38 protein-coding genes (1 of these 38 cut by a window edge) are annotated in these 57,671 nt (G+C 53.2%); 3 read left to right on the top strand and 35 right to left on the bottom strand.

What is annotated here, in order from left to right:
- From CRO74_RS30100 to CRO74_RS30090, 3 genes are all read right to left on the bottom strand, one after another.
- Nucleotides 1-679, bottom strand: partial view of a GH39 family glycosyl hydrolase gene (locus CRO74_RS30100; RefSeq protein WP_097131844.1) — the 5' end (the start) only. 767 nt of this gene lie to the left of the window's left edge; the window shows 679 of its 1,446 coding nt (coding positions 1-679); the start codon lies at nt 677-679; its stop codon lies off the left edge, out of view.
- Between the two features lie 407 nt (nt 680-1,086).
- Nucleotides 1,087-2,793 (bottom strand): RagB/SusD family nutrient uptake outer membrane protein, encoded by a 1,707-nt coding sequence (locus CRO74_RS30095; protein WP_097131842.1) that lies wholly within the window; start codon nt 2,791-2,793, stop codon nt 1,087-1,089.
- Nucleotides 2,794-2,807: 14 nt separating this feature from the next.
- Nucleotides 2,808-5,879, bottom strand: coding sequence for a SusC/RagA family TonB-linked outer membrane protein (locus tag CRO74_RS30090; protein ID WP_097131840.1), 3,072 nt, complete (start codon nt 5,877-5,879; stop codon nt 2,808-2,810).
- Between the two features lie 359 nt (nt 5,880-6,238).
- Between CRO74_RS30090 and CRO74_RS30085 the strand changes: the two genes are divergently transcribed.
- The gene (locus tag CRO74_RS30085) at nt 6,239-6,976 is read left to right on the top strand and encodes an IclR family transcriptional regulator (protein ID WP_097131838.1); all 738 of its coding nucleotides are present in this window, start codon (nt 6,239-6,241) and stop codon (nt 6,974-6,976) included.
- Between the two features lie 39 nt (nt 6,977-7,015).
- Here CRO74_RS30085 and CRO74_RS30080 read toward each other — a convergent pair whose 3' ends face one another.
- The 11 genes from CRO74_RS30080 to rbsK form a co-directional block, all read right to left on the bottom strand.
- Complete coding sequence (locus tag CRO74_RS30080; protein ID WP_097131837.1) at nt 7,016-7,969, bottom strand: nucleoside hydrolase; 954 nt, start codon at nt 7,967-7,969, stop codon at nt 7,016-7,018.
- 54 nt (nt 7,970-8,023) lie between these two features.
- On the bottom strand, nt 8,024-9,304 hold the full coding sequence (locus CRO74_RS30075) for a polysaccharide pyruvyl transferase family protein (RefSeq protein WP_097131881.1): 1,281 nt from the start codon (nt 9,302-9,304) through the stop codon (nt 8,024-8,026).
- A 190-nt stretch (nt 9,305-9,494) separates the two neighbouring features.
- The gene (locus tag CRO74_RS30070; protein ID WP_097131835.1) at nt 9,495-11,225 is read right to left on the bottom strand and encodes a RagB/SusD family nutrient uptake outer membrane protein; all 1,731 of its coding nucleotides are present in this window, start codon (nt 11,223-11,225) and stop codon (nt 9,495-9,497) included.
- A 23-nt stretch (nt 11,226-11,248) separates the two neighbouring features.
- A complete protein-coding gene (locus tag CRO74_RS30065; RefSeq protein ID WP_097131833.1) occupies nt 11,249-14,152 on the bottom strand; it encodes a SusC/RagA family TonB-linked outer membrane protein in 2,904 nt (967 codons plus the stop codon).
- Nucleotides 14,153-14,204: 52 nt separating this feature from the next.
- On the bottom strand, nt 14,205-16,034 hold the full coding sequence (locus CRO74_RS30060) for a RagB/SusD family nutrient uptake outer membrane protein (RefSeq protein WP_097131831.1): 1,830 nt from the start codon (nt 16,032-16,034) through the stop codon (nt 14,205-14,207).
- Between the two features lie 10 nt (nt 16,035-16,044).
- Nucleotides 16,045-19,554, bottom strand: a complete 3,510-nt coding sequence (locus tag CRO74_RS30055; protein WP_097131829.1) for a SusC/RagA family TonB-linked outer membrane protein — start codon at nt 19,552-19,554, stop codon at nt 16,045-16,047.
- Between the two features lie 220 nt (nt 19,555-19,774).
- Nucleotides 19,775-20,800, bottom strand: coding sequence for a FecR family protein (locus CRO74_RS30050; RefSeq protein WP_097131827.1), 1,026 nt, complete (start codon nt 20,798-20,800; stop codon nt 19,775-19,777).
- Nucleotides 20,801-20,866: 66 nt separating this feature from the next.
- A complete protein-coding gene (locus CRO74_RS30045) occupies nt 20,867-21,493 on the bottom strand; it encodes an RNA polymerase sigma factor (protein WP_097131825.1) in 627 nt (208 codons plus the stop codon).
- Between the two features lie 34 nt (nt 21,494-21,527).
- Complete coding sequence (locus tag CRO74_RS30040) at nt 21,528-22,523, bottom strand: GRP family sugar transporter (protein ID WP_097131824.1); 996 nt, start codon at nt 22,521-22,523, stop codon at nt 21,528-21,530.
- An 11-nt stretch (nt 22,524-22,534) separates the two neighbouring features.
- Nucleotides 22,535-24,130 (bottom strand): ADP-ribosylglycohydrolase family protein, encoded by a 1,596-nt coding sequence (locus CRO74_RS30035; protein ID WP_097131821.1) that lies wholly within the window; start codon nt 24,128-24,130, stop codon nt 22,535-22,537.
- A 25-nt stretch (nt 24,131-24,155) separates the two neighbouring features.
- Complete coding sequence (gene rbsK / locus CRO74_RS30030; RefSeq protein WP_097131819.1) at nt 24,156-25,124, bottom strand: ribokinase; 969 nt, start codon at nt 25,122-25,124, stop codon at nt 24,156-24,158.
- A 272-nt stretch (nt 25,125-25,396) separates the two neighbouring features.
- Here rbsK and CRO74_RS30025 point away from each other — a divergent pair, with 272 nt between their 5' ends.
- Entirely contained in the window at nt 25,397-26,911 is a 1,515-nt protein-coding gene (locus CRO74_RS30025; RefSeq protein WP_097131817.1) for a hypothetical protein, read from the top strand.
- Here the strand turns inward: CRO74_RS30025 and CRO74_RS30020 are convergent.
- The 5 genes from CRO74_RS30020 to CRO74_RS30000 all read right to left on the bottom strand — a co-directional run bounded on the left by CRO74_RS30020 (nt 26,873) and on the right by CRO74_RS30000 (nt 32,991).
- A complete protein-coding gene (locus tag CRO74_RS30020; RefSeq protein WP_097131815.1) occupies nt 26,873-27,439 on the bottom strand; it encodes an RNA polymerase sigma factor in 567 nt (188 codons plus the stop codon). The two genes, CRO74_RS30025 and CRO74_RS30020, sit on opposite strands and share 39 nt — an antisense overlap.
- A 23-nt stretch (nt 27,440-27,462) precedes the next feature.
- Nucleotides 27,463-28,311 carry a ThuA domain-containing protein gene (locus tag CRO74_RS30015; protein ID WP_097131813.1) on the bottom strand — a complete coding sequence of 283 codons (849 nt, stop codon included), beginning with the start codon at nt 28,309-28,311 and terminating at the stop codon, nt 27,463-27,465.
- Between the two features lie 45 nt (nt 28,312-28,356).
- Entirely contained in the window at nt 28,357-29,742 is a 1,386-nt protein-coding gene (locus CRO74_RS30010; RefSeq protein WP_097131811.1) for a sugar porter family MFS transporter, read from the bottom strand.
- Nucleotides 29,743-29,880: 138 nt separating this feature from the next.
- Nucleotides 29,881-30,735 carry a phytanoyl-CoA dioxygenase family protein gene (locus CRO74_RS30005; RefSeq protein WP_097131809.1) on the bottom strand — a complete coding sequence of 285 codons (855 nt, stop codon included), beginning with the start codon at nt 30,733-30,735 and terminating at the stop codon, nt 29,881-29,883.
- Between the two features lie 42 nt (nt 30,736-30,777).
- A complete protein-coding gene (locus CRO74_RS30000) occupies nt 30,778-32,991 on the bottom strand; it encodes an alpha-galactosidase (protein ID WP_097131807.1) in 2,214 nt (737 codons plus the stop codon).
- A gap of 149 nt (nt 32,992-33,140) precedes the next feature.
- Here CRO74_RS30000 and CRO74_RS29995 point away from each other — a divergent pair, with 149 nt between their 5' ends.
- Entirely contained in the window at nt 33,141-34,055 is a 915-nt protein-coding gene (locus CRO74_RS29995; RefSeq protein ID WP_097131805.1) for an AraC family transcriptional regulator, read from the top strand.
- Nucleotides 34,056-34,169: 114 nt separating this feature from the next.
- Here the strand turns inward: CRO74_RS29995 and CRO74_RS29990 are convergent, their stop codons facing one another.
- The 16 genes from CRO74_RS29990 to CRO74_RS29915 all read right to left on the bottom strand — a co-directional run bounded on the left by CRO74_RS29990 (nt 34,170) and on the right by CRO74_RS29915 (nt 57,578).
- The gene (locus tag CRO74_RS29990; RefSeq protein WP_097131803.1) at nt 34,170-35,603 is read right to left on the bottom strand and encodes a RagB/SusD family nutrient uptake outer membrane protein; all 1,434 of its coding nucleotides are present in this window, start codon (nt 35,601-35,603) and stop codon (nt 34,170-34,172) included.
- 18 nt (nt 35,604-35,621) lie between these two features.
- Nucleotides 35,622-39,191: a SusC/RagA family TonB-linked outer membrane protein gene (locus tag CRO74_RS29985; protein WP_097131801.1), complete on the bottom strand. Its 3,570-nt coding sequence runs from the start codon at nt 39,189-39,191 to the stop codon at nt 35,622-35,624.
- 27 nt (nt 39,192-39,218) lie between these two features.
- Entirely contained in the window at nt 39,219-40,268 is a 1,050-nt protein-coding gene (locus tag CRO74_RS29980) for a FecR family protein (RefSeq protein ID WP_097131800.1), read from the bottom strand.
- Between the two features lie 43 nt (nt 40,269-40,311).
- Nucleotides 40,312-40,965 carry an RNA polymerase sigma-70 factor gene (locus CRO74_RS29975; RefSeq protein WP_097131798.1) on the bottom strand — a complete coding sequence of 218 codons (654 nt, stop codon included), beginning with the start codon at nt 40,963-40,965 and terminating at the stop codon, nt 40,312-40,314.
- Nucleotides 40,966-41,149: 184 nt separating this feature from the next.
- Nucleotides 41,150-43,240: an alpha-galactosidase gene (locus CRO74_RS29970; RefSeq protein ID WP_097131796.1), complete on the bottom strand. Its 2,091-nt coding sequence runs from the start codon at nt 43,238-43,240 to the stop codon at nt 41,150-41,152.
- A gap of 64 nt (nt 43,241-43,304) precedes the next feature.
- On the bottom strand, nt 43,305-44,123 hold the full coding sequence (locus CRO74_RS29965) for a sugar phosphate isomerase/epimerase family protein (protein WP_097131794.1): 819 nt from the start codon (nt 44,121-44,123) through the stop codon (nt 43,305-43,307).
- A 7-nt stretch (nt 44,124-44,130) separates the two neighbouring features.
- Nucleotides 44,131-44,976, bottom strand: a complete 846-nt coding sequence (locus CRO74_RS29960; protein WP_097131792.1) for a sugar phosphate isomerase/epimerase family protein — start codon at nt 44,974-44,976, stop codon at nt 44,131-44,133.
- Between the two features lie 252 nt (nt 44,977-45,228).
- Nucleotides 45,229-46,992 (bottom strand): endo-1,4-beta-xylanase, encoded by a 1,764-nt coding sequence (locus CRO74_RS29955; RefSeq protein ID WP_097131790.1) that lies wholly within the window; start codon nt 46,990-46,992, stop codon nt 45,229-45,231.
- 64 nt (nt 46,993-47,056) lie between these two features.
- Entirely contained in the window at nt 47,057-48,412 is a 1,356-nt protein-coding gene (locus CRO74_RS29950; RefSeq protein ID WP_097131788.1) for a right-handed parallel beta-helix repeat-containing protein, read from the bottom strand.
- Nucleotides 48,413-48,503: 91 nt separating this feature from the next.
- Nucleotides 48,504-49,805, bottom strand: a complete 1,302-nt coding sequence (locus CRO74_RS29945) for a polysaccharide pyruvyl transferase family protein (protein ID WP_097131787.1) — start codon at nt 49,803-49,805, stop codon at nt 48,504-48,506.
- 121 nt (nt 49,806-49,926) lie between these two features.
- Nucleotides 49,927-51,420 (bottom strand): glycoside hydrolase family protein, encoded by a 1,494-nt coding sequence (locus CRO74_RS29940; RefSeq protein WP_097131785.1) that lies wholly within the window; start codon nt 51,418-51,420, stop codon nt 49,927-49,929.
- Between the two features lie 46 nt (nt 51,421-51,466).
- Nucleotides 51,467-52,546, bottom strand: a complete 1,080-nt coding sequence (locus tag CRO74_RS29935) for a phosphotriesterase family protein (protein ID WP_097131783.1) — start codon at nt 52,544-52,546, stop codon at nt 51,467-51,469.
- A gap of 38 nt (nt 52,547-52,584) precedes the next feature.
- Complete coding sequence (locus CRO74_RS29930; protein WP_179830347.1) at nt 52,585-54,087, bottom strand: glycoside hydrolase family 28 protein; 1,503 nt, start codon at nt 54,085-54,087, stop codon at nt 52,585-52,587.
- A gap of 34 nt (nt 54,088-54,121) precedes the next feature.
- Nucleotides 54,122-55,579: an endo-1,4-beta-xylanase gene (locus tag CRO74_RS29925; RefSeq protein WP_097131779.1), complete on the bottom strand. Its 1,458-nt coding sequence runs from the start codon at nt 55,577-55,579 to the stop codon at nt 54,122-54,124.
- A 126-nt stretch (nt 55,580-55,705) separates the two neighbouring features.
- A complete protein-coding gene (locus CRO74_RS29920) occupies nt 55,706-56,626 on the bottom strand; it encodes an SIS domain-containing protein (RefSeq protein ID WP_097131777.1) in 921 nt (306 codons plus the stop codon).
- A 46-nt stretch (nt 56,627-56,672) separates the two neighbouring features.
- Nucleotides 56,673-57,578, bottom strand: coding sequence for a DMT family transporter (locus CRO74_RS29915; protein ID WP_097131879.1), 906 nt, complete (start codon nt 57,576-57,578; stop codon nt 56,673-56,675).
- Nucleotides 57,579-57,671: the final 93 nt, after the last annotated feature.

Here is a 57,671-nt window from a genome sequence, read left to right as displayed (position 1 = left end):
TCAGAAAACGGTCCAGATACACGGTATTACTATTCGAGGCAAAGGCCAGTCCGGCAATTTTGGCATCGGGCTGAATGCGTTTGATAATGTCGGCGGTGCGGATGTTGAGTTCGGCGGTCGTCTCCGGCTCGATCTTCTGCATGGGGTGATCCGGTTCATTCCAGATTTCCCATTCATGCACCCGATCTTTATAGCGAGTCACGAGAGCCTCCACCCAGCGGTCGTAGGCAGCATAGCCTTCGGGCGAGGTCATCAGGCTATTCAGCAGATTGGTGCCGCCCCCGCCTTCATAGATCGGGTTACCGTAGGACGTTTCGAGCCAGGGTTCAATTTTGTTGGCCACGGCAAAGTCGATGATTTCATCGAGCCATTTCCAGTTGTAGACCCCCTTTACTTTTTCGCACTTGGCCCAACCCGCCTGTAGCCGGATTTTCTTGGCTCCAAGTGGCCCCAGGTAGGCTTTATAGGCGTTAAAATCAGTGTGGTTCCGATCTACTGTTTCGCAGCCAACCGTAATGCGCGACGAGGCAATATCTTTGGTCGACCGTGGCTTCAGCGTGCCAATTCGTTTAAATTCGACCGACAACGGCGTTTTGACCCGCTCGGTAGAGGTATCAATGAACTGGGCGCAGACGCTGCCCGACAGGAAAAGAAAGTATGTGAGTAATGTATTTTTCATAATTTTTTATGTAGAGACGCAATACTTTGCGTCTCATCCGGCGTCAGCAATTAGTTAATCGGTGTACTATCTGAAGAAACGATTCATCGGTGTACCATCCGGCAATTAATTAATTGGTGTACCATCCGGCGGTGAGCCGCAAGGGATTGCGGCTCTACAAAATCGATTCCTCAACAATCAATATCGAAATCTCGTCTGCCTTCGTCTGGGCCGAGCGCGTTTGGCAAAGCAAGAGACTGACGGCAAAAAACAGGCGGCTAATCATAACAGTATCAGGAAGGAGCTATATGAGCTATAGATAAAGGTGAGGTTTACAAAAAAGGCCGGCGGGATTCTCTCCGCGTCGGCGACCCGGCGGCCTTTCATTACCAACAGCACGGGCTGCCCCGCTATTACTACTAATCTGCTTAGTACCCTGGATTTTGCTCCAGCTTCGCGTCTTTATTGGCTTCGATTTCGGAGAACGGAATCGGGAACAGCGCGTGGAAATCCTGAATATTGGGCGCGTTGAGTGGGTTGTATTTTTTCACCCGCTCCACCAGCTTACCCATTCGAGACAGGGTTACGCGACGGTCTTCTTCAAAAATCAGCTCACGGGCGCGTTCGTCCAGAATGTAATCCAGAGTGACCTCGGCGGGCGTGACGGGCTTCGCCTTGGCCCGGTTACGGATCAGGTTAATGTCGGCAGCGGCCTGGGTGGCATTGCCCTTCAGCAGGTGTGCTTCTGCCCGGAGTAGGATGGTTTCGGGCAACCGAATCTGGTACATATCCCGGAAAGTAGGCCCTGCTGTTGTTTTTAGCGTCAGCTTGGTGGCATCCTGTACAATGCCCGCCGGGTGCTGACCGGGCGTAGTTACTTTCGAGGGGTACGGGTACCACCGCCAGCTTGCCGCCACCCAGTTGGGAGCCGGGAAGTCGATCAGGCTCTTCCCGACGAAATTGGGCGAAGCCGGGTTGGTATACACGAAATCACGCACGATGTTGAACGGCGAGGTGCGAATGTCGGTGAGCGACGCGTCCAGTTTGCGGTTGTCTTTTTTCGGGTCCAGGCCCCATATGTCGTAGGTCCAGTAATCGGATGGACGTACAAACGAAACCCCGCGTCCGCCACTGTTCAGGGTCGATGCTGAGGCATTGTCGAGCAGGGCCGCCCGCCCGCTGGGGTCCGAGATGGAGAAAACGGCCGGTGCCACTACCCGTTCGAGGTTATTGAGGGGGCTTCCCGACGACGTCAGTGCCCCGCCAATCACGTCTAACTCGTACTGAATCACCCAGATCGCTTCCATATTTCCCGACTTCCGGTTCTGGTTACCCACCCGGAACAAGTCGTAGAACACGTCGCCGGGCTGGGTACGCAGACTTCCAAATCGGTCGGTCATCAGGCGCAGGTTCGATTTTTCGATTACCTCGGTCGCAGCCGCAATTGCTTTATCGTAGTCTTTTAGGGCAATGTACGTTTCGGCCAGCAGGTGGTTGGCCACAGGCTTGCTCAGTTTACCGTCGCGCACGACGTCTATGGCGGGCAAATTGGTGGCGGCATCGGTTGCATCGACAATGATTTGCTGAAGAACCTGGTCTCTGGTAGCTCGCGTAAAATTGGCGGTAGGCGTGTTTACCTCATCCAGAATAAGCGGCACGCCCCCGTATAAATGCACCAGTTTATGGTACGCATAGGCCCGGAACAGTTTAGCCTCGCCCCCAATCACTTTCTTCTGTGTTTCGGTGAGAGCCGACGTAACTACGCGTGCAATGATGGTGTTGGTGTTGGCGATGACCTTGTACCACCGAATCCAGTGTTGCCGGGGAATATCGCCCTGTGGCGTGAGCGAGACTGTATAATTGCCCAATCGGGACTGATCCAGGCGGGCGTTGAAGGCAATATCGGTACCCAACACCTCCGAGTACAGGTTTGCCCCGCCATCGACACTCTGAATGGCCCGGACGCGGGCGTATAGATCCGTCAGGGCGGCATTGAAGTTCCCTTCGGTGATAAACGAGTTTTCGGGACTGTAAAAATCCAGCGGCACTTCGTTCAGAAATTCGTCTTCTTTACAACCTGCCTGAAACAGCATCACACCAGCCAGGAGCGCGATTTTAAATAAGTTCTTTTTCATAGTGATAGCAGGAATTAAAACGTGATGTCGAGACCTAACGAGTAAGATCTCAATACGGGAAATGCGTTGATCGACGTTACGCCGAGGGCGGTGTTGACCCCATTGGCCGGGCCGCCAACCGGGAATAGCGTGGTGTTGGTTTCGGGGTCCCAGCCTTTCCAGTTGGTGAACGTCAGCAGGTTTTTGCCGCTCACGAACACTTTGCAGTTGGCCGCTCCGATTTTCTTTGCAATGGCATCGGTCAGGCTATACGAGAGAGAAATATCCTGCAAGCGTACAAAATTACGCTGCACATACTCACGGCCTCCGGCGGGAGTAGGCACCCACGGGTTGGGGTGAATGCCACCGGTGTTACGGGGCGACCAGAAATCCGTAAAATCGAACCAGTTTGAGTTGGTCGCCTGCCCCGGCGTACCGTTGTAGCCATACGGGAAGTTGGGGCTCAGGTAGCTGTTACTGCCGCCCTGAATGGAGTTGACAAACGCCCGGAGCGTCAATTGCTTATAAGATACCGTATTCTGAATACCAAATTGATAGGCCGGTTCGGTGTTGCCCAGAATCTGCCGGTCATCGGCGGGGGTAATTTTACCGTCTTTGTTTACGTCTTCAATCCGGTACGTACCCGCCTGAAAGCCAGACAGTTTTTCGTCGGCCAGTTGGTAGATGCCCTGCGTTCGGTAGTCGTAGATGGTTCCGATGGGCCGACCAATAAACAGGCTGCTCGCCACAAGGTCGTCTTCAATGCCATCGTTGTTTTTGTCTTCGCCCAGAATGGTAACCACTTTGTTCCGGTTTTGGGTGAAGTTGACCGTCACGTCCCAAGTGAAGTTTTTGGTCTGTACCGGTTTTGCGTGCAGCATGAACTCAAAACCGGTGTTGTTGATCTGTCCCAGGTTAGTAAATACGTTGGAGAAGCCCGACGTTTGGGGAAGGGTTTGCTGCCAGAGCAAATCGTTGGTGTTCGAGTTGTAATACTCGATATTACCGTCGATTCGGTTTTTCAGGATGGCAAAATCAAGGCCAATGTTGATACCACGGGTACGTTCCCAGCGCAGGTCAGCGTTGGCCAGTGATGACACCGACCGCCCAATGGCTGTCAGTCCGCCGTCGCCAAACACATACTTGGAATCGTCGGTAGAGGCTACCCGCGCCAGCGAGCTATAACGCCCCACTTTGTTGCCGTTTTCGCCATAGCTACCTCTGATTTTCAGGTAGTCGATACCGGGCACTTTAAAGAACTTTTCTTCCGAGAGCACCCAGCCCAAGCCAATCGAGGGGAAAATGCCGGTCTTGTTATTCTTCGAGAAACCGCTAAAACCATCCCGCCGAACGGTTGCTTTGATCAGGTATTTGCCACCGTAGTTGTAGGCCACGCTGCCCATCTGATAAAGCAGCGCTTCTTCCCAGGCTTCCGATGAAATCTTTTGTACCTCTGCCTGTTGCAGACTGTTATACGATAGATTCAAGTCAGAAAAGCCGGTACCGGAAGCGACCGTACGGTCAAATTTCGAGGTGTTGTAGCCGTATACAGCCGTAGCGTTGATGCTGTGCTTGCCAAAACTGCGGGTGTAGTTAAAAATATTGTCGATCGTTTGTTCATACTGGGTGGCATCATTCTTAGCCGCCGAACCCGTTTGACCAGCCCCGTAAATACTCGACGTGTAGTTTTTGAAGAATTTCAGGTTGTTACCAAAGTTCAGCCGGTAGCTGAAACCGGGCACCGCCGGAATCCGGACGATGCCGTAGAAATTACCCACTAACCGACTCTGCACTTCGTAGCGGTCATTTTCGGCCGACAAAAACGGATTGACGTTGAAATCGCCGATGGGGTTGATGACGTAGTTTCCGTTGGCATCGCGGGGCGTTACCAGCGGGTTTGTACCCACAATGGAGTTCATATCGGGCGCGTCTTTGAAGAAGTTCGTGAACGACCCCGACGTGTTGGCCCCCAGCGTGAGCCACTTCGTTACCTCGGTATCCAGGTTGATCCGCACGGTATAGCGGCCATAATCGTCATTTTTAATGAAGCCCTTCTCCCGCGTGTAGCCACCCGACATAAAATAATTGGTCTTTTCGGACCCGCCCGATACGCTCAGGTTATGGCTTTGAATGGCTGAGTTCTGCGTCAGTTCGCCATACCAGTCATAATCATTGCCCGCGTTTACACCCGCCAGCGAAACGGGAAACAACTCCGAGTTGGCAAATGTCCAGGATGAGTTAGGTGCCGTATAGCCCGATTCTTTGGTGAAAGCGGTCAGGTAATTTATATCCCGTATTTTTTCCAGAAACGCATCCCGGCGCAGCAATGTAGCATTCACCGTGGGTGACGATACGGCGAAATTCCCTGAATAGGTGATGGATGGCTTGGTAGCCGCCCGGCCTGTTTTGGTGGTGACCAGCACCACCCCGTTTGCCGCCTGTGAGCCATAAACCGCCTTACTACTCGGGTCTTTCAGCACATCGACACTGGCTACATCGGCGGGGTTGATGTCGGACAGCCGACCGTTGAAAATGAGCCCATCGACAATGATCAGGGGAGCCGTATTGCCGTTGAGCGTCGATGTTCCCCGGATATTGATGGCAGGTTCATCACCAGCCCGGTTGGTTTGGCTGATGGTTAGGCCCGGTAGCGAACCCTTCAGCGACTGGAGAATACTCACGTTGGGCGACTCTTTGAACGCCACCAGATCGGCAGAAGCAATGGAACCGGTCAGGTCTTTGCGCTGCTGTGTGCCATACCCCACAACCACCACCTCGTTCAGGGTCTTATCGTCGGGGGCCAGCTTGATATCAATGACCGACTTATTACTGACCGGAATTTCCTGATTTACGTAGCCAACATATGAAGCAACCAGAACGGCACTGGCCGATGGAGCCGACAGCCGGTAGGTGCCTTCAGCCGTTGTCGTTGTTCCGTTGGTTGTACCCTTAATCAATACAGTTACGCCTGGTAATGCCTGACCGGTTTCGTCGGTTACACGGCCCGTTACAGTCAGGGGAGTTTGCGCCAGTAGCTTGCCTACCATCAGTAACCAGACCAACCCTATTAGCGTGGCCCGGCTTCGATAAAGTGAGAGGTTATCCATAGGGGTCTTCTTTTAATTTATCATTATGAAATTACAATTCAATAATGCAATACTATAATGATTTAAGAAATCACCCAAATCTTTTCACTTATTTATTTTTTTTGGTATTTTTCACAGAATGTCATTGGTTCGAAAATTTATACCTTATGGCCTTTTTAGCCAATGAATAGGCCATTTTATATTAGAATAATACAATATAACCTATCTTACCCATAAAACTGATTTTGTCTTTTAACATCAACAAACTATTATTACATTTACTATCACGATGATAAATTAAGGCTCTATTCGTGGAGTAGAGCCTGGAGCCGAAAGAAATAATCTATACAGGCCGAAACTGGCGGCCATTGCAAAGAGATATGGTATTAGTTGTTGTTAAAGCACTCGATATTCTGGAGTTTATCGCCCGTGACCCAAGCAGGGCCTATTCATTGACGGAGATTGCGGAAGGGCTGGGTATGCATCAGGCTACCTGCGTCAATATTCTGCAAACGCTGGTGGAGAAAGGTTATCTGGAACATCTGGGTCGGAAAAAAGGCTACCGACTGGGGCCGATGGCCTACAACCTGACGAATAATTTATCCTACAGCCAGAATCTGATCCTGGCAGCCAAAGACGTCATGGAGGCCTTAACGGCTCAGCTGAATGAGACGTCCATTCTGGGTATCATCCGGAATCAGAAACGATTTGTCATTCATCTGGTCAACAGTGACCAGGACTTACAGGTCCGGAGTCGTTCGGAGCGTAATATTTATGAAACAGCCAGCGGCCGGTTACTCCTGGCATATATGCCGCAAAAGGAGCGCGATAACCTTCTCCAAAGTGTTGGCCTGCCATCGGCAGATGTCTGGCCGGAAGCGACGAATACCACAGCTCTCGATAAAGCCCTGACCGACATCCGGGCCAAGGCATTGGCCGTTACCTATTCAAAAACACATATAATCGGGTTAGCGGTACCCGTTCGAAAAGGCGATCTGGTTATTGCCAGTTTAAGCATTTTTCTACCCGAAATCCGTTGCTCACCAGCCCGTCAAACTGAGATTGTCCAGGCCTTGCAACAGTCGGCACAACTAATAAATGAACGGCTGGATGCGTGATTAGCATAAGAACCGTTTTCTGCGGCAGGGCCTGCCTGACTAATTCTTCAGTTGATGGATAACCCGCCAGAAATCGTCCGTTAGCGCTTTTGGATCCAACTGAGTATACACTTTTATGAACCGCTGTCTGTTTTCGGGGGGCGTCAACACATCCTTAAGTACTGCCTTTTCAGGGAGCAGATAGACCTCCACCAGCGCCAGATCCCACAGTGTGCGGACTTTGTCCTGAGGGTTTGTCTCCTCCCAACGCTGCTTCAGCATCCGCTGACTGACCACAGCCGGGTTAACTTTGCTGTAGATCGTATCCCGCGCAAATCGGTAGGGCAAAGCCGTACTGGTCGGCATTATCCGAAGATCGACCGAAGGGTGATTCAGCAAATAGTCGAAGGCGTTCAAATCGTTTCGAATGTTGAATTCGCTCTTGTTCCAGACTTTCGTTTGAGCATTGTATTGAGCCCCCAGCGCATACAACCGGATTCGGGACGCAATACTGGTATCAATGCGGATGGCGGAGGCAATATTGGTCAACGCGCCCAGACAGATTACATCTAAAAACTCACCCGGTTTCAAGCCTTTGACAGTTCGAATGAGTTGCTCCGAAGCCGCTGATGGCCGTGCTTCCGTACCACCCCAGGCCCGGCCCATCTGGCGGTCGGCTCCCAGTGGGTGGGCAATGGCTTCTTTATGCATGGCCTGCAAGATTTCCTCATTCAGTTGCTGGCTGATGGCTACCGTATTGATCGCTTTCGTTGGGTATTGATTCCATTTGTCGAAAGCAACCAAATCGGCATTGTTGAAGTGGGCAGAGCTGAGCCCCAGCACCTCTACGGATGGTTCGGCAAGTAGCCGGATAATGGCGTAGACATCGTCGGTTTCGTTACCCGTGTCAGCATCGAGCCACACTTTTTGCTTTTGCGCCTGAGCAGTGAGGCCGCCAAGCAGAAACAGCAGGCTGAAAAAAGGAAGCAGGTACCGTTGGGACTTGGGGGTCATAAAGATAAAATCGTTAGTGGCAATAAATAAGAACAGGTAGAGTCGATTTCTACCTTACAGCCAGGTTTCCCGCAACAGTCGAAACGTTTTGTCATAGCGGTCATTCACATTGGCCAGTGCTTTCCGGACATTCTGCTGAGCGGCTTTGTAGTTTTTCGTCACCTGCATCAGCCGGTCAGTAATTTGCTGACCCGTCGTTTGCTCGATCTCGAAAGTCCAGTCACCCAGCCCCAGATCGTAATACATCTGCCCTTTGATGGTGTCCTGCGGCTGGCGCAGGTAGAAACAGGGCGTCCCGTTAACAGCCGCCATAATGGGCGAATGGCATTCGAAACTCAGCACCGTATGCGCCTGGCTATACACCGATGCGGCTTCGTCGGGTAACCAGTACCCATGCTTAACAACCTTTGTTTTCACATCGGCGGGGAGCGGATCAATGAGCAGCTCGTCCAGTAGATCGGCCTGATAGGTCATCTCGGGGCATACCAGCACTTTATTTCCCGTTTGCCTGACCCAGGCAATCATGGCCTCGCGCAGTTTGGCATGATCGTCCTCTTTCCATTTGTCGTTTAGGGAGTCGACTTCCTTTATTTTAGCATCGCTCCAGCCCGAGTTTGCACTGATCCTGTAATAGGGCGTAACCCGAAGCCGGGGAATGGCGCAGATAAACTGGCGGTGTTTGAGGTCATTGGCCACCAAGAAAGCGTTTGCTTTCTCGTCGTCGCGGATGGTCAGGGCGAAGGTGGCATCGGGTGCAAACGCGATGTGGCTACCCGACAGTCCCGCTTTCCGCAGCATCTCGATGGATGCCGTTTCGCGGGTAAAAATCAGTGATGCACTTGACAGCAGCGTTTTAACGGCTGGGTAAACATCCTGAATCGTGACGCCGAACAGCCCAAATGGCTTGTGAGTCTGCGCGTGCCAGGCTTCCAGGTAATCGAGCGCAACGACCATTGGGCCGGAGCCGTGGAGAAAAAAGTCAGCCTCCACAAACGCCTGCTTGACCTCGTCGGACTGCGGCTCGTTGTCCTTCACACTGCCGTGAATAATCCGCACATCCGGATAATAGTGGTTCAGCATGGTTTCCACTTTGGCACTGCGGCTACGCTTCCACAGGATGAGTTTGGCCTGCGGAAGGCGTTTCTTCAGGAGCGCAATCAGGCCGGGCGTATGCGCAATATCGCCGATGTTGACATCCTGCCAGCCCGAGGTAAACAGAATAACCGGATCAGACTTTCCCGCTGCCCGTGTTATCCGGCTTATCAACAATGAGGCACTGAGCAGGCCGGCCTGGCGCAGAAACGTTCTTCGGTTTTGATTCTGATTGATTTTCATGTCCTCGGTTATCATTTTAAGCTACTACCACGACCTGTTTACGGCCATGTCATTAAATCAGAGTCAACTTCCTGACAGAAAAGAAAATGCTTCCCCAATGGGGAAGCGCTTTCCGGGCCAACCTATGATATTTTAACTATACCAGATCAGTATCGTCTGGCTTAACAAGACTGTCCAGCCTGGTTTGGTATTACCAGAGCGGGTTTTGAAGCAACCCACCTGCAATATTGATGTCTGTTTGCGGAATCGGGTACAAGTACATTTTAGGGGTAAACACCCGGTCTTCTACCGTAACGGGCTTGTACGTGAACGTTGCATCCGCATTTCGGGTAATGTCGACCCCGCGTAGTGGCGCATTGAAGTAGGCAGGGGCCTGCATCCATCGACGTACATCCCAGAAACGGTGATCTTCGAAGGCAAACTCCACTCGGCGTTCATTCCGTATTTTCTCCCGTACATCGACCTGCGACAAGCCCGTTGGCAGTAACGGCATGGTTACCCCTGTACGGTTTCTGACCCGGTCGTAGTAGGCCTTGATATCGGCGTTACCAGGGCTCCACTCATTGAGCGCTTCGGCATAGTTGAGGTAGATTTCAGGATACCGGAACAGAATCCAGCTGTGCACTCCCGTATTGCCGTTGATCAGGTTTAAGCTCTCGATCTGGTATTTCCGGAGGTAATAGCCCGTTTTGGAAGCAAACGCAATCGGTTTGGCATCCAGCCCGCCCGTCCACAATTGAACATTCCGGGCCGGTGTACCAAAAGGCGTATTGTTGACGGCAATGGTAAAGCCCAGTCGGGGGTCACGGTTGGCGTACGGATCAGCCGCCATAGCCGGATTAGTCCAGTCGAATTTAACGGCCGTTGTTGCGTTTACCCTGACCTCGTAGGCATCCACCAGATCCTGAGAGGGGGTATTGCCGCTTTGCCCCAGACTAAAGCCAATGGGCGAATTATTTCGCTCAAACGCATTGCTGGCCGCATTACTGCGGGTGAAGATAATTTCGGGGTTGTTGAATGTGTTGAACAGCGCTTTATAGGCCCCCAGGTTGGGCAATGCAGCCGCATCGATTACCGCTTTGGCGGCATCGGAGGCCGCTTTCCAGCGAGCCACCCGATCCCCCGCCGGTAACGAAATGAACTCGGGCTTACTGTACCCACCCGCCCAGGCGGGCGTGTTGAACAAGTCGCTGGCGGCATATAAGAGAACCCGGCTTTTCAGAGCGAGCGCAGACAGTTTGGTGGCCCGTCCCAGATCGGTAGCGGCAACGTACGGCAGCGTGGATGTGTTGAGAGGCAATTGAGCGGCTGCCGAATCACACTCCGCCGTTATAAACTGAATGCATTCGCTTAGGGTGTTGCGTTGTACTTTCGAGAAGTCGTCCTCCAGCGAAAGGGATTTGTTAAGGAGAGGAACACCCCCATACCGTTTCACCAGTTCGAAGTAATAATGAGCCCGCAGGAATCTGGCTTCGTAGGTCCAGCGTTTGGTAGCGGCCAGGTTGGTTTGATAAACCTGCTGCGCCGAAGCCGACGGATCTAATCTCCAGGGGTCCAGATTAATTTTCCCGGTAGAGGCCAGAAACTGATTTACCTTCCGAATGCTGCGGTAATACGTCCCCCAAACAAGGTCCGGGTTATTGACGGCATTCCAGCTACCGGTATTAAAACTCTGAATCGGGTTTGTCTCGGCCGTAAATTCAGCTTCATCCGTTGCCGAAGCCATCATGGCAGCGCCCCCAATATAGAGCGTACCATCCGGAATATCCGAGTAGATCGCATTTAGTAAGGACTGTACATTACCAAACGACTGTTCAATTTCTTTCTGGCCAATCGTCGTTACAAAGTCACGGTCAAGGTCCTGGCAGGCGCTTAGAGCCAATCCAGCCAGAACGGTTAACGTATAGATGTATTTTTTCATTTGTCAGCTTCGTTTTAAATGAATTACAACTGGACTTTCAGGCCCAACGTAACGGTTCGGGTTACCGGATAGCCGGTCAGGGTTTCGGGGTCGCCGTAGGGAACCCGGTCGAGAGAGAACAGGTTGGTGCCATTGACAAAGAACCGCACGGTTTTCAGGCGTACCCGATCCGACAAAGCAGTCGGCAGTGAGTACCCGATCTCGGCACTGCGCAGTTTAACGAAACTGCCGTTGCGCTGCCAGAACGTGGAGAACTGGTAGTTATTCAAATTATCTTTCGACGACAGCCGTGGATAGTCGGCGGTGGCAGCCGTTTGGGGTGTCCACCGGTTCAGCGCAATGGGCGCGACCTGGCCATTGCCCTGGAACGCCTGGAAATAGTTGCCGCCTAAATAAACGGTGTTTCCCGTAACTGCCTGAAATACCAGGTCGGCGTCAAATCCTTTGTAGCGAAAACCGGTATGCAGCCCCAGCGATAGATTCGGCAGACCAGGGTTGCCGATGGGCATTCTGTCGTTGGCGTCGATGATACCGTCCGGCTTGCCATCGGGTCCACCAATGTCCTGGTACTTTATGTCGCCCGCTTTGATAACCTCACTCAGCACACCGGGAACGTTTTTGGGGTCCAGCTGCCGTTGAGCAATGTCCTCAAGGCTATAAAAACCAATGGCTTTCAGGCCGATGGGCTGCCCAATGGCATTGCCCGCAGCATACAGGCGGCTGTTCAACTGGATAGCCTCGGCGTTGAAAACCACTTTGTTTTTGAAGTACGAGAAATTACTTTCTACAAAGAACTGGAAATCCTTTTTTTGCGTGGCATTATAGCGAAGGGCTACGTCAAACCCTTTATTATTGGCTTTACCCTGGTTAAGATTGGGCGTCACGATACCGGAAAATAGCGGTGTCGTACTGGCCGAAGCTACCACAATATCGTAGCGATCCCGATTGAAGACATCCACCGAAAGGTCGAAGTTTTTGAAGAGGGTAGCATCGACACCAATGTTCAGGGATTTTTCCTTTTCCCAGGTGACATTGGGGTTGGCAATGGCGTTCTCGGCAAAACCACCGACGGCCGTATTACCGGTGCCAAAAAAGTAGCCACCCCCGCCAAAGGTTGCAGTGTAGGCATATCGTGAAGACAAGCCCTGGGTCACAATGTTATCATTGCCGACAAGCCCATAAGAGCCTCTAAGCTTCAGGAAATCAATCGTTTTGTTGTTACTCAGGAATTTCTCGCCGGAAAGAACCCAGCCTACCGACGCTGCCGGAAAAAATCCGTACCGTTGGCCGGGCGCAAAAATATCACTGCCCATGTACCCCGCCGACACTTCGGCCAGATACTTGTTATTATAGGTGTAGGTAAACCGGGCAGCCCCGTTATTGTGCTTGTAGGGGTCGGTGGAGTTAGCTGTCGGAGTGCTCAGATCATTGGCCGGGCCGAAAACCGTAACGTTATCGGAGTTGAACATCAGCATAGCCGAGATATCGTTTTTGCCCACCGTCCGTTTATAATTCAGGAAACTCTGAAAAATCAAGCTACGGTATTGGTCGAGGGTTTCCTCGGCACCGGCCAGTGAGGTTAACTGCCCAACGGCCGGGCTATAGATCGTATCACCGGCCACCCCTCTGGAGATGGAATACCGGGGATACTGCTTGGACTTGCGCGACCCGGATTCAAAGTAATTGTTGATTGAAACGGAAACCGAAGCGCTCAATCCTTTGGCAATCATATCCAGCTGCTCGGTCAACTTCAGCGAAGAGAGCACCGTACGGGAGTTGTTGGTAAAAAATCCCGTTGCCAGCATGTTCCCTACCGGATTGGCATACAAGGCATTACCGCCAAAACTCCCGTTCGGGTTGTAAACCGGAAAAGCGTTTGGGGGTAACTGTGCCAGCAAGCCAAAGGTCGACCCGGTCGTATAGTTGTTGGGGTTGTTGCTCTGCTCGAAGGAACCGGCAATTTTAAACTCGGCCGACAGGCGCTGGGTGAGGTTTACATCCAGATTTGTCCGGAAGTTATACTTGGCGTAGTTCGAATTTGAGCTTTCGTCATTCATATCTCCGAACTTTTTAAAGAGTCCCTGGCTGGTGATGGCATTCAGGTTGACGAAGTAGCGAACGAATTTATCGCCCCCGCCAAATGTCAGGTTGTAGCTCGATACAGGGGCCGTTGGCCGCAGCACCTGGTTATACCAGTTCACATCGGGATGAAAAACGGGATCGGTCCCATTTTGATACGCATCAAGATCGGCAGGGGTGTAGCGGGTTGGCAGCCCATCGTTGGAGAGGGCTTCGTTATACAACACGCTGTAGTTGTAGGCGTTCAGGAATTTCGGTACGTACTGCGCCTGGTTAAAGCCCTGTCGGGTGGTAAACGAAATCCGCAGTGGGCCTGCTTTGCCCGCTTTGGTCGTTACCAGTACCACGCCATTGGCTGCGCGAGCGCCATAAATGGCCGTTGCCGAGGCATCTTTCAACACCGTAATGGTTTCAATTTCTTCGGGCACCAGTTGCATAAACGCATTGGAAGGACCGGCACCATTGCTGATGTAGCCATCAATGATATAGAGGGGAGCATTGCCTGCTGCCCCAAAGGTGTTTACCCCACGTACAAAAAGATTGGGGGTAGATGCCCCCGGCTCCGAGCCACCCTGCGTAACCGACAGACCGGCCAAACGCCCGTAGAGCGTATTGCCGAGGTTAAGGGAGAAGTTCTTCTCCAAATCCGACCCGTACACGGTTGAGAGGGCACTCGTAACCCGTTGTGTGGGCAGGTTGCCAAAGCCAATGTTGGTAACGGCTAACGCTGGAAAAACAGCGACGCTATCGAGGGTAGGGAGTTGACCTGTCCGCTGTTGCGCGTGTACGTTTCCGAACACGCCCAGCAGTAAGACAAGAAAAACGGGTATGGTATATGTTCGTTTCATTGTGGCGAAGGAAGTTGGTTAATAAGGATATGGTAAGCGGCCTGTTCCATGCTTACCAACCGGGGTTCTGAGCTAGATTTCCCTTCAGCACTTCCGTCAACGGGAAAGGATGCAGGTACATGTTCTTGTTGAATGTCCGCGTCTCAAACGTGTAAGGCTTCCAGGCATATTTAAAGTTTGGTGCAGTGCCCGTCCGGGTAATCTGCAAGCCATCCATATTACCCTTCATGACACCCTCTTCTTCGGCAATCAACCAGCGTTTGACATCCCAAAACCGGTGATCATCATTGAGCATTTCGATCGCAATCTCATTGCGTACGCGCTGCCTGAACTCCTCTTTGGTGAGTCCCTGCGGCAGATTGGGCATTCCCGAACGCGTACGAATGGCGTTGACGGCGTCGTAGGCGTCCTGTACGGGGCCCGATGCTTCGTTCAACGCTTCTGCATAATTGAGATACAGCTCATTGACCCGAAACAGCACGTCGTTCATGACAAAATTGGCGCTGGTCGCATTTCGGGGAATGTATTTCCGCAGCCAGAAACCACCTTTACAGTTCACGTAATCTTTGCCACCGTTGAAGATCTGGGCAATTGGGTCTCTTGCCGTGTAATAGCCATTGGTATAAGCCACCGACTGCTTGAACCGGGGGTCTAACTCGGCATATTTGGCAATCAGGTCCGTTCCGCCGGCAGCGTCCCAATTCTGGGGGGTACCGTCGAGTTTTTCGTACTTTTTCACAAAATTCAGCGGCACACTGATCCCGCTCCAGAAAGACCCAAAACAGGATGCGTTCCAGAACGTCAGGGGGGCATTACCGATATTGGTTATACCATTCGCGTTGTTCGCTCCACCCTGGTACATGAATATCAGCTCTTTATTGTTGTTGGTTTCCCAGGATACCCGGTAGTTGCCCAACGGGCCTACTGTTCCATTATCCAGTTCTTTGGGATTTCTGTTTGCGGGTTCATCAATCAATCCATAGCCATTGGCCAGAGCATAATCCAGGGCAGCCTTGGCGGCATCGGCCGCTAGTTTCCAGCGGTTGGGGTCAAAATTACCGTAGCAGATCAGGGCATTGTCGGCCTCTTTTGCCATAGGCAGTACGGGCGTTGCGGTATTGTACTGTGGACTGGCGGCATACAGCAGCACTTCAGCTTTTATAGACAGGGCCACCAGAGCCGTGATTCGGCCGGTTTGCGAAGCGGAATGGGCAGCTGGCAAATTGGGCACCGATTCATTGATATCTTTCACCACAAAGTTCACACAGTCACTAAAGGAGCTTCGGGGTACATCGACTTTCTCCCCTGGGCTAAATACCTTATCGACAATGGGAACGCCCCCGTACCGCTTCAGCATTTCCAGATAATTTAAGGCCCGCAGGGATTTTACTTCGGCAATAACCTGCTTTTTATAAGCCTCGTCGGCATCGGGCACTTCGTTGATTCGTTTCAGCACCAGGTTGATCTGGCGCAAGGCGATCCACCGGATGTAATAGCGGAAGTCTTCTACGTTTACAATGTTGGATGGGAGTACGGTACCCTCATTCCATCGGTTATTGTTCACAAAAGAAGCTTCGGACGCATCGCCTTCGTCGCTGATACTTGAGCTGGGGTGGATACAGTCCGTGCCGTTCACTCCGGAGAATGGAATGTAATAGTTGGCCGGGTTGGCAACGGCTTCGTTTTGAATCCGATACCGGAAATTTGAATGGACAGCGTACCGGTAAATCGTCGTCATAAACGTCTCCAGATTGGCTTTATTCAAAAAAGCATTTTCTTCTGTAAGGTCTACGCCCGGCGCTTTATCCAGAAAATTTTTATTACAGGCTGTTGTTATTAAACAACAGAGGAGTACAGTCAATACGGATGGTATTTTTTTCATGACGTGATGATTAGAAGCTTAGGTTTACACCGGTGTTGATGGTTCGAACGAGCGGGTAAGGTTCCGTATTGGTATCCCCGGTTGAGGTGTTTTCCGGATCGATACCCGGATACATGCTTTTCCACGTAAACAGGTTATTGGCGTTCACGTAAATACGGCAAGCACCGATGTGCAGCCTTTTAAGCAGCCCTTCGCTCAATCGGTACCCTATTTCAGCATTTTTTATCCGCACATAACTGGCATCGGCAAGCCAATAGGAAGAGCCTTCTCCGTTGGGGTTGGCGTTCACCGAGAAACGAGGGAAGCGGATGGGTAAACCGGCGTCGTACCGCTCCTGCGTCCAGCTTTCGTTCATGTAGCTGGGCGATCCTTCGGGTGGTGCCTGGCCGTAGCCGGTTCCGCGCTGAAAGCGGGTATAATAGTGCGATACATTACCGACACCCTGAAACAGCACCGACAGGTCGAACCCTTTGTAGTTCAGTCCAATGGAAGCTCCAAAGGTCTTTTCCGGCAAATTGGAGAAGCCAATGGGAACGGCATCAAAGTTATTGACGATACCATCGCCGTTGTAGTCTACGTATTTGATATCACCGGGCTGAATCTTGTTGTTGGAGTAGGCATATACCGGTCGGCTGGTATTATTCACTTCCTCCCATGAATTGAACAATCCCTCGGCAATAAGGCCGAAATTCTGTCCAAGCCGCTGCCCGGTCCGGTTCTGGTAGGCGAACTGGTTGGGCACTTCATCCCGGAAAGTGACCTTGTTTCGGGCAAAGCTGAAATTGGCCGAAATACGGTAGCCTAATCCGCCAACCTTATCAATATACGTTATATCACCTTCGTACCCTTTGTTCTCCATTCTACCCAGGTTACTGGCGGGTTGCGACAGCCCGGTAATGGACGAAATGGTTTGCGGAGTTGCCAGAATATCGCTGCGTTTCTCGCTGAACACGTCGCCGGTAAACTTGATTTTGTCTTTCAGGAACCACAACTCCAGACCAATATTTTGCTTTACGGCCCGCTCCCAGGTTACGTTGGGGTTGCCCGTAGCGCCTTCCCGAATGCCCGTAAAACCGCTGTATGTTGAGCCAACATTTCCGAAATAATACATGTTGGGCACGGATGAATAACTTGTTTCCCGGTACAGGAAACGGGTACCGCCGATGTTATCATTACCCACTTCGCCATACGAACCCCGCACCTTCAGGAACGTAACGAAGCCGGATTTCGGGAAAAATGGCTCCTGCGATGCTACCCAGCCCAGCGAATAGGCCGGAAAAAGCCCAAAGCGCTTACCCGGTGCAAAATTCTCGGTGCCATTGTAACCCACGTTCACCTCGGCCAGGTAGCGGCCGTTGTAATCGTAAGTAGCACGGCCTACAAAACTCTGGTATCCTTTCGGCACCAGAAAAGCCAGCGCCGGATCAAAGGTTTTCTGCTGGTTGTAGAGCAGTAGTCCGGTTACGTTGTGTACGCCGAAACTCTGTTTGTAGTCAACACCCGCTTCGGCCGTAATACGCCGGTTGTAGTTACCGCTCTGGCTGAACCCAAACTGGGCTTCCGTTGTAGAGGGTACATAGTTGACGGAGCCGTCGGGCAACTTCACGGCCAGATACGTGATCAGCGTTTTGGTGTTGACGATTTGCTGGTCGTTGTACGTTTGCATGGCTACATTGCCATGTACCGATAAGCCATTGGTCAGAAAGCCAAGGTCATAATCCATTCTGAAATTTCCGTTCAGGTAGTTGCGATACGACCGTTTGAGCCCCCCGGCCAGGTTCGGGTAAAGCAAACTGGCGTAAGGGTTGTTTTGTGAACCAGTTAATATATTGACAACTTTCCCGTCTACAACACCCGGCGTACTCAGCGGGCTGGCGCGGGCAATGTCGCCCACGACGCGCTCGGTACTGCTGCCGTTGTTGCCGCTTCGAACTTCGGTCTGCGACGACAGGTCGAGTGTCATCCGTAACCGGCTGGTCACGTCGAAATTAAAGTTGGAGCGGAGGTTGTAGCGCTGAAAAAGTGACTGGGGCGAAAACGCGTCGACCACATCCTTCGTATCTTTAAACAATCCCTCCTGACTGAAATACCCCGCCGAAACGAAGTACCTTACCTTGTTTTGTCCCCCGCTGATGTTGACGTTATGCTGCGATTGTTTGGACACTTTTTTGAACATCACATCGAACCAGTTGACGTTTGGGTGGAAGATGGGGTCCTGTCCGTTGCGATAGAGTTCAATATCCTGATCCGTGTATCGGGGCGTGTAGGTGGTTCCGTTTACATACGTATCCGCTTTCAGGGCATCGTTGAAGTGAGTGGCATAATCGCCACTGTTCATCATCTGCCGCAAGTCGGTAAAGGAGTTAAACCCCTGGTTAAACGTGTAGCTCACTTTGGGCGGGCCAACCTTACCGCGCTTGGTGGTAATGATCAGCACCCCATTGGCACCCCTGATCCCGTAAACTGCTGTCGATGAGGCATCTTTCAGGATCGTTACCGACTCAATTTCATTGGGGTCAATGTTATTATAGTTGTCGACCTGTATGCCATCGACCAGGGTTAGGGGGTCGGTACTGCCCGAGAAAGTACCCACGCCCCGGATTCTGATCTTGGACCCGTCGTTACCCGGCTCCCCCCCCGATTGGGTGGCGAACAGACCCGGCAAACGGCCCACCAGCGAATTGCTGATATTGGCTACCGGCGACTGGATAAGTTCTTTGGTGCCAATGGTTGAAATGGCTCCGGTTGCATTGATCTTCTTCTGGGTACCAAATCCAACAACAACAACCTCGTTGAGTTCTTTGAGGTCATTTTTCAGGGTGATATTTACCTGGGTGCGGTTTCCAACCGTAACTTCCTGTTTCTCGAACCCAACGAAACTAAAGACGAGCACCGCATTGGCATTCGGCACGGAGATGGAATACTGTCCATTGGCATCCGTATTTGTTCCTTTGTTAGCGCCTTTCAATACGATGCTGGCGCCGGGAATTGGGTCGCCTTTATCATTGTCGGTCACCCGCCCTTTCACAACGATATCGGCGGGTTTGGCCGTTGAGAAAGCCTGCATATCAACCCGTGCGGTCAGGCTGTTGATCGCCAGCTCCTTATCGGCTTCCGGCTCCAGCGGCTGAGTGCCCGATGCTTTCAGGGGTTCCGTTTCCGCCGAGGAGTTTTTACCTATTTTCCGGGGCAGAATGGTGTACCCTCCCCCTTTCAGCTTTTGAAACCGAAGTTTGGCGGGTGTCAGCACCCTGTCGAGTACCTGCTCCAGTTTGTCATTTTCATTGACAGCGCCGGAGAAAGTTTTATTTTCGAGTAATTCTTTCTGATAGACGAAACTGGTTTTATAGGTTAATTCCAGTTTTTTCAGCAGAACGATCAGGCTGGTGTTCGTCTCCTGCGTTGGAGTGCCTTCTTTGCGCCTGTGTATGGAGGCAAATGTAAGTTGGGCTACCCCCTCCTGAATCCCCGAAAAAGAGGACAGCCACAAGGTTGTATAAAAGAGGATACGTCTTTTCATAGTAAAATGGGATCGTATTATTGGCTATGCCGTAGTTGGTAGTCAAACGGGTGGGGTACTTGGTTTTCCCGCTTTTTTTATGATTATTTTCCGGGAAAGTTTAAATCTTCTTATCAGATGGGAATTATCTGGACTGAAGCTGTACAAAAAATTATACTCGTGGGAGCCGATTGAAAAATCGCCCACGAGTATGCTGTAAATCGGTTGAAATTGGGCCTGTTTAGCGAAATGAATAGGTATCCCCTGATTTTTTCACTTCGGCGTCGAGAATGATCGCCAGGTTGTCGATACAGTCTTCGACTACTTCGGTACGTAGTTTACCCGTCAGGGTTTTATTCGTCAGTTGCTGATCGTCCAGTTTGATGGTCACGCCGAAGGTATCCTCAAGGCTGCTGATAATTTCCGGAAGGCTTTTGCCATCCAGAATCAGATAGGACTCCTTCCAGGCATCATATAGATCGGGTTGTACCCGTTTAAGCTGGATGTTCCGGTTTTTGGGCGACACAATGGCCATGTCGCCGGGCTTCATCACCACTGTCGATTGATCATTGGTACTCAACTGAACTTTTCCTTCGTTCAAAACGACGTTGGTTTGTTCACGCCGGGTGTTTACGTTGAACTCGGTGCCTAATACCTCAACTTTAGCTTCGGGCGTGTGGACAATGAATTTAGCTCCCTTCCGTTTGGCAATGTCGAAATAAGCTTCACCGGTGAGCCACACTTCCCGCACGGAACTACCCGCCAGGTTATCCCCTACTTTCAGGGTCGAGTTGGCATTGAGCGTAACCGTAGACCCATCGGCAAGTTTTATCTCCTGCACGTTCCCATAGGCTGTTTCGTACGTCAGGTGCGCATTTGCCTGATACGCCCACCAACCCAGCCCAACGGACATAACCAGTAGAACCACAGCCGCAGCTGCCCAATAAGGCCGCTGGTACCACCGAATCTCCTGCCGACTCACGTTTTGAAATGGATGCGTAAGACGTTCCGAGTTACGGGCTGACTTATCAATATCATTCCAGATACGCTGTTTCAGGCGGGCCATATCTTGTGGAGAGGGCTCTATTTCCTGAAAACGAATCGACTTGACATACTCAACAGCGTTTCGAACATCAGCCACTTTATGGGGATAAGTCGCCATAAAGTCCTGCCAGAAGCGATTCGATTCCTCCGTTGGCGTTAATACCCAGCGAATGAAATCAGGATCTTTGCAAAAGTCGTCTACAGTAAAAGCGGGGTACGGCATTAGACAAGCATCATGATAGTACTCGTTAAACAGAGCACAAGTAATTTTTTCCCGGCTTTTGGGTAATTATATCTTTGTGAGATAACCAAAAACAGCACCCAGCAGACTCAGCAAGGCTCCCCGCTGCTCGAATGCCGTGCGCACATGCACCCGCAAGGTAGTAAGAGCCACGTTAATTGTGTTATAAACGCTCTTTAACGTAATGTCCATCACCTCAGCCGCCTGTGCGTAGGTCAGCCCTTTCATATAGACCAGGTACAGGATTTCCTTTTGCCGTTTGGGTAATTTATTCAACTCACCGATCAGCAGTGCCTTTTGCTGATCGACAAGCTGCTCCTCAATCAGTGACCGCTCATAAGGCTGAACCAGAAATTCCGCTTTATCAAAAATATAGTCCTCCGAATCCAGTTTATTCAATCGGGCCACCGTGTCGAGTAGCCGACGGCGTAACGACCGGTAGAGATAAAACCGGATGTTATCCGTTGGCCCGAGTTTGGCCCGACTGTCGTGCAGGTGTAGAAACAACTCATGCAGACAGTCTTCTACCAATTGCCGGTTTCGGACAAGATTATAGCCGTACCGGTACAGATCGGCCGAAAACAATTCATAAAGTTGCGAGAAAGCATCCTGACTTCCCTGACGAAAGTCATTCCACAGGCGAATATGTTGGGCGGGGGTGAGTTGATCGGTCATGCTCAGTAACCACAGGGCGTGTAAAGGTATTTAGTCAGCGCGCAACAATCAACAGGCCTAACCCGACAATGTAACAGAGCAACATGCCATTGAGCAATCCACTAACACCCTTTGGAGCCGACCGAAATTCCCGCCAGACGTAAATCCCCCACAAAGCCGCGACGACGGTGGCACCCTGACCAAGTCCGTAACTGATGGCCGGACCGGCTTTGTCAGATGCCAGAATGCTGAACGACATACCCAGGCACCAGATCATACCACCCAGCACGCCCGTCAGGTGATTGCGCCCGCTGCCCCGAAAATAATCGGCATAACTAACGGGCGTTCCTTCGAAGGGTCGGCGCATGAGCAACGTATTGAACAGGAAATTACTGGCCAGGATACCCAGCGCAAAAAAGACAACGGCGGTGTAGGGACTGAGCTTGCCCGGCTCGGGCTGATCGAAATTCGGGAACATGGCCTGGGCCACGTAGCCATAAAACAAACCCATCAGACAACCCGCCACGACAGACAGCAGCAGTCCTTTTGTGGAGACCCCTGATTCCGACGTGGCCGTCCGTCGGTAGGCAACGGCGTTGAGCAGGATAGCCACCACGATCAGAGCCATGCCGCCGAACAGCAGTCCGGCATTCCCGACGGGCGCGTTGAGGTAGTTGACCACCACGCCAATGACCAGCGCCAGCCCGATACCCACCGGAAACGCCACCGACATACCCGCGATAGAAATGGCCGCTACCAGCAGGATATTGGCGGCATTGAACAGAACCCCGCCCCAGAGGGCCGAGCCGATATTGTCCAGATCGGCCTGCCGGACATCGGCCAGAAACGAGCGTCCCCCTTCGCCCATACTTCCCAGCGTGAGGGCCAGCAATAGTGCCAGACCGACAATCCCCAGCACATAATCCCAGTAGAACAATTCAAAACGCCAGTTACCCGCCGACAGCTTCTGGGTGTTGGCCCACGAACCCCAGCAAAGCATGGTAACGATGCAAAACAACACGGCGGTGCCGTATGACTCAATGATAAACATAGCGGTGGGATTTAGTAACGGGCCAGAATGGGTTTGTTGCCGAAAACGATCAGGTTGCGCACGCGTACGGAGTGATCGTTATTCGGGTTGAGCAGTTTCAACCGCAGCGTGTGCTTTCCGGGTGTTAGCTGGTACTTCCAGGTCATATCGTAGCGACGACGGGTGAAACTGGCGGGCAGGCTGGCTGTTTCCATCTTTTTATCGTCGATGTAAACGTCAACCTGAGCCGTGTAAGCGCTCTCATATTCGTATTGGCCCGCCTGCGCTTTTGGCCTGTTCTCCCCAACAACGATAAAGCCAACTCCGTCGAAGGTAGCGGTGTACTCGTCGTTGAGGTCTTTGTTGATAGTCCGTTTTTCGGTGGGGAAGTGCCCGCCGAAGCTTTGTTCCAACCGAACCGCTTTGGGCGTTTGTACGGCAATGGTCACGTTGTCGCCACTTACTTTACCGCCGTTGCGCTCGATGACCTGAAGGGCGTGCTTCATCCCGATGCCATACACGTCGTTGAGTGACATGGTCGTGTATTTAAAGTCGATGTCCTCCGCTTCGGCCAGACCCTGTTTCCAGTAAGCCGGCATTTTGCTGTAGCCCAGCATCGTGCCCAGGATACCGCCCGCCGACGATGGATTGCAGTCGGAATCCTGACCGGCGCGGGTGCTGATCTGCATGGTTTTGGTGTAGTCGCCCTGACCGTACAGCAGCCCCAGCACGATATAGGCCGAGTTGATCTTCGCGTCGATATTAAACGGGGCAAATATGCCGTCCGGGCAACCTACTTCGTCCGACCATTTGCGTTGCACTTCCAGCCAGGTTCGTTTCCAGTCGTTCGGATACTGGTCGTGCCACTTGATCACGTCGGCAATGCACTGGTAAAAGGTACTCTGCGCCGGAACAGCCTTCAATGCCTCCCGAACGACGTAATTGACGTCGTTACTGACGAACGCCAGCGAATACATAGCGCCGACGTACACGCCACCATACCAGCCGTCGCCGTAGTTCATGATGTGGCCGATGGGATCGCCTATTTTCACGGCCGTATTGGGCATTCCGGGAGCCATCAGCCCCGAAAAATCCGCTTCGATCTGGAAGTCGATATCGTCCGCATGGGGGTTGTTGAGCCAGTGACCCGACTCGGGGGCTTTCATGCCGTTGAGGATATTATACCGGCCTACCTGATTAGCGTGCCAGAGCATGTAGTCGGCCTTGGCAAAGGCGTTGGCGTGTTCGCTGACGGGCGCATCGAGGCCTTTTTTCTCGAACACATCCACGAAGGTCAGGTCCATGTAGAGATCATCGTACAGGCCGGGCGTTTCGAGCATCGTTTTCTTGATGTAGCCGTCGTACCACGGAATGGGCTGATACTCATTCATCATAGTCCCGTTAAACTTGAACTCGGTTGGTCCGCCGAAGGTGCAGCCGATGAGCTGACCAGCCCAGCCGCCTTTGATCTTGTCCTGCAAGGCGGCTTTTGTCATGGTGACCGTGGCGGGCGGACGAGCCGAAACAGTCGTGTTCGATCTCTTTTTGGGCGTCGTGGTGGGCGGTCCGGCGATCCGGCCGAAGCCCGTTAGCGCCAGTAACGGCAGGAGGAGGTAGATTCTTTTCATTGGGGTTAGAGAAGTTTACGAATGGTCAAATAGAGAGTAGCGGCAGGGAGTCGACCTCCTGCCGGTGGGGCAGTGATGCCTGGGCACCCATCCGGGTAACCGAGATCGACGCGGCCTTACAGGCAAAAGCCACGGCATCGGGCAGGTCGCGCCCCTCGGCGATAGCGACCACCAGCGCCCCGTTAAAGCAGTCGCCAGCCGCCGTGGTATCGACGGCCGTTACGGGCGGAGCGGCAATCATCGACGCGCCCGCCGGTGCGGAGAGGTAAGCCCCCCGCGAGCCAAGCGTAATCACGACGTTGGGTACACCCATTTCGTGTAATCGCCGGGCCGCCTGTTGCGCGGTGGTTTCGTCGGTCACCCGAACGCCCGTGAGCAGTTCCGCTTCGGTTTCGTTGGGGGTGATGACATGAAGACAGGCCAGCACCGCCGGGTCGAGGAGTTGCGCCGGGGCCGGATTCAGCACCACCCGCATACCACGTTCGTGACTCTGCCGAATGGCGTACTCGACGGTTGGAATGGGGGTTTCGAGTTGCAGTAACACAACCGTATGATCGGCATCCGTTTCGGCGGCCAGGGCCTGGGCTACCTGCTCCTGTCCGAGCCGGGCGTTGGCTCCCGACGCCACCATGATGCAGTTCTCGCCTTTGCCATCCACGCCAATGAGCGCTACGCCGGAGGGTTCATCGGCATCCGTCGTCACGAAGTCTGTCCGGATACCTTCCCGCTCGAACTGCTGCAGCGCCTGCCGACCAAAAATATCATTCCCCACATTGGCCACGAAGGTTACTGTCGTGGACGGAATGGGTGAATTCGGATCGGGATTAGGTGCGGTGGCGAGCCGGGCGGCTGCTACGGCCTGGTTGGCCCCTTTGCCGCCGGGATTCATGAGAAATGTACCGCCCAGTACGGTTTCGCCGGGGGCTGGTAGTTTATCGCCCTTGATCACCATATCGGTGTTGGAGCTACCAATGACACAAACAACAGAAGACATGAGGGAAGGAAACAAGTTGTTGAACAAACCTATGGATTAATTGCATCAATCAAAGCCCATTTTTTACCAACTTAGCTATTTCTATCGTTGTTTTTAGAGGGTAAAAATAGTTCATTACGTCTTTGAATACTGTAGCGCGGACGGTCGGCCGCAGCCGTGGGAACCCGCGTAGCCGTCAGGCTAACGAGTTATCATAATTAGCCTGACGGCTACGCGGGTTCCCACGGCTGCGGCCGACCGTCCGCGCTACGATACCATCCAGCTATTCCTACATGACTATCGACGTTCTTCATCCGTTACTTCATTCCCTGACAAAGTCCGAGAAACGGTATTGTCGTTTGCTGACGGGTTCGTCAACGGGCGACAAAGGTTTTCTGCGGTTGCTGGATTGCCTGCTCAGCCACGAAATAATGGGCGACGCCCTCACTGCTGACCTCACCCGACTTTTTCCCGGTGCCACCCTCGAACCAGCCCGCAAATACCTGTACCGGGTAGTGATGCAGAGTCTCCGCCAGTTCGAGCAGGACAAGCGGATCGACGTTCGTATTGGTCAGCTTTTGCACGACAGCCAGATCCTTTACGAACGGGGTCTGGTTCAGTTCAGTCAGGAACAGCTGGAAAAAGCACAGCGGCTGGCCGAGCAGCACGAGCGGGGCCTCTATGTGGTGATGGCAGCCCGGCAACAGGCCGAGCAATGGGTAAAAGGCCAGTTCGACGGGGTCGATGAGCCGACACTGGCCCGACAGCACGGACTGGTTCGACAGCAGGTTGAGCGAACCCAAACGGCCCTGCACCATGCGGCTCTGTACGAAACCCTACTGCTTCGCTACCGCACCCACGGCACCGTTGGCAACGCCACCGATACCCGTCGGCTGAATGATCTGCTGCTGGAAGAACACCAGTTGCTGAACCGGCAGAGCCGAAGCGGGTCGCCGATGCGGTCGTTTGCCATGCAGCAGCAACACCTGCATTTTCAATCGGCTTATTTCCGGATGATTGGCGACGAAGCCGGAAGCCTGCGGGTGTACCGCGAACTGGACAATCTGTTTCAGAACAACCCGACGCTCTGGTCCGAACAGCCATTGTACTACGTTCAGTTGCTGGAAGGCATTCTGTCGGACTTACGGATGCTGGGTCAATACGAGGAGATGCCGTATTTCATCGACCGGCTCCGGGCCATCGACAGCCCGACGCATGGTCTGCACCATACGGTCCCCTATCTGACGCTCTACTATCGGCTTTTACTGGCGATCGACCAGGCACGGTATGCCGATGCAGCTACCCTGTTGGCTACCAATTCTCTGTCGGCGGATGGGCCCACCTTTGAGCGCGGACTTACGCGTCTGGCATTGGGCACCCGCACCGAGTTCGATCTGCTGCTGGTACGTCTTCAGGTGGGTTCGGGCCACTTATCGGTGGCTTTGCACCGACTAAACCGGGTGCTGGCCCTACCCGCCCGTTCGCTCCCCGGCCGACTGTATATGGAGCGGCAACTGATGTGCCTGCTCCTCCACGCCCGACTCGGGAACGCCGATTACCTGACCTACGCCCTGCGCTCGACGGAGCGGAAACGAAAAACCACCAACCGGCAATCGGACGGGGAACGGTTCATTCTGGAGTTGCTTCGGCAATGGCTCAGCGGACGGCTTCAACCAGCGGTTTTAGCCCGGATAGATACCTTCAGCGGCAACTCAGCCGACCAGCAACTGATCCGAAACCTGGATGTACGAGCGTGGGCGGTGGCCTGTTTACACACAAAGACGAACATGCGCCCGCAAGGTCTTTAACGCTACGTTGACGGTGTTATACACGCTTTTGATGGTGATATCCATGACTTCAGCCGCTTGTAGGTAGCTCAGTCCTTTCATGTACACCAGATACAGAATCTCCTTCTGGCGTTTCGGCAACTTGTTCAACTCGTGGATGAGAATAAGTTTTTGCTGGTCCAATATCTGTTCGTCGATCAGTAAACGTTCGTACGGTTGAATCACGAATTCGGCCTTGTCGAAGTTATAGGCGTCAGAATCCAGCTTGTTTAGGCGGGTTACCGTATCCAGCAACCGACGGCGCAAGGCCCGGTAGAGGTAAAACCGAATGTTATCGGTCGGTCCCAAACGCGCCCGATTTTCGTGCAGATGCAGGAATAGTTCGTGCAGACAGTCCTCCACCAGTTGGCGGTTGCGGATCAGGTTATAGCCATACCGGTACAGATCAGCCGAGAAGAGGTCATAAAGTTGTGAGAAAGCAGCCCGGTCGCCACTGCGGAACGTATCCCAGAGTTGCGTATGTTGGCTAACGTTAAGTCGATCGGTCATAGGTGTAGGAAGATTCTCGGTACTTATTTTTCTTTCGGGTCCAGATTCCGGCTTAGCTCCTCGTCCGTAACGGTCGATTGTACGCCACCGGCCGGAACCGGCAATCGGCAGATCCAGCGGCAGGCATTGAGAATGAGTTTACGCAGGTCATCGTTGCGCCAGTTGGTATGAAAATGCAAGCCGGTATTGCCAAAACTTCGTCCGCCATCGGGCCGCTCATACACCCACGACACTACCTCTGGCCGTCCGGGAGCTGCCCGACTGGCAATGGTGTTCCGCACCGAATCGGGCGGGGTAGCTGTCAGGATGGGCGAGATACCGGCACGAAATCGCAGAAAGAAATAGCATTCGTCGTACACCTGAAACGGCTTCACGCCACTCGTAACCGGGTGAACGGGAATCGTCCTGACATCCGATGTCCACATACCGTGGGCCGAATAACTGTCTTCTTTAAAACCACCCAGTATGTCCAGCAGCGGGTCGCCATCACCGGCGGGCAGCGTAACGGCATAGTGCAACGCGGCCACGCCAACACCCCGGCTTACGGCGGCCAGTAACTGGCGTTTGTAGGCAGGTTTCAGCACCAGATGCCCCTGCTTGCCATCCATAAACAGCACAATTCCATCGGCACGGGCCAGCAGCGTGGTGTCGGTGGGCCAGCCGTTGAGGCAAACCGTTACAGACATATCGGGCGAGTTGGCCAGCCATTTCTTCATGAGCAGCGCCCCGGCATTGTATTCATGCTCCCCGGCCTTATGGCTGGGCGTTCCGGCAATGATGACGAGTCGTTTCTGACCCGACGGCTGACTGTTGGCGCGCAAGGATGAGAGACTTAGAAGAACCAGACAGGCGACTAAACGGGAAATACGCATTGGTACATTTCGGGTTTTCATGTGCATAAGCATAAAAGCAGCTCCTCACGCACTCATACGCCTTGTCAACTCACGTTCAATTTCTTCCAGCGATTTCCCTTTCGTTTCCGGCATCCGCACCCGGACGAACAGGAAGTAGACGAAACACAAGACGGCGTGGAAGCCAAACGTCAGCGGCAATCCCCAGTACTGCTTCATGATTGGGAAGGAAGCCGTGGTGAAAAAGTTGGTAATCCACAAAGCCAGTGTTGCCAGCGCCAGCGCATTGCCCCGGATGCGGTTTGGGAAGATTTCGGAGAGAGCCACCCAGGTGACCGGCCCCAGCGTTGCCGAATAAATGGCGATGAACGCCAGTACGAAGACGAGCACCCACGCACCGGGCAGCTGCCAGTAAAAAGCCGCCGATAAGGCCAGCGCGTCGAGACAGAGTAAGATGGACCCGTACTGAAGCAGTTTCTTCCGCCCGATTTTATCAATCGTACTAATGGCGATAAACGTAAAAATGAAGTTGATTACCCCGATGATGATCGACTGCAAGAAGGCCGAATCCTGCGCCATACCCGCCTGTCGGAACAACTCGGGTGCGTAGGAGAACAAGGAATTCTGCCCAACGGCCTGCGAGAAAACCGCGACGACAATACCGATGAAGACGATGGGCCACAGGTCTTTCCGAAACAGATCGTTAACGGACTCTTTGGTCTCCCGCGAAAAACTGGCCTTAATCTGGTAGGCTTCGGCATTGGCGTAGGTCTCTCCGCCAATGCGTGTCAGAATGGCTTCCGCTTCTGGTAACCGCTTTTTGCCGATGAGCCAGCGCGGACTTTCGGCAACGAAGAACAAACCAAAGAAAAACAATAGCGAAGGCACCGACTGCGACGAAAACATCCACCGCCAGTTGTTGACTCCGGCATCCAGCAGCAGGTAATTGGACAGGTACGCCAGCAGAATACCAATGACGATGGACAGCTGGTAGAACGACACCATACGCCCCCGCATGGGAGCGGGCGAAATTTCGGCCACGTACATGGGACATACCAAAGCGGCCGCCCCAACCGCCACCCCACTTAGCATTCGGAAGGTAATGAACAGGGGAAAGGTACCCGCCCAGCCGGTTCCGGCCCCTGTGAGGGCGAAGAGTACGGCACAGCCCATCAGGAGTTTTTTACGCCCCAGCGTATCGCTCAGCTTACCGCCCATGAGTGCACCAATAGCCGCACCGAGGTTGATACAGCCCACGGCCCAGCCCGTCTGAAACTCGTTCAGTTGAAAGTGTTTCGTAAAAAAGGGAACGGTACCGGAAATAATGACCAGATCGAATCCGAACAAAACCCCACCTAGCGCAGCAATGGCACTAATGAGGTACACGTAATTCCGGTTTACTACCCCCTCAACTGGGTTAGTGTCAACGGTAGATTGAATGATAACGGCCATGAAAGTTTAGGGGTTAGCGATGGTTTTGCCACAGACCGGGACGCCGGTGCGGATACACGGAGAAGCACAGACCGGGCCGCCGGAGCGGACTCACAGAGGAAAAAGAAGAAAAGCTCTGTGAATCTCTGTGGCAAAACCTCATTTCAATGACACATCCGCTTCTTTGCTCAAAAACGCGGCTCCCTCTTCCACCAGTCCGGCAGCATCCCAGGTCAATAGCGCTTCGTTGGGAACCACATCGATAGGCGTAATGCTCGACCGGGACGATGATGATTCGTTATACCCAATATTCGACTGCCGGTTATAGCACGAAATCATCGACCAGCGCGGTTTGTCGGACAAATTGGCCTCGGAACGATGGAGAATATTGCTGTGGAAGAAAAGGACATCGCCCGCTTTCAATTCCACATAGACCAGCTCCATCGTTTTCAGCGCCAGGTCGACGTAGCGTTGGGAAGCGCCCACCTGTTCGCCCGCGAAACCGTGTTCGACCCGGCCCATTTTGTGCGACCCTTTGATAACCTGCAAACAGCCGTTCTCCCGGTTGGCGTCGGTAATGGCCACCATGACCGACATCATCTGGTCGGGCAGTAAAAACTCATTTTTATACCAGTAGCCATAATCCTGATGCCACTCCCAGGCCCCTCCTACCCGCGGCTCTTTCTGCATGAGCTTGGAATGAAAATGGCAAACTGTGTTCACAGAAGGTGACGCATCAGGTGAATCAAGCAGCTTATCCACCGACTCGACCAACTGCCGACTACGCGTGAGCAGGCCATACACATCGTCGCCGGGTTTGTACCACAGCGACAGTTTGCTGCGCTTGCCCGTGCTGTCATTTACGTTGATGGCATGTTTACTGATCGCGCTATCCTCAATGGCGACGTTATATAGCTTTTCAACTTCGCTGGCATTCAAAAATCCCCTGATAATCAAGTAACCATCCTGACTATACTGCTCAATTTGCTCGGGTGTTAACGATTCGTTTGTCATGATTGCTTGTCGTTTTACACGATAGATTGTGGTTATATTCCTTTACTCATTCCCTCCCAACCCCGAACGGGGTTGACTACGATTAACCGGGGGTACAACCCCCGGACTCCTCGGACTGACCGGACTCTCCGGCCCACCCTGAATCTCAAAAAGCTCTCCGACATACGTACCCGGCAGGGTTAAGGGAAAACCCGTCGTTTGCAGCACCTGCCCGGTCAGGGAAGCCACTACCTTTCCATTCATCGATTTGACCTGATACCGTTTTGCCGGATCGAGGTGCCGGATCGTTATCATCCGCTTCGTTTCGGTAGCGCCGTGCTTAAAAACACCAATGATACCACCCTGCTTTGTTTCGGTATTTATTCGCTGAAAACCATCCCACATACCTTCCATCGGTTCACCAAAGCCGGGCAGGTCCTGCCGGTAGCTCATGATCTGATGTCGGTTTTCCATCAATTGCAGCCAATCGGCATAGGCCCGGTATTTTTTCAGGTCTGGTGCGGCTAATTTACGGGGGTCGCCGAGCATGATGGGCAGGGCACCCGCCAGCGATTTAATGTGCATTTCCCAGCCCTTGTCCTCCATTTCGGGATTGCCGATCACCAGCGCTGTAGCGGGCATAGCGGGCGAACGCCACCAGGCCATATTCCTCACGCGCAGGTCTAATTTCGCATCAGGCCCATTAAAGTTGGACATCCAGTCACCCTCGGCATGTTTGAGCATGGCGTAGTCGATGAGTTGCAGGCCACCCATCGTCTCAAACGTGCAGTCGATAAACAGGTTGGGCTTCGCGGCATGCAGTTCATCAAACAACTTCCAGACCTCTTCGTAATTACTGTACAGAGATTCGTGGTGATCTTTGTGCCCTTGGTGATGTTGTGCGTAACAGCCGGTTACTTTATTGCCGAACCGGTAGGTGCTGGTTACGACCGTAAAATCCAGCTTCAGGTATTCCAGCCCATACTCCAGCGCCAGTTTCAGGAGAACGTCCTTGATGTAGCCGCGCCAGGGTGTGCCGAAACAAGCGGTACGCATATTCTGGACATCTTCATGCAGGTTGGCAGGTTGCTGGTTTTCGTCCAGCACGAACCAATCGGGGTGAGCCTGGTAGACTTTACTGTCGGGCGAGGCACTGCCCACGCTAACCCATAAGCCCGGCTTCATTCCCAGCGATTTGATGTAGTCGAAAACGGGTTTCAGCCCGTTGGGAAATTTCTTTTTGTCGATGACCCAGTCGCCATAATTATCCGCCCAGCCATCGTCGATGATAAACTCTTTCATCCCGGCATCGGCGGCCGCTTTGGCCAGTTCCATCACCAGCTTCTCATTGATATTCTGTCGAAAAGGCACCCAGGTGTTGTAAACAAACGTGGGTTTCTGGGCGAGCTCGGAAAGCCGGATACCCATGTGCTTACGAACAAAGTCCGGGACGGCCGTATTCAGGATTTCGTCGGGGTCTTTATGGTTGTTATACACCATCGTAAATACCTGCGGTGTCGTGAACAACTCGCCCTTGCCAATGTACTTCCGAAAGGGAAAGCGGGCATTCTTGTGCGTCAGTCCGCTCAGAATGGCGGGCTCATCCCAAAAAACCGACGTATGTTTCACCACCCCGGCGGCCTCATTGCCAATAACGATGCCCTGTTGCCAATCGCTGTTGTGAACCGTCAGCAGCGCATCCTGGAAATTCCCGTCGTAGGGGCCGATTGACCGCCGACGGCCGTAATCGTGGCAAATCCAGCTAAACGTCGTAGCGTAGTAAGGGGTCGCGATCAACTTCTCCACGTCGACCGATTCCAGCCGAACCGGCTCGTTGGTCAGGTTTTTTATGGATAAGCTCTTGCGGATAACGGGAAGGTTGGGGTACAGCAGGAAGTTGATGGTCAGTTCGACGTTCCCGTCTTTACTTTGCAGGGTTACCGCAGCTCCGTCGCCCTGTTTGGTATCGGTGATTTTCTGAACCGTGACCAGCTTCCAGTCGCCGGAACCGGTATAGATTTTATCGTTGATCTCGAACTGAAAGTCAGGATTCGTTTTCTGAAAGTATCTGAATGTACCCACAACCGGCTTGTATTCGGTTGTCAGAAAGCTGCCTTCTGAAGCTGGAAGTTTGATGGTACGCTGAACGACGCCATTGGACAGCACCAGCTCCGACGCCGTCCAGTTGGCGAAGGGAGGATTTGCTGTAGCCGATTGCGCTAATGACTTAGTCAACGCCAAACTTATCCATAAAACAATCCAGCAAGTGTTCTTCATAAAGCGGTTTTTTCCCTGACAAGGTTGACAGCCAATTGCATTTTACATCCACAAAATTCAGCTATTCCAAGAAATACCAAATGAAGAATTTTGGCATAAACATGGATTATTCTATCTTCGACCACTTTAGCGGACTAACACCGATGTGAATGAGTGCTGTAACGCGAAAAAGTCGGGGATTTACAGGGGAGCGCATCATCGAAATACCAAAGGACATGGTCGACAAATGCCTTCAGATGCCATTGATCAACAGGCTGTTCATTACCCGCATGGGAGTTTACCCAAAAGCGCTTTATCATTATTACCAGCGTCCGGTAGGCATTTCGCAGGTAATTTTATTGTACTGTACCGATGGGCAGGGTTGGATACAGTTACCGGGCGGGAGGTTGACCATTTTGGCTGGTGACGTATTTGCCATTGCACCGGGCACACCGCATTCGTACGGTGCTGATGCCGATAACCCCTGGTCAATTTGCTGGTTCCACTTCAGCGGAAACCAATGTCATGAGGCTGTACAAGCCATTATGGACGACCGAAGCGGTTCGCCACAAGCCGTTCGCGTCCCTTTTTCGGAAGAACGAACGCTGTTGTTCAACCGGATCTTGGATACGTTCCTGAAAGGCTACAGTACCTCGAATCTGCTGTATGCCAATCTGGCCGTTCCGTTTTTTCTATCCTCCTTTATTCTGCCGGAAAACTTCCAGAAAGAGGTCGTGAGCAGTGGTATCGTTAACCCGACCGACAAGGCTATTCGGTTCATGCAGAACAACCTATCCCGATCGGTCACGCTGGACAATATTGCTCAGGCGGCCCATTTATCGACCTCCTTTTGTTCGCGGAAATTCAAGCAGGATACCGGGTATGCACCCATCGAATACTTTAACCATTTACGCATTCAGAAAGCCTGTCAGCTACTCCATTTCAGTGATCTGCGAATCAATGAGGTGGCCGCACAATTGGGTATCGACGATCCGTTCTACTTCTCCCGGCTGTTCAAAAAGCAAATGGGCGTCTCCCCCGCCGAGTACCGGAAAAGCGAAGGAATCCAGCGCAAAATAACGTAGCGCGGTTCTTTAGTCCTCGTAGCCGTCAGGCTAAAGTAAGGCTATGTTGTTAACCTTATCTTAGCCTGACGGCTACGAGGACTAAAGAACCGCGCTACAGAAAAACGTACAGGCTCAGTACCCTGAATTCTGCTTTATCTTGCTCGGGTTAATATCGATCTGACTTTGTGGAATCGGGAAAACGAGGTTGTTTTCGGTCAGAGCTGTTTTGATGCCGATGGTGGCCGCTTTGGCCTGCATAACCGGCAACGCCCGGCCCGTTCGAACCAGATCGAACCAGCGATGCCCCTCAAAGGCCAGTTCAACCCGACGCTCCTGCTCGATGGCCAGCCGCAGGTCGGCCTGCGTGGTAATGGCTTTATCAGCCAAGCCCACTCGCTTCCGAACCTGATTTAGAAACGGTAACGCTTCGGCAGGTTTGCCGGTTTCGTTGAGTGCTTCGGCATACATCAGCAACACATCGGCGTACCGCAGCACATACCAGTTGTCTTCCGAGTCGCCGTTGACGATCGGGGGGTCGGCGTATTTTTTGATGTAGTAATAATCGACCTTCACCCCGCTGCTGTTCACGTAACTACTCGCCAGCGACACGTTTCGGCGGGGGTCATTAGCTTCGTAGCTATTGTCCAGATCGGGCGTTGGCCGGTTGTTGCCTCCTCCGCCAAAGGTAATGACCGCGTTGCCGGAGTTCTCCGGGGCGTAGGCGTTGGCAAAGCCGCTGCCCTCGCCGATGTTCCCTTTCTTGTACTGCACTTCAAAGATTGACTCCCGCCCATTCTTGTTCGCCGGTTTGAACAGATCGGCGTAGTTGGGTTGCAAGGAGTAAGTGCCCCGGTCAACAACTTCCTTCAGTTTCGCAGCGGCATCGGCATAGCGTTTCTGGGTAAGGTACACCTTGCCCAGCAGACTTTTAGCGGCACCGTTCGTAGCCCGGCCCACATCGGCACCGGTATAGGAAACGGGCAGCGAGGCATCAGCATCCGTCAAATCCTTCACGATCTGCGCGTACACATCCGCTACCGGTGCCCTGCCAAATTCATAGCCCTGTAAGGGGTCGGTAATTTCGGTCAGCACCAGCGGCACATCGCCAAAAACGCGCACCAGGTTAAAATACATCAGAGCCCGCAGGAATTTGGCTTCACCCACAATGCGTTTCTTGAGGGTTTCGTCCATCGTGATCCCGGCAATTCGATCGATAACGGCGTTGGTCCGGTAAATGCCCCGATAGCCATCGCTCCAGCGAGACAGTAAAAAGGGGTTAGTCGTGCGGACGTAAAACTTATCGAACTCATCCTGATCCGTCACCGAACCGGATAGAACCGGCGTGGTATCATCGGACGGGATTTCGGATACGACGTAAAGCTGCCCGTACTGACCACCAGCTTGTAGAGCGCCATAAGCGCCGTTAAGGGCCGTCAATACATCGGATTGTGACTTAAAAAAGGACGTTGTACCCACCGCCGAAACGGGAGACAGGTTCAGAAACTGCTCTTTACAGGCGGTCAGGCTCAGGGTAAGTAATCCGGCAAGAATATATCTAGTTTTCATGATGCTCAGAGAGTAGGATTAAAAGCCCAGGTTTAAACCAATGGTGTACGTACGCGCCAGCGGATAGGAACCGTAGTCGACCCCGCCCGTCAGCGGCCCTTCGTAGCCACTCACTTCGGGGTTGTAAGCCAGATACTTCGAAATCGTAATGGCATTCTGCACACCGGCATACACCCGCAGCGACTGTACTTTTATCTTCTGCAATGGCGTGCGCGGCACGTTATAACCCAGCGTGATGTTCCGGATCCGGAAATACGTAGCACTTTCCACCCATCGGCTCGATACCTGGTTGTTGTTACCCGTCGAACGCGTATTGGCCCGTGGGGTTTTGCCATCGCCGGGGTTCTGCTCCGACTGCCAGCGATTCAGGACCGTCGTGAGTGAGTTGGCATTTCCTTCCAGGTTCTCGTAGAATCGACGGGAGAGGTTCAGAATTTGACCGCCCTGTACACCCTGCGCCACAATGTTCAGGTCGAAGCCTTTGAACGAAAACGAGTTGGTGATGCCGTAGATAAAATCGGGCTGGTTGTTGCCGATCAGCGTCCGGTCGTCGGCGTTGAGTTTGCCATCGTTGTTTACATCCGCAAATTTCACATCGCCGGGACGGCTGTCGGCAAAGTGCGGATACGCGTCTAGTTCAGCCTGATTCTGGAAAATTCCCAGTTGCTGGTAGCCGTAGAAACTGCCCAGCGGCTGCCCGATCACGGTAATATTGGTTTCGCCAACGCCCGTACCGCTTCGGATGGCATCGCCCGTGGGTCCGAGGGCCAAGACTTTATTTTGGTTGAACGACAGGTTGAGGTCGGTGTTCCAGGTAAAGCCGGTGCCCGACCCGTCGATGTTACGCGTCGACAACGAGAACTCCATCCCTTTGTTTTCCACCTGACCAATGTTTCGCACGGCCGTTGAGAAGCCGGTCAGCGTTGGTACCTGCACCGAAAGCAGCAGATCGGTCGTGATCCGTTTGTAATAATCTACTGTGAACAGAATCCGATTCTGGAACAGGCCCAGATCAAGCCCGACATCGGTTTGCCGACTCCGCTCCCAGCCCAGTTGCGGGTTGGCGATACTACTGGTTGCCAGTCCGTTTGCCAGGGCATTTCCCAGCACGTAGTTGTCTTTGCTCAACACACCAATGGCCGGGTAATTGCTGGTAAACGCATTATTGCCCGACAAACCGTAACTGGCGCGTAGTTTCAGGTCCGAGATAACGGGAATCGTTTTCATGAAGGGTTCTTCGATGATCCGCCAGCCCACCGATGCCGACGGGAAGGTACCGAAGCGGCTGGTCTCCCCAAAGCGTGACGACCCATCCCGCCGAACCGATGCATTGAACAGGTATCGATCTTTGAAGCTATAGGTAAAGCGGGCAAAATACGACGCCAGCGACCATTCATTTTGGGTGGATGTACCCCCGGTAATGGTCCCGGCGTTGACGGTCCGTACAATGTCGTTCGGAAAATTATTTGCATTGATCAGACTTTCTTCAAAATCATTACGCTGCGACTCCAGACCGACCAGCGCATCCATATGGTGCGTTGTACCCAGATCGAGCGTGTAGCTCAGCGTGTGGTTCGTTACCCAGTTGATATTCTGGTTCGTGTACGCCGAACCCGTGCTGACGTTTGGCGGCAGAAGCTGGTTCAGGACAATAGCCGAGGTCTGGTACTGGTTTTGGCGGAGGTAGTTCAAATCGCCCCCGAGGGTACCCCGGTAGCGGAGTGATTTCCAGATCGACAGTTCGGCGTAGGCGCTTCCCAGCAACCGAAGCTGCGTAACGCGGTTGTCGACTTCGGTGATGTTGGCCACCGGGTTGGTAATGCCTGGCCAGTCGTAAGGAGCCGCATAAAACGCCTGTGAGTTGTAGGTCGTGCCGTTGGCCTGATAAATGGGAATAAACGGCGGCAGCGACAAAGCCGCATTGATGATCCCGTTGCCCGCCCAGTGTCCATCGGAGTTGACCCGATTTTCCGCCATAAAGGTTGGGCTGAAACTCAGGCCGACTTTCAGCTTCGACGAAAGCTGGGCGTCGATGTTGGACCGCACCGTGTAGCGGTCGATACCGGATTTCTTGATGATACCGTCCTGCTTCAGGTAGTTACCCGAAATAAAATACTGCACTTTTTCGGTGCCGCCCGAGGCCGATAGCTGGTAATTGCTGATGGGTGCCTTGCGGAAAATCATGTCCTGGTAGTCGTAGGTGGTCAGGCTGGCCGGATCATCGAAGTTCACCCCGGCGAACTCGCCCCTTGGATAGCGGTATCGCTGCCCCGCCGGACGCGCACTGTTGGGGTCGTTGACCGACGAGCCCGACACCCGCTCCAGATAGGCCGTGTTAAAGGCCTGTTTGGAAAATTCGGCGAATTGCTGGGCGTTCAGCATCTCCATTTTCTTGCTGATCTCCTGCGTACCGGTATAATAATCGAAGTTGATCCGGCTCTGCCCCGATTTACCCCGTTTGGTCGTGATCATAATTACGCCGTTGGAGCCACGAGACCCGTAAATAGCGGTGGCCGAAGCATCTTTCAGTACGTCGATCTTGTCAATATCGTTGGGGTTCAGCTGGTTTAGTCCACCGGCGTTCGTCTGGCTACCGGAGTTAAGCGGCTGTCCATCAATAACGACCAGCGGCCCGTTGCCCGCGCTGATGGAGCCAAGTCCCCGCACTTTGATGGAGGGCGCGTTGCCCGGCGCACCCGTGTTCTGCTGGATCAACACGCCCGGCATGCGGCCCGTGAGGCCCTCAACTACGTTTGTAACGGGCTGATCTTTTATACTTTGCGTTTGCAGAGAAGCGACCGATCCCGTCAGTTCGCGCCGGTTTTGGGTGCCGTAACCAACTACCACGATCTCGTTCAGGGTCTTGTCGTCACTGGTCAGTGTTACGTTCACCGTGTTTCTGCTGCCAACCAGGACTTCCTGGGTCGCATAGCCGATGAAGGAGAAGACGAGCGTGAGGTTGTTGCCAACATTCTGGTCCGGCACGTTGACCCGGTAATTACCGTCGCCATCCGTGGTGGTGCCCCGGCTGGTGCCTTTTACGACCACGCTCACACCGGGCAGGCCGCTGCCGGTCGAACCATCGGTAACCCGGCCGCTAAGGGTCTGGTCGGCCGTAACAAAACTTACGGTTTTAGCCTGTAACTGGCCAATCTGGTTCATTTCCGCCTGACTGGTGCTGGCAACGGATGCCAGTTGCAGCAGGGGTACTTCCAGCGCAGACGTCTGTTTCCCGGTCTTTTTATCGGCAAGTACCAGATAGACGCCCGGCTTCACCTTCGTGAACCGAAGCCCTTTCGAGTTCAGCACTTTGGTCAGATTATTTTCCAGTGAAGCGGCCGGGTCTACACTGGCCGGATTGACAAAGTGATCGCTCACCAGCCGATCTTCAAACAGAATATCGACCTGATACCGTAGTTTGAACTGGTTCAACACTTCGCGGAGTTGAACGGCCTGTGGACTCGCAACCTGATGCGTTGTTCGGGTAAATGCTTTGGCCGTTGCCAAAAATTGAGCCCGTCCGGTATGGCTCACCGTCAGTTGCAAACTGAGCAGAAAGACACTGAATAAGCGTACAGAATACATCATTTAGGTGGTTAGTTTTTGTGATAGGCATTAATCGGTGAAAGACACCCGGTCGTTCTCCCGGATGTAATTTACTTGCAGCAACTGGGCAATCAGCTTCAATAACTCATTGGCGTTCTGAGCCGTAAACGAACCCGAAATGGTACGACCGGCCAACTGCGACGTGCCGATGGTTACGACCAGGCCGTAGTTTTCGTGGAGTATATCGGCGATTTCCCGTAACGACGTTTGGTCGAAGTTGAATCGGTGATCTTTCCACGCGGCCATACTTTCGGGGTGCGCCGTTCGGGTCAAGTCCAGTTTCCCCTGCCGGTTGAGTGTCACCAGATCGCCGGGCTGCATGATCAGGGGTGGCGTCGTTTTCTGCCCGGTCGTCAGCTGAACACGCCCCGACCGGAGGGCCACCCGTGTAGCGCGTTCACGGCTGAAGACGGTGAACTGCGTACCGAGTACCGTTACCTTCAGCCCTCCGGGCGTCATGACGACAAATCGCCGATTGTTGGGCAGATGCCGAATCGAAAAGTCAGCCTCTCCGGTCAGTTCCACCATGCGTGGGTTCTCGTGGGCGGAGTCGGCGATGAGGGTCCGGTTACCAACTCCGATTGACGTACCGAACCAGCGCGAATACCGGAGCGAAGAATTGGCATTCATCGTCACCGCCGACCCATCGGGTAACGTCAGGCTGCGGGTTTCGCCAAAGCCGGTCCGGACGGTTTTGTACAGTAGCGCATCGCGAAACAGCCAGCCAATAGCCATGAGCAGTAACGCCACCGATGCCGCCAGCAGACCGCTGCGGCTTATCCACCCGCCCCAGCGGCTGATGGTCCAGGTTTTGGGGGGTGGTTCCTGCTCCTCAACAGCGGGGAACGTATTGTTGATGCGCTGCGCCGTTTTTTCGTAGACGAGCTGCCAGTTTGTGTTGGTTTGCAACCGGTTCATTTCCCACTCGTGCAGCCACTGGTAGTATAATTCCCGGTTACTCCCTTCTGACAGCCAGCTCTCAACCGATTTCTTCTGTAACGGACTCACCCGACCCGAAAAATAGTCGAACAGAACCGCTTTGTTGACGAGATCTTCCATGAACAAATGTTTGCCTGTTGGACACAAGCGGAGCGTATTACCCTTAGTGAAGAAATTGAAAAAATAGCAGACCCATCGGCAGAAACACCCGGCGCAGTTGTTGAAGGGCGCGAGCCATGTGGGCTTCGACGGTTTTGAGAGCCAGGCCCAGCTCATCGGCGATTTCCTGATTTTTTCGGTTCTCGAACCGACTCATCAGAAAGATGCGCTGGCATTGCGGGGGCAATTCCTGGATTACTTTTTCGACCCGCTGGAACGTCTCATCATATTCGATGAGCGTCTGGGGCGTTTCATCCTGACCCGTATCGCCCAGATCATCGAGCGACGTGGCGGTACGGTTGCCGGTTAATTCGTCGCGGAGGTAATTGAAGGCCCGGTGCCGGACGGCCGCGTAGAGATAGGTTCGGTAGCTATGCTGAACAGTGGCGTAACTGCCCGATTTCCAGAGTTGATAAAAAACCTCACCAACGATGTCCTCGGCCACCTCACGGGTGTACACGAAGCGCACGGCATGGCTGCAAAGGGGTCGAAAATAAAGCCTGAACAGCGTCTCAAACCCTTTTTCGGGCGAGCTGGCAAAGGCCGATCGAATAATATGTTCGTTATCAACAACGGATGTTACCCGTTCAGGATTGGGCAACATCCGTCGCAGATGCTGGTCTTGAGCAGGTATGAGGTTACCTTCAGATCCGGTCATTGGTTTAGCAGTCAGGTGCCAGAATGACACGGATAAGCGGCCTTACCCTTAGTCAGATCCTGCGTATTTTAAAAATATTCTCAATTTTTTCACAAAATGATCTAGTTACAGTGGTCATTCGCTCTACTCTGTCTGGAACGTCAATTCTCAAGGGGTGCGGTTACTGTTTCAGCCATCTTGCACCTCAATTCATCACTGTGTACCGGTACAGCGCAAAGTTATTTGCGGCAGGCAATGTCATTAGCAGGTTTCCTTCTCCGGTCACGACTTGTTCGAAGGCTTTCCCCGCACCAGCCACGGTTTGCAGGCGAACCCGTTTACCAGCGGGCAGCCAGGTTTTAACCGTTTCCTGAGCATTGGGTGTATCCTCCCGAAAAACGAGTAGAAACCCTTCTTTTTCCGACCGGATGGATTGAAATCCCGTCCAGCTTTTGCCGCTGGGTTCGTCGCCAATAGGCAGAATGTGCCCCCCGTGAACCTGTGTCTGAATAGTTCGGTACGTCTTAATGAGTGTAGCCGTTTGAAAAGCCTCGGCAGGCAGACCAGTGGCCTCGAACCAGGCCAGCGGCTGAGCCATCATCGTGATGGCAAACAGGTAATCGAAGGAGTAGTTGGCCGGCGCAAAGCGGTCTCCTGCGGGGTACTTGTCGGCATTGCGCCACTTGTTGAGAAACTCGATCTGCAGGTTTTGGGACGGCACGTACTTCGACAGATTCCAAAGGTTACGGAGTGTCCAGTAGGGGTAATAGTTGGTCCAGTCGGTGTAGCGGTTTTCCAGAAACAGGTTGCCGTATTCGTTCATGAAATGGTACCCGTTACGCCGACCGGCCGTTACGTCCATATTGAAGATCACCTCATAATTGGTGGCTGCCATAACCGTATCGAGGAATTTCCGGAAGTTGGTCTCGGCGGTTTTGTCAGGAATCTGGACGAGGTCAATTTTGAAGGTCCGAATGCCGTACTGTTTATACAGGCCGATGAGCGCCTGTGCGTCTTTATCCCAATGGGCAAAGCTATTGTCGACGCTGGGGCTGAACCACAGTCCCAGTTCGATACCCAGTTTTTTGGCGGCATCGATAACGGGTTTCAGGCCGTTGGGGAACCGTTCGGGGTCCGGCTTCCAGTAGTTCGGATTTTTCCAGATGTCTTCACTGCTACCCCCCGGCGTGGCGGAGTTCATCGACTTGCCCAACTCCCAGCCATCGTCGATCTGAAAACGGGTAACGCCCAGCTGAGCCGCTTTCTGCAATTCGGTGATGATGAACTGCTCCCTGATTTTGGTGTCTTTGTTGCGGTCGCCCCAGGTATTCATCATGATCATTTCGTCGCGGTCGGCGCGTCGGGGGCGTTTGGCATCCTGGTAGCTGCGGAGCGTTTGCAGGCCATCCAGCTCCGACGACCCGCCCAGCCCGAGGGTATAGCCGTAGCCGCGAACCCAGTCCGTTTCAGACACATCCGAGGGCAAAATACCCGCGCCAACGGTCTGAACACTGCCGTTCTTCACCAGAAAATCGAACCCCGGATTGGCTAACTGAATCACCGAAACGGGCGACTCTTTCAACACGAAAAACGATGACCCGGAAAGCCCATCGGTCAGCCATAGTAGATTGCCTTTCAGAAAACCCGGCTGGCGATACAGGTTGTAGGGCACTTCCGTAACCAGCGTATTGTTGCGGTCGGTCATGTCGGCGAATTCAACGGCCCGCCCCCGCCAGTGATTTCCCGCCAGCGCCAGCTTGTCCATTACCGGCACGGCAGCGGCAAATTTGTTCAGGTCGTTCTGTGATTCGATATTCTTGAAATCCATCCCGGCCGCCGACTTTCCAGCCGCCTGCTGCCACTCGGGCGAGGCTTTCCCGCGCAGGTAAAATGTACAGTTCAGGGCAGCGATGGTGGGGTAAATCCGAAACTCCCGCCGAACGTCCAGTGAACCAAGGTGGGTGATCACGCTCACCGCCAGGTGGTCGGTCTGGTTGGGCTGACTGACTACCTGTTTTGTTGTGAGTTCTCCTTTCCCGGTGGGCGTTGTATGGCCCGGAAAGACGCAATCGGCATCGGTGCTGACCCATTTCCAGGTCTGGTTCCTCTTTTTATCAGTCAGGCTCAGGGTGATCAACTGCCCGTTGTTCCAGCGAAAACGCCGGGCCATGAGGTCGTTTTCGAGAACAAGCGTATCGTTGCTCAGGCTGGCCCGGCAACTTTGTACCTGGGCAAGCACCCGGCCTGAAGGGATCAGGCAAAGGTGCAGCACAAAGAGGAGTAAAATTCGTCGCATTGGACAGGATTAAGTGTGTTTATTTTGACAGGATTAACAGGATTGAAAAGCACGGCAAATCCTTTTAAAAAACTAATTTAGCATACCGCTCTTTCAGCAGGTTCATCATGAATACATTGATCTCCCACTGGTTGCCAATGGGCAATTGGGTGTAGGGCATAACCGGCATGTAGGTTGCCGGTCCGAACTCGGTCGTGACGGTCAGCTGCGTACCGGCGGCTGTATGCGTCTGGACAATCCGATCCCACCAGGCCAGATGCGTGCTGAGCGTCGTCGCCCATTCCGGAGCGCGGGGATCGTTGACCTGCGGCCCTTCCGGATGCCCCACCCGGCTGTGGATATGGTCGGTGTGGGCAATGGCCAGATTGACAGCGTCGGTCTGGTCATCCAGCAGCGACTCATGGACGTTGCACCAGTGCGAAATGTCGAGGCAAATGCGCAGGTCGGGCAACTGAGTTAGGTAGTTCTGAGCGATATGGGCGGCAAACAGGGCTTTCCCCCGGTGCGTTTCGTGCGTGATACGGACACCCGTTTCGGTTGAGATTCGGGTAGCAATGTCAAAAAGCTGTTTGTTCTGATCGAACGAAAAATAATCCTTACCCGTCTGGCAGTTGATGAACAGCGGCTGGGCTTCGACCAGATTGCGGAGGTACTTTTCGTAATTCCGCCCGTGTTCATCCAGGTCGCGCTCGAACGACTGCCAGTACTGCCCAATGAACTCCAGGTCATGTTCGCGTAGGGTATCGACGATTGCCTGCCGGGCATCGGCCTCCAGCGGCAGTGCCATTTCGATACCATCGTAACCAGCCGCTTTTACGCGTTGGCAGAACATTGGGAAAGGCAGCGTATTTCCCCATTCGGGGGCGTAAAATTTGATTGGCATCGGGCAGTTACTTTTTCAGGTCTTTCAGATAGGCGATACTCTGCGGCACCTGCGTGGCAATGCTGGGGCTTTCATCTTCAATGTAATAGTGCTGAACGCCCGCTTTCCGAGCCGCCAGAAGTACAGCGGGCAAATCAATCTGGCCCGTTCCCAAGGCCACATCGTTCTCGACCGGCGTCCCTCCGGACAGATTACCCACAACCCCTTTACGAAGGTCTTTCAGGTGCATTAGCTTGAAGCGTTTGGGGTATTTTTTGAGCAGGGCAACGGGGTCCTGTCCCGGAAAAACCGTCCAGAGAATATCCAGCTCAAAACTCACGTACGTTGGATCGGTGTTTTTGACGATGTAGTCAAACAACGTGCCGTCCTCGTATTTCTCGAACTCGTAGCCGTGGTTATGGTAGCAGAACGTAATCCCGTATTCATCTTTCAGCTGTTTGCCAAAGCGGTTGAAATCATCGACGGTTTTCCTGGCCATGTCGGGCGTAAACGACCCCTGATGCGGTATCCAGGCCACCCGAACAAACTTCGCGCCGAGTGTTTTTGCGTTCTGACCCACCTCCGCCAGTTTGTTTTGCAGATCGGGATAACCCACCCCGAAGGACGAGCATTTCATGCCCCGTTCGTCCAGCAGTTTCCGCAGATCGGCGGCTGTTTTACCGAACAGATTGGAGAACTCCATATCGGTGATACCAAACGCTTTTATGGTATCGAGCGTGGCGGCTACGTTCTTCTGGAAACTGTTGCGGTACGTGTACGACACCATACCGGGTGTTTGTGGAAACACCTTTTTTTGAGCCTGAGCCGAGCCCAAACCCAGCAGGATAACAAGAGCGAATACGCTGTTTTTCATGAGTTGTACTTGATTAAGCAAACGAAATAATCGGCCGGGGCTACCGTTCCGGCCCCAAAGCCTGTTGTAATTCTCAAGCGGATAGCCGTTCGTTTTTACCCTATTTTCGATAAACCAGTCCGGTTCTGTACACCTCAGCAGCGGTGCCACTGTGCAAAACCCTCTGGACTCGCTGGTGTCTTCCCGCAGAATCCTGATGTTATCTACCCACTAAAACGGCCCCGTTACAGGGTCTGTCCCGTCCACCTGACGTTAATCAGGTAAGCGAATCTCAACGGCCCCTCCAGTGCGGTCAAGCGTATAGTTTTTTCGAACAGATTTTCCGTTGACAGTCACGACAATGTCGTAGTCTCCGGTAAAGCCCCGAACTTTATACTCACCAGTTTTACGGGTCACTCCTGTTTCATGGGTAGTCCAGGTTTTGCCAACGAGATCGGTAAATACTTTTCCGTGCGCCCGCAGATTCCAGTCTTTATCCCAGAGGGCACCAGCCGGAATCCAGTGCGCTTTCTCCCAGAATCCCCATTGAACGAACCCGGTTGTGGCTGGGTGACTGAACAACGCCGTCATGAAATCGCGCATGTACCGGGCCTTGAAATCGTCATCATCGCTCGTGATATCGAACTCAGAAATCTGGATGGGAAGCCCAAATTCTGCGAATCGATCCAGCCGTTTTAGGACCAGCTCAATACCGGGGGGCGTGCCGCCGATATGGGCCTGTTCGCCAATACCGTCGATGGGCGCGTGTTGGTCTTTCAGGAACTTTACGTAGTTATAAAAGCTGTCGCTTCCTCCCCCTTCGGCATGAAACATGGTGTATTCATTAAGGAATAACTTCACGCCGGGCGTGTTTTTTCGGGCCGCGTTGAACCAGCTCACCATCACGTTTTTACCACCCAGCGAGTCAATAATCGAGTGGTGGGCAAATGGCTCATTGATCACGTCCCACTCCACAAACTGATCCTTCATCACCGCCGTTTGGTCGGCAATCTGATTCATGATCGTTTCGCCCAGAGCCGCCTTGTCGCGCTGATACCTGACCAGGTGCGGAGAATGCTGCCAGGAGGGCCAAACCATCACGTGACCACGCGCCGGTATGTTGTGCGTCCGCAGCCACGCAACGGCCTTTTTGGTCTGGTCATGGTCAGTCGTGGCCCAGTTTTTCGATTTCATCTCGTTTTCGAAAACGACCTTGTTGAAATACCGCAGGAGCGTGTCCCGGTACGTTTTGGCGTCCGGACTGATGGAGTCCAGCAGCATTTTCGAGTTGGTGGCGGTTCCCCACGCAAAGGCACTTTTGGCCAGTCGGACAGATACCGACGCATTGTTGACGGGCTTGCCGCTCGCATTGAGAACACGTACCGTGAGGTCGCCTTTGCGGTATTTTTCAATCCGGTCGGCCGCTGCCTTCCGCCAGGCGGCATCGGGTGCGTCGCCATCATAATGAACGATGCTGCGCGGTAGATCAGCCAGTTGTTTCGACTGTTTGTAGTTCACCAACGTGAGCTGACCCAGCTCGAACTGCTGCGGGAAACTACCGCATTTGATCACAAGCGACAAATCGCCCTTCGTCACTTCTCGTGAGGCAACGAAGGGTATCTGCGTCAGTGTCCAGACGGAACCAAACGACATGCCACGCTCAATCAACGGCGGCCAAGTGTACTTTCCGCCGATGACCCGGTCGAGCGAGATTTCGATGAACGATTCACCCGTTTCTTTCCTGCTCTGGAGTGAACGGCTGTAGAACGACAATAGCAGCACATCCCCTTTCTGCACGTCACTGTCAATGGTATACCGCATGGTCAGCCGATCGTTACCCGTCTGACCGAGGGTAGAAATGCGGTAGGCTTTTTGGAACGCTTGCCCGGCAGCATCGATCGTAGCCAGTGTTGATGCGGGCACATTCCTGGGAGAAGTCGTAAACGGGATCGACTCGGCGGGCAGCAGAGAGACCTGCGCGTGGGCAACCGCTGCGGTTACGAGAATAGACACGATGACAGAAACGTAGTTGAGCATGATGGAGGTATTATAGTACTTTTTCAGCCGGTAATCGGTAGAGTATTGCCTATTTTATTACGGTTCACTGCTCGAATGCACCCCGGTCGCGTCCGGCTTTTTTGGGACGGGATTTGCCAATAATATCGGTCAACTGAGGTATGTCGTTCGCGCCGGAATTAAGCGCCCGGCTGCTTTTCACCAGCCGGAAACTGCCCTTTGTCGGGTCGGGTTGAATGTCGATGAAGCCGGGGTCAGCTACGATATCGTTGGGGCCTTTAAACACATCCTGTTCCGCCGGGTACACATTGTAATCCCAGCGGATATTCGTGTTTTTATTATTGGAAGTGACCTTACCACCCGGCCGGGGTACTATGATGTTATTCATGATCACTATATCTTCGGAGCTATTCGGAAATAGCTCCTGATAGCCCACTATGCCGCCATTCCAGTAAGTCGTATTGTTGATAATGTCAACGTGTTTGGTGCGGAACGTGTGAATGCCCGAACCTCCGTTATAACAGCTTACATTATTGGCAATCAGCGCCCTACCCTTCCACTCCGGCCGTTTTGGTTTCTCCGGAGCCGCTGGCGCAGGGGCAGCATCGGGCTTCACCACGGCATCGGCATTCGGGTTGGTAGCACCTTTCCGGTCCTGATCCGTAACGTCGAGTAAAATTCCGTTGCCGTCGCTCAGCTTGCCGATTTTCTCCCAGGGCACCAGTGTCTTGTTGTTCCAGACAAAATTGCGCTGAATGATGATGTGGTAGCCCGGTGCATCGTCGTACGCCCAGTTGTTCAGCGTGGTGATGCCCGACCCACCGTAGCGCATGAACCAGGCGTTATCGTACACCTTGCAATCTTCGACCGTCAGGTAATCCATCTCGATACCCACAATCCCGCCACCCGCACATTTAGCCACCGTAGAGTTGCGAATGATCAGGTGGTGCGGTTTCTGGTCGGGCTTATTCGTCCGGCCATTGAAGAAAATCCCGTTGGTGTTAAAGTACGGATCGGGCGTGGGTTTCTTACCGTCTTCCTGCGCTTTGAGCAGCACGATCGCATCGTTGTTGCCAATCACGTTCAGGCCGTCAAGGATGTTGTAAGAACCCGAAATCTGAATGCCGCACCAACCTAACGGATGAACCTCGGGATGATGACCGGGCCGGGCCTTCCAGGTGATCCAGGCGTCGGACGTACCGGAGCGGGTGATGTTCAGGACCGCGCTACCGTTGCCTTTATCAGCGTTGGTGTAACTGCCGTTGCCCACCAGCACCACATCACCGGGCTGCACCAGATCGGCGGCTTTTTGCAGACTACGGAAAGCTGTTGCGGGCGTTTTGCCATCGTTTGCGTCGTCTCCGGTACCCGAAACATGCCAGGTAGCGGCAGAGGTCAGGAGCGGGAGAAGCAACAGAAGTGTAAAGAAAAATCGGTTCATTGCGTATTCAGGTTGGCCACGTGTTGTGTGGCAGCGTAACTGGTTAATTATTGTGTTTCTTGACGGGGTAATTTGACGGCTGCGAACCTGCTTACCCCTGTTTTTGCGCTTTATTGATGGCATTCTCAATGGCCTTAAACCCCTGTTGATGATTGCGCCGAACCAACTCCTGAGCCTTCCGGGCGTACTTTTTGGCCTCCACCGGTTTTTTGACCATCTCCAGCACGGTAGGTACGTACCGCTTGATATCCTCCTCCCGGTCGAAGTCGAACAGCCAGTTCGACAAGCCGATGTCATTCCACATGATCCCTTTGCTGCTTTGTTCTTCCCAGCGGCCCAGAATGGCGGGGATACCGTTTCCGATACACATGATCGGTGTGTGTTGCTCGTGGCCGAAATACCCCGCCGACTGACGATAGATCCCCAGCGCTTCCTCCAGCAGCCAGGGCTCACTGCGCCAGACAACGCCTTTTTTAACGTCGTCGGGTAGCTTGTCGAGCAGCCATTCCTTACCGATGGGCAATTCCGTTTCGTCTTCATGCCCGATCAGCACCTTGCAATCCGTTTGGCGAACAATGGCGATGATGGCCTCCCGCATTGGTGCGTGATCGTGTTCTTTCATCGCTTCGTTGCGGGCCTGTCGGTCCGTATCGACGGGGCGGTTCTTGGCTTTGTGGAGCCAGGCAGGGGTGTGACGCTGTTTGGGGATGCATACCACAAATTTCCCCGGCTGCAGGTTATTGGCTTTCAGATAGCGAGTGGCCGCTTCCCGATTGACCACATCGGTGGCAAAAGCCGCATCCGGCCCGAAGGCCATGATGGGCGCCGTTATGCCGTCCTGCTTGGCCAAAGCCAGGGATACCGAATCCCGGAAATAAACGAAATCGGCTTTGGGCAGGGTGGCACGTTCCTGTTTGCCATACAGTCCGTAGGTAACGCCAAAAACGCCGAAAGGCTTACCGGTTCGTGTTTTAAACGCTTCGGCTTCGGCCCAGCCGATCATGGCAGGACCGGAATTATGGACGAATAGATCGGCTTCGGCAAACGCTTTTTCCAACTCCGCGCTGTCGGGTTTACCGTTCACGACCTTCCCGCGCACAATCTGCAAACGTGGAAAGCGGAGCATGAGCATGTCGATTTCCGTCTGGGGGAGAATGGCATAGTGGGGCCAGAAAATGGCACGTGCGCCGGGCAAATACGTTTCCATCAAAGCCAGAAAGGCCGGTGTATGCGCCACATCGCCAATGTTCTCTATTTGCCAGCCCGAGCGTAGCAGAATAACCGGATTGTTTTTTTGACCCATGGCCAGCCCGATGTGGGAGGCCAGTAGCGAAGCACTCAGCAGGCCTGCCTGTTGCAGAAATTCCCGACGGGTTGAAGAAGGTAAAGGCATTCGTATGAAGGTTTATCGCGATTCAATCTGTTTCATGGTCACTTTTTCGCTCATCCAGTCAGATCAGAATCCACAAATCAGATCCCTGAAGGAGCCCGCTTCATCACGTTCTGATAAAGCGTTACTTCATTGGCCCGAAGGTTGCATTCTCGACCCGCTTACTACCGGTCCGCAGCGGAATGTCGGCTTCGGCCACCACTAGCTTCCCGTTCAGCATCACGTTCTCGAAGGTGACCCCACGAGTGGTGTTTTTAATCACCGAAGGCACAGGCTCGCCCTGCATGGAGATGTTTTTCAGGCGTATATTCACAAACTGCGTTTCGGGGTTTTGAAGCCCAAAGAGTGCGAGAGGCTCCTCAAACCGGATGTTTTCAAACATATAATCACTGTGTTTTGCCTGCCCTTTCCCGTTCGGGCTGACCATGCAAAACAGCGACCAGGGCGCATACCACTCGCCTTTACTCATGTGAATCACATCCGTATTACGCATGGTGATGTTGCGGGTTGTCAATGCCTGCCCGTTGAAACCGATCCGAAACACGTTGGCCAGCGTACTCCATAGCACGCAATTGTCGATAGAAATATCAGTCACCGCGCCCTCGGTATTGCGGGTAGTAGCCCACATGTCCTGACTGCTGCCGGGCGTAAAAAACGCAAAGCAATCGTCCATCGACCGAATCAGGCTGTTGGCGACCCTGGCCCTTCCCCCACCGTACCAGTCGATACCGTCGCCGTTGATATTTTGCGGGTTTACGGCCAGCACCTTGATGTTGTCAAAAACTGCATCGAAGGTGGTGTGCGTTTGCAGCGACCAGGTGCGGCTGCGGCAAACGAAGGTGATGCCCCGAACGGTCAGCCCCTGTACGTTGTGGGTCGTGAGCGGGTGCCAGTTCTTCTGGTTTTTCCAGCCGTCGTCGTGCGTTTCTGACTGTGGACCGTAATACATGACCGTGCCACGGCCCAGTATGCTCACATTCTTCGCGTCCCAGACGTTGATCGCCCCAAACAGCACCGCGCCCGCGTCCAGATACAGCGTTTGCTCGCTCGTGAGGTCGATGTTCCGGTGGTGGATGCCCGCCTTGAGGTGAATGACGTTTTTGGTCGTCAGGCTGGGTACAGCCTGCCCCGACCCGGCGGGGTTCGTATCGGGCCGATTGGCAAAAAGGAACAGGACATCGTCCTTGAAGCGGGCCGCCGTCGCGGTTGCCGTTCCAGCCCGTTCAACAGAGTACTGTCCGGCCTCAGTCAGGGTAAAGCTAACGGTTGATCTGGCTACGGTCGGCTTGCAGTTTTTCGAGAGTGGGCGCACGAAGGCTTCGCCCCGCCAATACCCTTTTTCATCGATGTTGGCGGTTTCTTTGTTCGACGTTTGGCCCGAGTATTTGTTGGTATTGGCTTTCGACTTCACCGCTACGGAAGCGTTACCGGTAAAATCGAAACTGGCGAAATAAACGTTTAGTCCCGCGTGAAAAACAGGTACGTTGATCCCGTTTACGACAACCTCGTAATAATCAGAACCAAACTCTTCCGGTACCGGGTGGGGCGTCACGCCCTGAGCGCACACCTGAAACGTTATCAGTACAAGTGTCAGCAAAAGAACGAGTTGATTCTTCATTATCAAGTTAAGGTCAGTAGACGTTACGATGGGTTTAGCACCTTGATTACCAGGTAAATATCCGCTGGGGATTCGTTCTCATGAATTTGTCGATTGATGCCTGAGAAAGGCCTTTCTCTTTCAGCCAGGGCACCACTTTCCGGAGCGGATACGAGTAGGTTCGGTCTTTGCCGTCTTCGTTGGTATCTTCCCACAGAATCTTGATGTTGCCGTCTACGAGGGTCCACGTCAGGTCGATGGTGGCCACCATGCGGTCGTCGTAGCCGCGTTTGGTCAGCTCCTGAATGATCCGCGCCAGATCGTTTGGCTTGGTGTGGTTCCAATTGCCGAAGTTGTTGAAGCTAAGCGTACTGCCTTTTTTCACCACCGTTTGCAGGTACTCAATTTCCTGATCGACCGTGCGTCCCTGCCAGCCGAACGTGGCTTCAACATGCGAGAAATAGCAGTGAGCCAGGTCGGCACCCGCTTCTTCCAGAACCTGCTGCTGTTCAACGCACCCACTAACCGCGTGGGTACAAATGGGCAGACTATAGCGCTTCTGCACGTGGGCCGCGGCAATGAACAGGTTTCTCTCCCCCGGCGTGATGGGCAGTTTACGGGCCGCCACCTTGATCACCCCCGGTCGAATCTGGGTGCCCTGAATCCCGTTTTCCACGTCGTTGATCATCCGGCGTTCGAAATCGGCCACCGACATGCTTTGCTGTTCATCTTTAAGTAAATATGAACCCGTGCAGCAAATGACGTTCACGCCCGACGCCTGCGAGACCTCGCGGATACCAACTACATCATCCGTCGGTCCAACGTTGACAATCGTTTTCAGACCCAGTTCTTTCGCCTTTTTCAGATCGCTCACCGCAAAGTTGAAGCTCTTCTCCCGCTGAGCCGGGTCGCTCGGCATTACGATATGTTCGTGTACGCTCGTGATGCCCATCTGATCGGACAGCACCGTTCCCGTGGCGGTCGGAATCACTTTGCCCGCCAGCGCCCTTATCGGTTTTTGCGCAGTTGTCAGGTTGTTCTCTAATCCGGCAATGGCCAGTGAACCGGGAAGAAACGCGGCTGTAGCCCCTACGCTCACCGATTTGAGGAAAGTTCGGCGCGTGAGGTTTTCGGGTTCAGTTTGCATAAGGTTTGATTTTGGGTTTGACTGGTTACGTCTGAAGATCAGTTATCGACTAGGTCAACCTGTTCGCTTTTTTTCTGCACAAGCATAGCCTCGCTTTTCTCCAGCTTCTTGTTGTCGACAGACACAGTGCGGAGCTTCATACCAACAACATCGTCAATATAAAAAGCGGGGCGGGCATCGGGTTGCCTGTATGTTACCGTTATATCATTGAGGACCAAGCCTTTCACATGCCGGACGTAAAAAGCACTGGCTGGTAGCCTGGTGCCAAACGTCAGCCTGTTCTCTGGATAGCCTTTTACGTTTTCGGGAACATTCGCAGGAAACGTCTTCAGCGAATCGACCGAAACACCCATCGGGATGGAGACGCGAATGTTCGACAGCCGGATATCTTCGGCCGGGCTGTCTTCCAGGCCCGCAATGATGGTTGGGATGATGCTTCGGGTTTCAGCCCGGATATTCTGAATGGTAATATGCCGCATCACCGACGGTTTCTGCTCGGGATTCAGGAACCGCTTACCCACCCGAATGAAGATCGGACTCAGCACATCGGTCATGACGATATCCGAGATGTTGATATTCTCGACCACTCCCCCATCGACACCCAGAATCACGATGCCGCAGTTAACGCTCGTTTCTTCGGGGTTATACACGATACTCGGTGGCATGGCCCAATGCCGAAACTCGTTCACCGAACCCTTCTTGATGACGCAATTGGTGACCGTGATATTTCGGAAACCAGTTCGGGAACCGGTGCCAAATTTGATGCCGTTGCAGATGCTCGACAGCACGCAGTTGGTGACCGTAATATTTTCGCAGAACTTCTCCAGATACTCGCTTTTGAAGCAAAGCGCATCATCCTCGGAGTCGATGAAGGAGTTTGAAATGATGACGTCTTTTCCGTCGATATCCAGCCCGTCGCAATTCCAGTTCACCCAGCTTCGCAGGTAGATCCGGTTGATGGTTACCCGTTCGCAACCCGAAATCGATACGGTGATCTGGGCTGAGTTGAGGATGCTGATACCTTCCAGCAGCACATCCTGACAACCGATAAAGAAGATATTTTTGGGCTTACCATCCTTGTTCAACCCCAGTTGAAACGCCTTGCCTTCGCCGGGGCCTTTTAACGTACCCAGTCCGAAAATGCCGGTACGAATTGCCTTATCGGCAATGACCAGGGCCTTCATGTAGTTCAGGTACAACCCATTATGCGTGATCGTGCCAAATTTCTTAGCCCACAAAATGTCATGCTCCGGGTAGTCGGCGGGGTTATAACTTCCCTGCAACACAGAGCCCGGCATCAGGTGCAGATACACATTCGATTTCAGGAAAATCGTGCCCGTATAGAACGTACCTGCCGGTACCACCACTTCGCCCCCACCGTTATTAAAGCATTTGTCGATTGCTTTCTGGATCGCTTTGGTATTCAGAACGGTGCTGTCGGTCTTCGCCCCAAAATCACGGATGTTATACGATTGAGCCAGTAGCTTCGGCGCTCCGGCGACGAGGAAAAGCAGGAAATACAGGTAGACTTTCGCGTTCATGAAGGTGTCGGGACGTAGTTGAAACAGGTGGTCTTTACAGCGTAAACGTCCACTGATTAGGCGCTTTTTCGCGGAGGTGTACATCCAGTATCTGCTGGCTACCGTCGGGCCTGGTTACCGTTAGCTGGTACTTTCCATAAAAGCCCCGAAACGCCACGTTGCCCTGTTTGCCGGTGGACAGCTTTAGGTTTTTGGTCATCCAATCGTCTTTGATCAGCTTCATCAGCGTGTTGTACACGGGTTTGGGATTATACTCGGCATCGAGCATGCCGCCCCCTTTCAGCCAGATGTTCTTGTCGGACAGCCCCCACCAGTTGATCGACGCTATGGCCGGATGCCCGAAGGCGAGGGTGTAGAACTGCCGGGCAAATTCGGCCTGGGCTTCCTCCGTCCAGGTTCCGGTTCGCCAGCCGGTAATGGCTTTGCCGGACGACTGCGGGATGAGTTCGGTGATGTGAATAGGTAGACCAAACTCCTGATATAGATCGAATGTCTTGTAGACTTCGATGGGCGAAAACCACATGTCGCGGGGTTCGTGGCCCTGAATGCCGATGCCGCTGATGGGCGTATCCCGACTTTTCAGCTCTTTCAGCAGTTGGTAGAACCGCTCTCTCACTTTCGGGATAGCCAGCGTAAAGTATTCGTTCAGGATATAATTTCCGTCCGGATTGGCCTCGTGCGCCCATTTGAACGACCGCTCGACCCAGGGCGCAATGGACGCCACGGATACGTTATTGACATTGTACCGGAAGTCGTTGGTATTGGCCGTGTCGGTGAGGGCAGTTTCCCAGGGGACCGTGTTGACGGGCTCGTTCACCACATCCCAGATGTCGATTTGCCCCTTATACCCAACTACATTATTGACAATTCGGGCTTTGTAGACTTCTTCGGCCTGTTTGGCGGGCATCTGCAACAGCCATTTCGGTGTTCCCGAAGGCGAGGTCCAGCCCAGCGGGTGGCCTTTGGTGGTGATCCCGTTGACCCGACACCAGTCGAGCGCATCCTGATTGCGTTTCCAGTCGGGCATACCGGGTTTCTTTTCGTAGTTCGACCAGTACAACGGCAGGATCGCAAAGTTGAACAGAGCTTTGAACCGCTCTTTGAACAACTCGACCTTATACGGTTCTTTTGGCGCAAAGCCCGCAATTTCGAAGACCAGATTGCCAAACAAAAAATCCTGCGATACCTGATTTACCGTTACCGATACATTCCGAACGGGTTTTCCGGCGGCATCGACAAACGAAATCCGGGCGTCGCCCTTCCGGTATTTTTCAATGTTCTGGTTGGCGCGGGTGATGTATTCGGCTTCGATACGGCTTCGCTCCTTCCCTACCGAATCGCGTCCGGCATTGGCAGCAGCGGCCTGTTCCTCAATCCGTTTTCCCGTCGGCTGGGCCAGGCAACCGAATTGAGGAACACTTATCAGCAGATAAATGGCAATCAGCTGTTGCCCCCAATTAGCCGGAGCAAACGAAAAGGACGGAAAACGCATCAACTTTTATCGGTTTAGGAGTATCGACATCACAGGCTATCCGTTAAACAGAGCAACCTGGTATTTTTCCCGGATTTCTCCTGTCAAAAACATAGAAGCATCATGAATGCGCCCGTGATCGATAGCCTAATCCGCTTCCGTCACTTTCCCGCCCACGACGAATGTTTCGCCGATGTTCAGTTTCTCCGCCATATAATAGGCCACGAAGTTGAACTGGATGATATTGTGCAGGATCGAAAAATGCTCCTCCACACCGGGCGATTCGACCGTAAAGACATGCGCCCCCGCCCGGCCCACCATCTCCGACAAACGTAGGCTGCGCTCGTACGTCTCGCCTTTCGCCAGAATCTGGATGACAATGCTGTGGTTGGCGGTTTCTTTCGGACCGTGATCGTACTGCGCCATAGGCAGGCCGTGGAAATTCAATTTGGTGCTTTCGCTCAGAATCAGCGCAGCCTCATAGGCCGTACCTACGTTGGGACCGCTGCCCGTTACGTACATGCCGTGAATGGGGTATTGACTCCGCACCGCCAGAATCTGATCAGCCAGTTGTTCGCCCTGCTGACGGTACTGCTCAAACTTATCGGCGATCAACGCTACGGTGGCTTCGGGCGAGAAACCAAACCCTTTAAACAGCGACACCACCGTGTTGACGTACGTTTTGGACGATGAATAGTGTTCCTCCCCCGCCCGAATGGGCAGTATGCGGGCTACATTCGGGGCGGTACATAGCTCGCTGTCCGTGTAATTGGACACAGCCACATACTGATCGAACAAGTCCCGGCACCAGAGCACCTCACTACTCCGCCCCGACTGGGACAACAGCACGGCCATCGGGGCCTTTTTGCCTTTGGCCAGGTAGTAAACATATTCCGATGCCAGTTCCGGGTAAATGGGTACTCCCATGTACTTAAACGACAGCGGGGCAAAGTACGACGACCCCATACCCAGATACGGAACATGTAGGGGCAGTGGGTCAATTGAACTGGCCAGCACATCGTTGGCCCGGCCGGGAATTTCCAGAATTTCGTTTAGAATTGGGTTCATAGGTTTTAAATTTTTCTATCTCAAACAGACGCAAGGTATTGCGTCTCTACGATTCGTACGACAGCGTCAGCGCACCGATGATGGCCAGTACGATACCTAAAGATTCGATCAGAGACAGGCTTTCATTCAGGAAAATAATGGCCAGCACAATGGTAAAAACGGGTTGTAGGGCTCCGGCGATGGTGGTTACTTTGGAGGCTTTCCCTTCGGCGCTGTAGGCAGCAAAACTGGCCAGCACACCCAGTCCGTTCAGCATACCCGCCAGTGAACCAAGACCCAGTGTTTTGGCCGACAGGTTGAGATCGACCAGGCCAGCGACAACAAACCCCAGCGCAATAACGACCGACGAAACGATGAAGCTCACATACGACCACTCGGCAGAAATGGAATTGGTCGTTTCTTTTTGGGCGGCACTGAACACGCCCCAGAAGAACAAAGCGACGAACGAGTACAGCAGCCACTGGCGAGTGCCCCCGGAATTAAGACCAAAACTTTTGATGAAAGCCGCCGGATCATCGAACAGCAGCGACTCTCCCGATAGCATGATCACCGCCGGAATGGCCACCAGAATACCGATTCCATTGATCCAGTTTAGCTTTTCCTTGAACACCAGCAGCGCAATAACGATGGTTACCAGCGGATACAGATTCGTTACCGGAATCACAATAGCCGCCAAACCGCCCGACGTAAACGCCTGATAAACGGCCACGTTGCCCGTTACCGCCAGTACCCCGGCTACCAGTCCCCAGATAATGCCTTTCCGGTTCGGCTTTTCGGTTCTGACTTTTTTAAGCACCAGCGGCAGGGTGAGCAACATACCCACACTAAACAGCAGGTGATTCGTGAACGGGCTGACCTGATCCGATATGAGTTTGGCCACCACGCCCCAGGTTCCCCAGAAAAAGGCGGCCGCAATTGAGTACAGAATCCATCCTTCCAGTTTTGTTTTCATTCGGTTCGGTTCATGTTTTAGTGTGTCCGGTGGGTGGCGCGGTGTCGGGTTCTGGATCGCCAGCCCGGTCAAACCCGACACCATACCATTCTC

The sequence above is a fragment of the Spirosoma fluviale genome (assembly GCF_900230225.1).
Taxonomy (GTDB): Bacteria; Bacteroidota; Bacteroidia; order Cytophagales; family Spirosomataceae; genus Spirosoma; species Spirosoma fluviale.
The sequence above is the reverse complement of the archived record's forward strand: the minus strand, read 5'-3'. Positions and strand labels throughout refer to the sequence as shown.

Excerpts from the sequence above, each read along its gene's own strand:
- CRO74_RS30095 (WP_097131842.1), bottom strand. The coding sequence starts at position 2,793 with ATGAAAAAGAACTTATTTAAAATCGCGCTCCTGGCTGGTGTGATGCTG.
- CRO74_RS30090 (WP_097131840.1), bottom strand. The coding sequence starts at position 5,879 with ATGGATAACCTCTCACTTTATCGAAGCCGGGCCACGCTAATAGGGTTG.
- CRO74_RS30085 (WP_097131838.1), top strand. The coding sequence starts at position 6,239 with ATGGTATTAGTTGTTGTTAAAGCACTCGATATTCTGGAGTTTATCGCC.
- CRO74_RS30080 (WP_097131837.1), bottom strand. The coding sequence starts at position 7,969 with ATGACCCCCAAGTCCCAACGGTACCTGCTTCCTTTTTTCAGCCTGCTG.
- CRO74_RS30075 (WP_097131881.1), bottom strand. The coding sequence starts at position 9,304 with ATGAAAATCAATCAGAATCAAAACCGAAGAACGTTTCTGCGCCAGGCC.
- CRO74_RS30070 (WP_097131835.1), bottom strand. The coding sequence starts at position 11,225 with ATGAAAAAATACATCTATACGTTAACCGTTCTGGCTGGATTGGCTCTA.
- CRO74_RS30065 (WP_097131833.1), bottom strand. The coding sequence starts at position 14,152 with ATGAAACGAACATATACCATACCCGTTTTTCTTGTCTTACTGCTGGGC.
- CRO74_RS30060 (WP_097131831.1), bottom strand. The coding sequence starts at position 16,034 with ATGAAAAAAATACCATCCGTATTGACTGTACTCCTCTGTTGTTTAATA.
- CRO74_RS30055 (WP_097131829.1), bottom strand. The coding sequence starts at position 19,554 with ATGAAAAGACGTATCCTCTTTTATACAACCTTGTGGCTGTCCTCTTTT.
- CRO74_RS30050 (WP_097131827.1), bottom strand. The coding sequence starts at position 20,800 with ATGCCGTACCCCGCTTTTACTGTAGACGACTTTTGCAAAGATCCTGAT.
- CRO74_RS30045 (WP_097131825.1), bottom strand. The coding sequence starts at position 21,493 with ATGACCGATCAACTCACCCCCGCCCAACATATTCGCCTGTGGAATGAC.
- CRO74_RS30040 (WP_097131824.1), bottom strand. The coding sequence starts at position 22,523 with ATGTTTATCATTGAGTCATACGGCACCGCCGTGTTGTTTTGCATCGTT.
- CRO74_RS30035 (WP_097131821.1), bottom strand. The coding sequence starts at position 24,130 with ATGAAAAGAATCTACCTCCTCCTGCCGTTACTGGCGCTAACGGGCTTC.
- rbsK (WP_097131819.1), bottom strand. The coding sequence starts at position 25,124 with ATGTCTTCTGTTGTTTGTGTCATTGGTAGCTCCAACACCGATATGGTG.
- CRO74_RS30025 (WP_097131817.1), top strand. The coding sequence starts at position 25,397 with ATGACTATCGACGTTCTTCATCCGTTACTTCATTCCCTGACAAAGTCC.
- CRO74_RS30020 (WP_097131815.1), bottom strand. The coding sequence starts at position 27,439 with ATGACCGATCGACTTAACGTTAGCCAACATACGCAACTCTGGGATACG.
- CRO74_RS30015 (WP_097131813.1), bottom strand. The coding sequence starts at position 28,311 with ATGCGTATTTCCCGTTTAGTCGCCTGTCTGGTTCTTCTAAGTCTCTCA.
- CRO74_RS30010 (WP_097131811.1), bottom strand. The coding sequence starts at position 29,742 with ATGGCCGTTATCATTCAATCTACCGTTGACACTAACCCAGTTGAGGGG.
- CRO74_RS30005 (WP_097131809.1), bottom strand. The coding sequence starts at position 30,735 with ATGACAAACGAATCGTTAACACCCGAGCAAATTGAGCAGTATAGTCAG.
- CRO74_RS30000 (WP_097131807.1), bottom strand. The coding sequence starts at position 32,991 with ATGAAGAACACTTGCTGGATTGTTTTATGGATAAGTTTGGCGTTGACT.
- CRO74_RS29995 (WP_097131805.1), top strand. The coding sequence starts at position 33,141 with ATGAGTGCTGTAACGCGAAAAAGTCGGGGATTTACAGGGGAGCGCATC.
- CRO74_RS29990 (WP_097131803.1), bottom strand. The coding sequence starts at position 35,603 with ATGAAAACTAGATATATTCTTGCCGGATTACTTACCCTGAGCCTGACC.
- CRO74_RS29985 (WP_097131801.1), bottom strand. The coding sequence starts at position 39,191 with ATGATGTATTCTGTACGCTTATTCAGTGTCTTTCTGCTCAGTTTGCAA.
- CRO74_RS29980 (WP_097131800.1), bottom strand. The coding sequence starts at position 40,268 with ATGGAAGATCTCGTCAACAAAGCGGTTCTGTTCGACTATTTTTCGGGT.
- CRO74_RS29975 (WP_097131798.1), bottom strand. The coding sequence starts at position 40,965 with ATGACCGGATCTGAAGGTAACCTCATACCTGCTCAAGACCAGCATCTG.
- CRO74_RS29970 (WP_097131796.1), bottom strand. The coding sequence starts at position 43,240 with ATGCGACGAATTTTACTCCTCTTTGTGCTGCACCTTTGCCTGATCCCT.
- CRO74_RS29965 (WP_097131794.1), bottom strand. The coding sequence starts at position 44,123 with ATGCCAATCAAATTTTACGCCCCCGAATGGGGAAATACGCTGCCTTTC.
- CRO74_RS29960 (WP_097131792.1), bottom strand. The coding sequence starts at position 44,976 with ATGAAAAACAGCGTATTCGCTCTTGTTATCCTGCTGGGTTTGGGCTCG.
- CRO74_RS29955 (WP_097131790.1), bottom strand. The coding sequence starts at position 46,992 with ATGCTCAACTACGTTTCTGTCATCGTGTCTATTCTCGTAACCGCAGCG.
- CRO74_RS29950 (WP_097131788.1), bottom strand. The coding sequence starts at position 48,412 with ATGAACCGATTTTTCTTTACACTTCTGTTGCTTCTCCCGCTCCTGACC.
- CRO74_RS29945 (WP_097131787.1), bottom strand. The coding sequence starts at position 49,805 with ATGCCTTTACCTTCTTCAACCCGTCGGGAATTTCTGCAACAGGCAGGC.
- CRO74_RS29940 (WP_097131785.1), bottom strand. The coding sequence starts at position 51,420 with ATGAAGAATCAACTCGTTCTTTTGCTGACACTTGTACTGATAACGTTT.
- CRO74_RS29935 (WP_097131783.1), bottom strand. The coding sequence starts at position 52,546 with ATGCAAACTGAACCCGAAAACCTCACGCGCCGAACTTTCCTCAAATCG.
- CRO74_RS29930 (WP_179830347.1), bottom strand. The coding sequence starts at position 54,087 with ATGAACGCGAAAGTCTACCTGTATTTCCTGCTTTTCCTCGTCGCCGGA.
- CRO74_RS29925 (WP_097131779.1), bottom strand. The coding sequence starts at position 55,579 with ATGCGTTTTCCGTCCTTTTCGTTTGCTCCGGCTAATTGGGGGCAACAG.
- CRO74_RS29920 (WP_097131777.1), bottom strand. The coding sequence starts at position 56,626 with ATGAACCCAATTCTAAACGAAATTCTGGAAATTCCCGGCCGGGCCAAC.
- CRO74_RS29915 (WP_097131879.1), bottom strand. The coding sequence starts at position 57,578 with ATGAAAACAAAACTGGAAGGATGGATTCTGTACTCAATTGCGGCCGCC.